Annotated in this window: 53 protein-coding genes (2 of these 53 running past the window's edge); 36 read left to right on the top strand and 17 right to left on the bottom strand. The window is 51.9% G+C overall.

Annotated elements, in window-relative coordinates; all coding sequences use genetic code 11:
* Nucleotides 1–1,922, top strand: the 3' portion of a protein-coding gene (gene fadJ, locus A6301_RS14975; protein WP_234258136.1) for a fatty acid oxidation complex subunit alpha FadJ. The gene continues 265 nt to the left of window position 1, outside the view; 1,922 of the gene's 2,187 nt are visible here — the last part of the coding sequence; its start codon lies beyond the left edge, outside the window; the stop codon is at nucleotides 1,920–1,922.
* Here the strand turns inward: fadJ and A6301_RS14970 are convergent.
* The 5 genes from A6301_RS14970 to A6301_RS14950 all read right to left on the bottom strand — a co-directional run bounded on the left by A6301_RS14970 (nucleotide 1,909) and on the right by A6301_RS14950 (nucleotide 7,435).
* Nucleotides 1,909–2,931: a spore coat U domain-containing protein gene (locus tag A6301_RS14970; protein WP_205543034.1), complete on the bottom strand. Its 1,023-nt coding sequence runs from the start codon at nucleotides 2,929–2,931 to the stop codon at nucleotides 1,909–1,911. The two genes, fadJ and A6301_RS14970, sit on opposite strands and share 14 nt — an antisense overlap.
* Before the next feature lie 4 nt (nucleotides 2,932–2,935).
* Nucleotides 2,936–5,302, bottom strand: a complete 2,367-nt coding sequence (locus A6301_RS14965) for a fimbria/pilus outer membrane usher protein (RefSeq protein WP_234258135.1) — start codon at nucleotides 5,300–5,302, stop codon at nucleotides 2,936–2,938.
* A gap of 58 nt (nucleotides 5,303–5,360) precedes the next feature.
* The gene (locus tag A6301_RS14960) at nucleotides 5,361–6,134 is read right to left on the bottom strand and encodes a molecular chaperone (RefSeq protein ID WP_107169704.1); all 774 of its coding nucleotides are present in this window, start codon (nucleotides 6,132–6,134) and stop codon (nucleotides 5,361–5,363) included.
* A gap of 35 nt (nucleotides 6,135–6,169) precedes the next feature.
* Nucleotides 6,170–6,706: a spore coat U domain-containing protein gene (locus A6301_RS14955; RefSeq protein WP_234258134.1), complete on the bottom strand. Its 537-nt coding sequence runs from the start codon at nucleotides 6,704–6,706 to the stop codon at nucleotides 6,170–6,172.
* Between the two features lie 177 nt (nucleotides 6,707–6,883).
* On the bottom strand, nucleotides 6,884–7,435 hold the full coding sequence (locus tag A6301_RS14950) for a spore coat U domain-containing protein (RefSeq protein WP_107169706.1): 552 nt from the start codon (nucleotides 7,433–7,435) through the stop codon (nucleotides 6,884–6,886).
* 941 nt (nucleotides 7,436–8,376) lie between these two features.
* On the opposite strand from A6301_RS14950, the gene sixA reads away from it, so the two are divergent.
* Nucleotides 8,377–8,859, top strand: coding sequence for a phosphohistidine phosphatase SixA (gene sixA, locus A6301_RS14945; protein ID WP_234258133.1), 483 nt, complete (start codon nucleotides 8,377–8,379; stop codon nucleotides 8,857–8,859).
* An 84-nt stretch (nucleotides 8,860–8,943) separates the two neighbouring features.
* Here the strand turns inward: sixA and smrB are convergent, their stop codons facing one another.
* The gene (gene smrB, locus A6301_RS14940; RefSeq protein WP_107169708.1) at nucleotides 8,944–9,486 is read right to left on the bottom strand and encodes an endonuclease SmrB; all 543 of its coding nucleotides are present in this window, start codon (nucleotides 9,484–9,486) and stop codon (nucleotides 8,944–8,946) included.
* Nucleotides 9,487–9,657: 171 nt separating this feature from the next.
* On the opposite strand from smrB, the gene prmB reads away from it, so the two are divergent.
* From prmB to A6301_RS14910, 6 genes are all read left to right on the top strand, one after another.
* On the top strand, nucleotides 9,658–10,590 hold the full coding sequence (gene prmB, locus A6301_RS14935) for a 50S ribosomal protein L3 N(5)-glutamine methyltransferase (RefSeq protein WP_107169709.1): 933 nt from the start codon (nucleotides 9,658–9,660) through the stop codon (nucleotides 10,588–10,590).
* Nucleotides 10,591–10,670: 80 nt separating this feature from the next.
* Nucleotides 10,671–11,756, top strand: coding sequence for a chorismate synthase (aroC, locus tag A6301_RS14930; protein ID WP_107169710.1), 1,086 nt, complete (start codon nucleotides 10,671–10,673; stop codon nucleotides 11,754–11,756).
* Nucleotides 11,757–11,761: 5 nt separating this feature from the next.
* Complete coding sequence (mepA, locus tag A6301_RS14925) at nucleotides 11,762–12,607, top strand: penicillin-insensitive murein endopeptidase (RefSeq protein ID WP_107169711.1); 846 nt, start codon at nucleotides 11,762–11,764, stop codon at nucleotides 12,605–12,607.
* Between the two features lie 9 nt (nucleotides 12,608–12,616).
* On the top strand, nucleotides 12,617–13,417 hold the full coding sequence (locus tag A6301_RS14920) for a sulfite exporter TauE/SafE family protein (protein ID WP_107169712.1): 801 nt from the start codon (nucleotides 12,617–12,619) through the stop codon (nucleotides 13,415–13,417).
* Between the two features lie 28 nt (nucleotides 13,418–13,445).
* Nucleotides 13,446–13,991 (top strand): elongation factor P hydroxylase, encoded by a 546-nt coding sequence (locus A6301_RS14915; protein ID WP_107169727.1) that lies wholly within the window; start codon nucleotides 13,446–13,448, stop codon nucleotides 13,989–13,991.
* Between the two features lie 34 nt (nucleotides 13,992–14,025).
* Nucleotides 14,026–14,310, top strand: coding sequence for a YfcL family protein (locus A6301_RS14910; protein ID WP_010298554.1), 285 nt, complete (start codon nucleotides 14,026–14,028; stop codon nucleotides 14,308–14,310).
* 67 nt (nucleotides 14,311–14,377) lie between these two features.
* Here A6301_RS14910 and mnmC read toward each other — a convergent pair whose 3' ends face one another.
* Complete coding sequence (gene mnmC / locus A6301_RS14905) at nucleotides 14,378–16,405, bottom strand: bifunctional tRNA (5-methylaminomethyl-2-thiouridine)(34)-methyltransferase MnmD/FAD-dependent 5-carboxymethylaminomethyl-2-thiouridine(34) oxidoreductase MnmC (protein ID WP_234258132.1); 2,028 nt, start codon at nucleotides 16,403–16,405, stop codon at nucleotides 14,378–14,380.
* A gap of 172 nt (nucleotides 16,406–16,577) precedes the next feature.
* Here mnmC and fabB point away from each other — a divergent pair, with 172 nt between their 5' ends.
* Nucleotides 16,578–17,795, top strand: coding sequence for a beta-ketoacyl-ACP synthase I (gene fabB / locus A6301_RS14900; RefSeq protein ID WP_234258131.1), 1,218 nt, complete (start codon nucleotides 16,578–16,580; stop codon nucleotides 17,793–17,795).
* A gap of 105 nt (nucleotides 17,796–17,900) precedes the next feature.
* Here fabB and A6301_RS14895 read toward each other — a convergent pair whose 3' ends face one another.
* From A6301_RS14895 to A6301_RS14885, 3 genes are all read right to left on the bottom strand, one after another.
* A complete protein-coding gene (locus A6301_RS14895; protein WP_205543028.1) occupies nucleotides 17,901–18,827 on the bottom strand; it encodes an alpha/beta hydrolase in 927 nt (308 codons plus the stop codon).
* 98 nt (nucleotides 18,828–18,925) lie between these two features.
* On the bottom strand, nucleotides 18,926–20,185 hold the full coding sequence (flk, locus tag A6301_RS14890) for a flagella biosynthesis regulator Flk (protein ID WP_234258130.1): 1,260 nt from the start codon (nucleotides 20,183–20,185) through the stop codon (nucleotides 18,926–18,928).
* An 86-nt stretch (nucleotides 20,186–20,271) separates the two neighbouring features.
* Entirely contained in the window at nucleotides 20,272–21,156 is an 885-nt protein-coding gene (locus A6301_RS14885) for a DMT family transporter (RefSeq protein WP_205942481.1), read from the bottom strand.
* Between the two features lie 311 nt (nucleotides 21,157–21,467).
* Here A6301_RS14885 and pdxB point away from each other — a divergent pair, with 311 nt between their 5' ends.
* The 14 genes from pdxB (at nucleotide 21,468) to hisP (ending at nucleotide 35,227) form a co-directional block, all read left to right on the top strand.
* Complete coding sequence (gene pdxB, locus A6301_RS14880) at nucleotides 21,468–22,604, top strand: 4-phosphoerythronate dehydrogenase PdxB (protein ID WP_107169716.1); 1,137 nt, start codon at nucleotides 21,468–21,470, stop codon at nucleotides 22,602–22,604.
* Between the two features lie 131 nt (nucleotides 22,605–22,735).
* A complete protein-coding gene (locus A6301_RS14875) occupies nucleotides 22,736–23,746 on the top strand; it encodes an aspartate-semialdehyde dehydrogenase (RefSeq protein WP_107169717.1) in 1,011 nt (336 codons plus the stop codon).
* Entirely contained in the window at nucleotides 23,746–24,597 is an 852-nt protein-coding gene (gene truA, locus A6301_RS14870; protein ID WP_233671857.1) for a tRNA pseudouridine(38-40) synthase TruA, read from the top strand. Before A6301_RS14875 ends, truA begins: the two co-directional genes overlap by 1 nt.
* A gap of 194 nt (nucleotides 24,598–24,791) precedes the next feature.
* A complete protein-coding gene (locus A6301_RS14865) occupies nucleotides 24,792–25,454 on the top strand; it encodes a DedA family protein (protein ID WP_234258247.1) in 663 nt (220 codons plus the stop codon).
* A 224-nt stretch (nucleotides 25,455–25,678) separates the two neighbouring features.
* Nucleotides 25,679–26,596, top strand: coding sequence for an acetyl-CoA carboxylase, carboxyltransferase subunit beta (gene accD / locus A6301_RS14860; protein WP_107169719.1), 918 nt, complete (start codon nucleotides 25,679–25,681; stop codon nucleotides 26,594–26,596).
* Between the two features lie 105 nt (nucleotides 26,597–26,701).
* The gene (folC, locus tag A6301_RS14855; RefSeq protein WP_234258129.1) at nucleotides 26,702–27,970 is read left to right on the top strand and encodes a bifunctional tetrahydrofolate synthase/dihydrofolate synthase; all 1,269 of its coding nucleotides are present in this window, start codon (nucleotides 26,702–26,704) and stop codon (nucleotides 27,968–27,970) included.
* Nucleotides 27,960–28,712 carry a cell division protein DedD gene (gene dedD, locus A6301_RS14850; RefSeq protein ID WP_234258128.1) on the top strand — a complete coding sequence of 251 codons (753 nt, stop codon included), beginning with the start codon at nucleotides 27,960–27,962 and terminating at the stop codon, nucleotides 28,710–28,712. The genes folC and dedD overlap by 11 nt, the downstream gene beginning before the upstream one ends.
* A 175-nt stretch (nucleotides 28,713–28,887) precedes the next feature.
* On the top strand, nucleotides 28,888–29,388 hold the full coding sequence (gene cvpA, locus A6301_RS14845; RefSeq protein WP_005969889.1) for a colicin V production protein: 501 nt from the start codon (nucleotides 28,888–28,890) through the stop codon (nucleotides 29,386–29,388).
* 20 nt (nucleotides 29,389–29,408) lie between these two features.
* Nucleotides 29,409–30,926 (top strand): amidophosphoribosyltransferase, encoded by a 1,518-nt coding sequence (gene purF, locus A6301_RS14840; protein ID WP_039298357.1) that lies wholly within the window; start codon nucleotides 29,409–29,411, stop codon nucleotides 30,924–30,926.
* Nucleotides 30,927–31,147: 221 nt separating this feature from the next.
* Nucleotides 31,148–31,720, top strand: a complete 573-nt coding sequence (locus A6301_RS14835; RefSeq protein ID WP_010285043.1) for a UbiX family flavin prenyltransferase — start codon at nucleotides 31,148–31,150, stop codon at nucleotides 31,718–31,720.
* Between the two features lie 413 nt (nucleotides 31,721–32,133).
* Nucleotides 32,134–32,913, top strand: coding sequence for a lysine/arginine/ornithine ABC transporter substrate-binding protein (locus A6301_RS14830; protein WP_005969885.1), 780 nt, complete (start codon nucleotides 32,134–32,136; stop codon nucleotides 32,911–32,913).
* 127 nt (nucleotides 32,914–33,040) lie between these two features.
* The gene (locus tag A6301_RS14825) at nucleotides 33,041–33,730 is read left to right on the top strand and encodes a histidine ABC transporter permease HisQ (RefSeq protein ID WP_107169723.1); all 690 of its coding nucleotides are present in this window, start codon (nucleotides 33,041–33,043) and stop codon (nucleotides 33,728–33,730) included.
* The gene (locus tag A6301_RS14820; RefSeq protein WP_107169724.1) at nucleotides 33,723–34,439 is read left to right on the top strand and encodes an ABC transporter permease; all 717 of its coding nucleotides are present in this window, start codon (nucleotides 33,723–33,725) and stop codon (nucleotides 34,437–34,439) included. The genes A6301_RS14825 and A6301_RS14820 overlap by 8 nt, the downstream gene beginning before the upstream one ends.
* A 14-nt stretch (nucleotides 34,440–34,453) precedes the next feature.
* Nucleotides 34,454–35,227, top strand: coding sequence for a histidine ABC transporter ATP-binding protein HisP (gene hisP / locus A6301_RS14815; protein WP_234258127.1), 774 nt, complete (start codon nucleotides 34,454–34,456; stop codon nucleotides 35,225–35,227).
* Nucleotides 35,228–35,276: 49 nt separating this feature from the next.
* Here hisP and A6301_RS14810 read toward each other — a convergent pair whose 3' ends face one another.
* The 3 genes from A6301_RS14810 to yfcG form a co-directional block, all read right to left on the bottom strand.
* Nucleotides 35,277–36,182 (bottom strand): TIGR01777 family oxidoreductase, encoded by a 906-nt coding sequence (locus tag A6301_RS14810; RefSeq protein WP_234258126.1) that lies wholly within the window; start codon nucleotides 36,180–36,182, stop codon nucleotides 35,277–35,279.
* Nucleotides 36,183–36,474: 292 nt separating this feature from the next.
* A complete protein-coding gene (gene folX, locus A6301_RS14805; RefSeq protein ID WP_107170548.1) occupies nucleotides 36,475–36,846 on the bottom strand; it encodes a dihydroneopterin triphosphate 2'-epimerase in 372 nt (123 codons plus the stop codon).
* Nucleotides 36,847–36,968: 122 nt separating this feature from the next.
* Nucleotides 36,969–37,595: a GSH-dependent disulfide bond oxidoreductase gene (yfcG, locus tag A6301_RS14800; RefSeq protein WP_234258125.1), complete on the bottom strand. Its 627-nt coding sequence runs from the start codon at nucleotides 37,593–37,595 to the stop codon at nucleotides 36,969–36,971.
* Nucleotides 37,596–37,858: 263 nt separating this feature from the next.
* Here yfcG and yfcE point away from each other — a divergent pair, with 263 nt between their 5' ends.
* The gene (yfcE, locus tag A6301_RS14795; protein WP_107170546.1) at nucleotides 37,859–38,410 is read left to right on the top strand and encodes a phosphodiesterase; all 552 of its coding nucleotides are present in this window, start codon (nucleotides 37,859–37,861) and stop codon (nucleotides 38,408–38,410) included.
* A 123-nt stretch (nucleotides 38,411–38,533) separates the two neighbouring features.
* Complete coding sequence (gene yfcD / locus A6301_RS14790; RefSeq protein WP_234258124.1) at nucleotides 38,534–39,199, top strand: NUDIX hydrolase YfcD; 666 nt, start codon at nucleotides 38,534–38,536, stop codon at nucleotides 39,197–39,199.
* A gap of 105 nt (nucleotides 39,200–39,304) precedes the next feature.
* On the opposite strand, the gene pta is transcribed toward yfcD, so the two are convergent.
* Both pta and ackA read right to left on the bottom strand, forming a co-directional pair.
* Nucleotides 39,305–41,443: a phosphate acetyltransferase gene (gene pta / locus A6301_RS14785; RefSeq protein ID WP_107170544.1), complete on the bottom strand. Its 2,139-nt coding sequence runs from the start codon at nucleotides 41,441–41,443 to the stop codon at nucleotides 39,305–39,307.
* 79 nt (nucleotides 41,444–41,522) lie between these two features.
* Nucleotides 41,523–42,725 (bottom strand): acetate kinase, encoded by a 1,203-nt coding sequence (ackA, locus tag A6301_RS14780; protein ID WP_107170543.1) that lies wholly within the window; start codon nucleotides 42,723–42,725, stop codon nucleotides 41,523–41,525.
* A gap of 463 nt (nucleotides 42,726–43,188) precedes the next feature.
* On the opposite strand from ackA, the gene yfbV reads away from it, so the two are divergent.
* From yfbV to A6301_RS14760, 4 genes are all read left to right on the top strand, one after another.
* The gene (yfbV, locus tag A6301_RS14775) at nucleotides 43,189–43,647 is read left to right on the top strand and encodes a terminus macrodomain insulation protein YfbV (RefSeq protein ID WP_107170542.1); all 459 of its coding nucleotides are present in this window, start codon (nucleotides 43,189–43,191) and stop codon (nucleotides 43,645–43,647) included.
* A gap of 165 nt (nucleotides 43,648–43,812) precedes the next feature.
* On the top strand, nucleotides 43,813–44,307 hold the full coding sequence (locus tag A6301_RS14770) for a YfbU family protein (RefSeq protein ID WP_005969861.1): 495 nt from the start codon (nucleotides 43,813–43,815) through the stop codon (nucleotides 44,305–44,307).
* A 21-nt stretch (nucleotides 44,308–44,328) separates the two neighbouring features.
* Nucleotides 44,329–44,985, top strand: a complete 657-nt coding sequence (locus A6301_RS14765; RefSeq protein ID WP_234258123.1) for a sugar phosphatase — start codon at nucleotides 44,329–44,331, stop codon at nucleotides 44,983–44,985.
* 178 nt (nucleotides 44,986–45,163) lie between these two features.
* Entirely contained in the window at nucleotides 45,164–46,996 is a 1,833-nt protein-coding gene (locus tag A6301_RS14760) for an SLC13 family permease (RefSeq protein WP_205543012.1), read from the top strand.
* A 28-nt stretch (nucleotides 46,997–47,024) separates the two neighbouring features.
* Here A6301_RS14760 and yfbR read toward each other — a convergent pair whose 3' ends face one another.
* Nucleotides 47,025–47,624: a 5'-deoxynucleotidase gene (gene yfbR / locus A6301_RS14755; protein WP_107170539.1), complete on the bottom strand. Its 600-nt coding sequence runs from the start codon at nucleotides 47,622–47,624 to the stop codon at nucleotides 47,025–47,027.
* Nucleotides 47,625–47,766: 142 nt separating this feature from the next.
* The gene (locus A6301_RS14750) at nucleotides 47,767–48,981 is read right to left on the bottom strand and encodes a pyridoxal phosphate-dependent aminotransferase (RefSeq protein ID WP_014916029.1); all 1,215 of its coding nucleotides are present in this window, start codon (nucleotides 48,979–48,981) and stop codon (nucleotides 47,767–47,769) included.
* A 500-nt stretch (nucleotides 48,982–49,481) separates the two neighbouring features.
* Here A6301_RS14750 and lrhA point away from each other — a divergent pair, with 500 nt between their 5' ends.
* The 7 genes from lrhA to nuoG form a co-directional block, all read left to right on the top strand.
* A complete protein-coding gene (lrhA, locus tag A6301_RS14745; protein WP_107170551.1) occupies nucleotides 49,482–50,432 on the top strand; it encodes a transcriptional regulator LrhA in 951 nt (316 codons plus the stop codon).
* 675 nt (nucleotides 50,433–51,107) lie between these two features.
* On the top strand, nucleotides 51,108–51,548 hold the full coding sequence (locus tag A6301_RS14740; RefSeq protein ID WP_107170538.1) for an NADH-quinone oxidoreductase subunit A: 441 nt from the start codon (nucleotides 51,108–51,110) through the stop codon (nucleotides 51,546–51,548).
* Nucleotides 51,549–51,565: 17 nt separating this feature from the next.
* On the top strand, nucleotides 51,566–52,240 hold the full coding sequence (locus tag A6301_RS14735; protein ID WP_005969846.1) for an NADH-quinone oxidoreductase subunit B family protein: 675 nt from the start codon (nucleotides 51,566–51,568) through the stop codon (nucleotides 52,238–52,240).
* Between the two features lie 97 nt (nucleotides 52,241–52,337).
* Entirely contained in the window at nucleotides 52,338–54,137 is a 1,800-nt protein-coding gene (nuoC, locus tag A6301_RS14730) for an NADH-quinone oxidoreductase subunit C/D (protein WP_107170537.1), read from the top strand.
* A gap of 2 nt (nucleotides 54,138–54,139) precedes the next feature.
* A complete protein-coding gene (gene nuoE / locus A6301_RS14725) occupies nucleotides 54,140–54,685 on the top strand; it encodes an NADH-quinone oxidoreductase subunit NuoE (protein WP_137740216.1) in 546 nt (181 codons plus the stop codon).
* Nucleotides 54,682–56,031 carry an NADH-quinone oxidoreductase subunit NuoF gene (gene nuoF / locus A6301_RS14720; RefSeq protein ID WP_039298412.1) on the top strand — a complete coding sequence of 450 codons (1,350 nt, stop codon included), beginning with the start codon at nucleotides 54,682–54,684 and terminating at the stop codon, nucleotides 56,029–56,031. The genes nuoE and nuoF overlap by 4 nt, the downstream gene beginning before the upstream one ends.
* A gap of 187 nt (nucleotides 56,032–56,218) precedes the next feature.
* A protein-coding gene (nuoG, locus tag A6301_RS14715) for an NADH-quinone oxidoreductase subunit NuoG (RefSeq protein WP_107170536.1) crosses the window boundary here: on the top strand, nucleotides 56,219–57,671 show its 5' portion. It continues 1,274 nt past the right edge of the window; 1,453 of the gene's 2,727 nt are visible here — the first part of the coding sequence; it begins with the start codon at nucleotides 56,219–56,221; the stop codon falls past the right edge of the window.

Raw genomic sequence — 57,671 nt, 5'->3', positions numbered from 1 at the left:
GCGCCGAACAGGCAGAAACCCTGGCGAAACAAGGGCAGGAAACATTTGACCTCGTTGCTGCACTACCTTTCCCCGTTGTGGCCGCGATTCACGGTGCCTGCTTGGGCGGTGGGTTAGAGCTGGCATTAGCCTGCGACTATCGCGTTTGCTCGCTAGATGAAAAGACGGTACTAGGGCTACCTGAAGTCCAACTTGGCCTCCTTCCCGGCTCGGGGGGAACGCAGCGTTTGCCACGTTTGATTGGTCTGGATAGCGCATTGGATCTCATTCTTACCGGTCGCCATCTCCGGGCGAGTCAGGCGCTGCGGCAAGGGCTGGTTGATGAGGCTGTCCCGCACGATATTCTACTGGAGACGGCTGTCGAGATTCTCAAAAAAGGTAAAAGGAAGGTGGTGCCGTTGGGCTGGCGTTCGCGTTTGCTAAGCAGCCCGGGTATTCGCCATCTGCTTTTCAAAATAGTGAAACGCAAGACCCGCGCGAAAACACATGGCAACTATCCGGCCACTGAAAAGATCATTCAGGTGGTGCGCCGGGGAATAGAAAAAGGTCGTGAGGAAGGATATCGGCAGGAGGCGCGAGCGTTTGGCAAGCTGGTGATGACGCCGGAATCTGCCGCACTACGCCATTTGTTCTTTGCCTCGAATGCGTTAAAGAAAACCTCCGGCTCAGCCTCTGAGGCGAAGCCGATCCATCGTGTTGGCATTCTCGGTGGCGGGTTGATGGGCGGAGGGATCGCCAGCGTTACGGCAACGCGCGGACAATTGCCGGTGCGCATTAAAGATATCAATGAGCAGGGTATTAACCATGCGCTGAAGTACAACTGGCAATTGTTGACCAAGCGTGTTCAGAGTAAACGGATGAAGCCAACGGAGCGTCAGCGCTTGATGACGTTGATTTCCGGTAGTACGGATTATCGTGGTTTTGAACATGCGGATATCGTCATTGAAGCGGTCTTTGAAGATCTGGCGCTGAAGCGGCAAATGGTGGTGGAGATTGAAGATCATGCTGCGCCCCATACTATTTTTGCATCAAATACCTCATCGTTGCCGATCCATCAGATTGCGGAGGGCGCGCGTCGCCCGCAGCAGGTCGTTGGCCTGCACTATTTTAGCCCGGTGGACAAAATGCCATTGGTTGAGGTTATCCCGCATGCCCACACCAGCGCAGAGACGGTTGCGACGACGGTTGCTCTGGCGAGAAAACAGGGGAAAATTGCAATCGTCGTGAACGATAGCGCGGGATTTTATGTGAATCGCATATTGGCGCCTTACATCAATGAGGCGGCTTATTGCCTGCTGGAAGGAGAACCTGTTGAATCGATTGACTACGCGCTGGTGCGTTTTGGTTTCCCCGTTGGTCCGCTTGCGCTGCTTGATGAGGTCGGTATTGATGTCGCAACCAAAATCGTACCGGTGCTGAGTGAAGAACTCGGCGATCGCTTTACCTCTCCGCCCGCGTTTGATGCGATCCTGAAAGATGGGCGCAAAGGGCGTAAGAATGGCAAAGGGTTCTATCGGTACAGTAAAACGCGCCGTTTCTGGCACACGAAAGAGGTCGATAGTTCGGTTTATCCACTGCTGGATGTGACACCAAAGGCGCATATCGATCCTGCGTTGATCAGCCAGCGTGCCGTGATGATGATGTTGAATGAGGCGGCGCGTTGTCTGGATGAAGGCGTGATTCAATGCGCCCGTGACGGCGATATCGGTGCGGTATTTGGCATTGGTTTCCCCCCTTTCCTTGGCGGCCCATTCCACTATATGGATCGTCTGGGGATGGAAACGGTCGTGAAAACGCTGCTGGTACTGCAACAACAGTATGGCGATCGGTTCGCACCCTGTGAACGTTTACTCACGATGCGGGAAGGCCAGCGGACGTTCTATCCGCCAGCCGATGAGGAGCATAACGTTAGTTTATCGTGACGTTAATCGTGACGGTGTCTTTATACGTCCCCTCCGGTTTATTTGCCTGACTGGCATTAATGCGGGCGGTGTACGGGATATTCTGCGTAATTCCCGTTCCCGCCCCGCTATAATCGTTAGTTTCTGTCCACGCGACGTTCCCAGTACGGTAGAGCTGGTATTGCAAGTAGTAGGGCGTACCACCGACGGTTGCGGTCATTCTGCGCCAGTTGGCATCATCAGGATGGGTACTTACGAGCTTAACGGTATACGCGCCCAGCAGCGTACAGCGAACGCCGAGGTTATTGTTGACCGCTGCAAAGTTAGCGGGAAAGGCCGCCGTACCAAAGCTGATATTTGGCGCACTGGTGATCTGGCAATCATTGGTGATGTTCATGGTGATATTGAGCGTTGAGGTCGTTGATCCTTCCTCGTACAGGCAGGCTGTCACACCTAATACCGTCACGCCTAGTGAGCAAAGCCTGTAATCCCATTTGATCGTTACCGTATCGGTATAAGTGCCGGCGGATACGTTGTTGCCGATACTGGTACGGACATAGATCGGTATGGAGCCATCTGATGAGTTGAACAGGCCTAATATTCCCAGAAAGGTGGTTTGGCTCCAGGTGTAGGTCGAATTGATGTTATAGGGCGTACCGCAGCCAGAATCCATACACAGGTTGTAAGGAACATAGTCTGTGCTTGTCCCTCTGCGCATCCGCATAGTGGTGCCGCTGGGGTTACTGTCGCTCTGTATTGTGGCGGTGATGGTATTGGTGCTGTTTAGGCTCAACAAACTCCCCGTGCAGCGAAACCCACTTCCCGATGCCACGATTTGTGGCGCACCGTTAACGCCGACAACGGAAGAACCATAAGGCCCTAGCGTGGTGTTGCTGGGCGGCGTGGTACAGGCAGCGTAGCTAAAAGGTGCGTAATACAGTGTCATCAGCAGGAAGGCCAGATGTAACCAACGGGCGGATCGCCGATTGGTGGCGAAGAGGTGCTGGATCTGCGGTATCGGGGTCAGCATCGTTTTATCCTTTTGGATCAGTCTGGCAGGTAAGCGGGCCGATGGTTGCCATCATGGTCTGTGATTCCGGCAGTGAGAACGCCACGCGGCAAAGCCGTCCATCTTCTTGTTTAAAACGTAAGCGGTTAGAGGTTCCCAGATTGGCGAAGTAAGCTAAACCATCGTAGCCACTGATCGTGGTGTTGCCGCTGGCTTCGTCTGTTATCCAGGTGCCGATGGTGAGCGGGTTGCCATCCGTATTACGCAATCGGATATTGGCGGATCGCACGACATGAACAGGGAATTTCACGACGGTGCCGCTGCCTTCTTTTACCGACACGCGAGATTCCACCTGTGGGGTCGTGACGTTGGCTGGCAGTTGTAACGTATCGATTTCCACTTTCGCGGGGTAATTGGACACGACCCACGGTACGAGTAAATGGCCGCGCTTGTTGGTTTTCCCCACCAGTTGGTTTTCATATTTTACCGGGACATCAGGGTATCCATCGGTATCGACAACAACAAAGGCGTCGTTAATACGATTGCTAGGGAAAAGCCCTCCGTTCATGTAGATCAGCGAACCGCTCAGTTCCCCCCACTGGGTGGAGCTTCCTTCATTGCCATAGGTTCCGCCAGCCACCATGGCATAAGGGCCGCGCCAGTTAAGCGAACCTTGATGATAGGGATTTTTGCCCGCACCATACGCGGCGTCCCAACCGAATCCGCCCTCTGTCGGCGCGGTACGATTCACCCCGACACGCGGGGAATAATCACCATTGTTGTCGCGCTGAACGCCAGCATTGATGCTGCTGTTGTTGCCAAAAGGCATCACGAACTGGATCTGGGCACTGTAGCCGTTTTCTCCCAGCGCTTTGTTAAAGGCGAGATAAATAGCGCTGCCTTGCCAGACCTGTCGGCTGAAAGAGAGGTTCAGCAGGCGGGTACGGGCTGAATCGTAGGCACGTATATCGAAATAACCCACGCCGAACGAACCATTGCCCGCACCGAAGATTTGGCTGCTGATCGTTGCCTGATTACTTTCCCGGCTGAGGCGGCCTTCTGTGATCGTGGCTGTTAAATCGCGGTATTCTTCACTGCGTTTGGCATGTTGAACGCTCAGGCCAAAGGCGGAGGTGTAGTAGGAGTAGCCTGCGGTGTATTGGTGTCCGGTCGCTTCCTTTTCGCTCTGACTGTAGGAGGAACTCAGTGTTCCCCAGCGGCCTAGGGTAAAATCCGCCCCCGCGCCGATCAGATAAAGATCCTTCACGGCTTCGCCATGCGCTGACACCGTTAGCTTATTGGTCAGCCCATACCGATAGATGCCGCTGAGGGCGGGATCATCGGTATAGGCATTATTCTGTACACCATAGTTCTGGCGCAACACACCAGCGGACAGATCAAAGTCGCTTAACCCTTCTCGCAGCAATGCGTTGGAGACGTAAAAAGGGATTGTAGTGGAAATCTGCCGCCCCTGAGCGTCCGTCGTAATGACGGTCGCTTCCCCTGCGCCGTTCAGATAAGGCGTATTCGTGAGGGTGAAGGGGCCAGCATTCAGGTTGGTGCTATTCGCTTTATAGCCGTTGATAAAGAGATCCAGTGTGCTGGGTACGGCGGCCGTACCGGTATATTGCAGCATTGGATAGGTCACAATGTCCGGCCGAAGACCGAAATTGCGGGCAACACGCAGGCCGCCCATACGCACCGAGTTGCTCCACGTCAGAGAGTTGCTAATCAGATCGCCAACCTGATAGGTGATCATGTGTTCGTTATCGTTGTAGCGCCAATAGGTATCGAAACGCTGATAGCTATTTTGCTGCGTGGCATTGCCGCCTGAAGTGAAATAGTAGATCCCCGTATTGGATAAGGTTCCGTAGGGGCTGAAAAAGCGCTGCTCCATCCAACTGTTGAGCGAATCCGAATTGCCGCGGGGTGAGGTGTAATACAGGTTATAGTTGAACAACAAACCGGGGCTGCTGCGGGCTGGGAAATGCGCCATGTCTTGCCCTCCGCCGTCAACGGATTGCTCCGGCAGCCAGAATGTGGGTACGGTGAGCTTTAGCTGCTGTATGGCCTGATCGTGATCGGCGGTGACCTCTGGCAGCGTGCTGATATTGACGAGCCCCGTGCTTTGATCTGGTAGGCGGACGTGATTCGAACGTAGCGTTGTTGCATCCACATAATAATTCCCCTCACGATAGGTGACGGGCACAACCGTATTATCACTTTGTCCGTTAACGGAAAGCGTTAAATAGTAAACGGATTCGCTAAGTGATGGCATGGCGCTGGGGGGCGCAGGAAGATCGGTATAGTCTTCCGCGAGAAGGGGCTCAGAATAAAACAGTGCAAGCGGGGCATACATGAGCAGGGGCAAAACACCTGTTTTTATCGTCATGTCTGACCTCACCATGGCCGTACGGTCAATAAATACGCCTCTGTCGTTAACCGCTCCATCATTCACGTTTAATCAAGATGGGATCGGTAATATCGATCAGGTGAGTGAAGAGCTGCATCGCCGCGCCGGGTGTGGATATGCCAGCGGGGAGCGGCCAGCGCATCTCTTGCCCCGGTAACACATAGCCTAAAAAGCCGTCGGTTAACGTGGTCTTGCTTCCTTTTCCGCTTCGGTCTGCGGACCAATAGACGTTACTCAGACGGGCATGCACCACGCCGCGGTTGCGGACATAAAGATAGTTTTTTCCCCCAACGGCACTGATTCGCCAACTAAGCACGGGCAGCGTAGGTTCGGCGTTGGTTCGCCGTTTATCGGGGCGAGTATGTGTCCAGACACCTTCACCATCAAGGAACAAGGGCAACAGATAGCGCATCTGGAATTGCAGTCCCATCTGCGGGGCATCTTGTTGGTAGGGAGCGGAAATTTCATCAATGATGATACGGTAGGCCAGTTCAGTATTGGCGGGGGCCGAGTTGACGCGAATTAGGCGTATCATATTGCGTTTACCTGGTTCCAGCGTCATGAACGGTGGTGTAGCAATCACGTTACTTTGTTCGGCATAACGATCCTGAAAGTCTATTTGCTTCCAGGACATGATGCGGATTTGTAAACCGACGGGGGCAGTGCCTTTATTTTCCAGCCACAGCGCCGAACTGTTCTCATCTGATTCAATGACCTGATAAATTGGCCAAACGAGAATAGAGCTGGCAGCAAAACAAGATAAGCTGATACCGCTTAACAAAAAGATCATTGCCCGAATAAAAAACGTCATTTTCCTTTTCATCCTGTATTTACCCTGTTTTATTTTTAATAAGTCAGGCTGACGGTCACATTATCGGTATAAACCCCTGCGGGAGGCAGAGGTGTGCCGCCAAAATAGCGGGCATAAACGGTGTAAGTCTGGGCTGTAACCGGAAAAGAGACGATACTGAGCGCCAGACTTCCCGTTCCCCATACCTGCGTGCGTGCGGCATCACGATAAAGTTGGTAGGCCAATAGCCGCGTCCCTGCTGCATTTTTCAGATAACGCTGTGTACTGCTGCCACCATTGATGCCGTAGTCCAGTTCAATGATGGCGTTAATGCCAGGCGTACAGGTGGCGATAATCGAACCGCCTGCACTTGTGCTGGCAACATCCACGTTGGTGGCCGTGGCACTGCGCGTCCCGAAATTAAGTGTGCCCATATTGGGTTGACTGCTTGCCGTATTGGTACCAAACACACAGCCTTTTTGTATGACTGCTTCGACGTCAAAAGTGCTGCTGACCGTGAGCGCCATCGTCACCGTAGGAACTAGGGAGCCAAACAGCAGAAGTGACGACATCAATGCCGATGGAAAACGCATCGCTATACCGGTGGCTACTCAGCCTGAATGACGATACGGGAAATGCCAAGAGCCGGCTGTGGGGCGTAGGCAGTAAACACGATATCGCTTATAAGACGTGGTGGCATAACGGCTCCTTTTCTTGCGGATCAATGACCCTAAAAAGGCCGACATGTAAATATGTCAGCCTGTAAACCTTCACCATACGAGAGTGGCAGCAACGGTATCGGTATAAGAACCCGCAGAGGGTGACAAAACCGTTTGGTCTGATGGTTGAATTCGCGCATAGACCGGAACTAATTGTGGGTTGCCTGTTGCAGCAATCGCAATACCCGTTGTCCCTGTGGCTGTAAGCTCGGTGCTACGGGTGCTGTCGCTGTATAAACGATAAGGAACGTTATACGCTCCTGTCCCTGGTGCGAGCCTGCGTAGTGGCCCACTGTCGTTGAGCCCTGCGCCGATGTTCAGCGTGGCAGGGGTGCCAACAGAGCACGTGACAGTAATCCCTGTGCCCCCAGCGCTGGTCGCCTGGCTATCAATGTTGGCCGTCAAATCGGAGTGGGAACCAAAACTGATCGTACCCCATGTACCGGTTTGGCCTGCAGCGCCGTTGTTGATAGTGCAGGCCGCAGTAATCGTGAGTGATACGGGGATCTGACCATTAATCGTCACGCTGCTGGCGGTGGGAGAAAGGCCGAATGTGGTGAATAATGTAGCCAGAATAGGTAATGTTATACGCTTAGAATTCATAACGATTCCTTTATATGCATCTCACATATTTTCATCGAAAGTGTCTTCACGAAAAGGTATTGGTTTTCGTGAGTACTGCTCGTTACGAGTGACTATTACAAAAGAAATCATAACGAGTCGTTTTAATCAGTACGGCTATTTATATGGCATGGATTAACCGTACGGGAAAATACAGAGGGTTTATTCTCTTTCCTGATTACCGGAACCGCTGACACAAAAATATCGTACTACTGAAATATATCCTGCTAAAATTCCAGTGTTTTTCTCATGGTGAAAATAAATCTATAAAGGAAACGTATTGCTAATTTTCTCTTCCATGGTGATGAATGATTTCTAACATATAAAATAACAGAAAGACTCTCCGACCTTTATCCTGAATTGCACGAGCGTCCGTAAAATAGAAGGGCAATCTGTTTTTATTATATGGCGTTATATTCCGTATTTTTTCTTTATTCATATAAAGTGAATATCAAAAAACGCTATTTAAGATAAAGATAGAAGCAGAGTGGTTGTTTAACAATATTGCAAAATTGATATGTGTTAAAAAAGTGAAAATCATCGTTTTTTGTTTATTTAATGGTGTTTTGTGCTGATTTTTTGTTTTTAATCTGTTTTTTGATTAAATAAGTTGATTTGTTCGTAATTGATTATAATGTCCATCTTGATTTCATGGGTATATATTCCTAAGACGATGTACTTGGTCAGAAACCTTTAAAACTATTATTTATCAGTAGATTACTTCCGTAAAATGACAAAGGAACGTGCTTCATACGGAAACCCGATGTCAGGCGAGTTTATCAGGGCACTAAACTCAGGTAACCTACAGGGATAAAACAGGTTAGACCCTACATAATTCGAGTTGCAGGTGCAGGATAATGCGTGCATATGCAGCCTGAGTTATAGAAGATACATCATATATTTCATTAACATAGCGGTGTGATATGCAAGTGTTGATAATGCGTCATGGCGATGCGGTACTTGATGCAGCGAGTGATGCTGTTCGGCCATTAAGCGACGGTGGTCGTGATGAATCTCGCCAGATGGCGTGTTGGTTGAACGAGCAAAATATCGATATTGAGCGCGTTCTGGTGAGCCCTTATTTACGCGCTCAGCAAACGCTCGATGTGGTGAAAAAAGCGCTGCCTTTGCCGGAAGAAGCGGATTGCCTCAATGAACTGACACCCGGCGGTGATGCCCAGCTTGTCAGTTATTACCTGCAAACGCTGGCGAGAGAAGGTGTTGGTGCGGTTCTGGTTGTTTCGCATCTGCCGTTGGTGGGCTATCTGGTTGCTGAGTTATGTCAGAATGAAACGGCTCCAATGTTCGCCACCTCCGCTATCGCCTGCGTCAAGGTGGACACCGAATCCGGCAATGGGGTGCTGAACTGGCAAGTCAGCCCGGCACAGCTGACCGCAAAACCCTGATTTCTCAGCGAGAAACTCGAAGTTCGTGCAGTATGAGGCGTGTAGCGTGCTGCACGCCTTGTAAGGTTTGAAGCATGGCGAGGATTACTCAAGCGAAGGCGCTTCCAGCGCAACCAGTACCAGCAACGCTGCATTCCCTCCGAATTCTTTCGGTGCCTGATGAAAAGCCAGTACGTCAGGGTGCTGTGCCAGCCAGAGCGGTGTTTGTTGCTTAAGGATATGTTTGCCGTGTCCGTGCATTACGCAGGCGCAGTAAACGTGCTCCCGGCGACAGGCTGCCAGCAGTGCGCCCAATTCCTGCTTTGCCTGAAGCTGTGTCAGACCGTGTAAATCGAGAAACAGCTCCGGCGAATAATCCCCCCGCCGCAGTTTCTTCAATTCGTAATGGCTAGCGCCTGGGCGGATATAGCGCGTCGGGCCTTCTGCGTCCAACTGTGGCTGAAATTCATCCGAAAAATAAAAACTGGCATCAACCTGTTCCTGCAATGCTCGTTTTGCCGGTAATTCGCCTATTTTCCTGCGCAGCGGTTTATGGGTATAGGTATCCTGACGCAACTTTTTTGTGCCAGTGATTGACGTACGAAAAAGCTGCAATTCGTCGTCATTCAGCGAATATTTATTACTCATTTTTCATTCATCTTGCGTCAACATTCGATCAGTTTACCTTGTCTCCCCGCTGTCGCTAAATAAAAGTCTGTATCAGTGCGCGTTCAGTCGGTTATATCTGCTGATTTGTCGCGGGCTTCATGGCAAACTAAGCGCCAATTTCTTATTCAGAACTGTCTGCGGAGGACACCCTTGGACAAAATTTTCGTTGATGAGGCCGTCAGTGAACTTCATACCATCCAGGATATGTTGCGCTGGGCTGTCAGCCGGTTTAACGCAGCCAACGTCTATTACGGTCACGGGACGGATAATCCCTGGGATGAAGCCATACAGCTGGTACTGCCTAGTCTGTATCTGCCGCTCGATATTCCTGAAGATATGTACACGTCCCGTTTGATCACCAGCGAACGGCAGCGCATTGTTGAACGCGTGATCCGCCGCGTTAATGAGCGTATCCCGGTCGCCTATTTGACCAACAAAGCCTGGTTCTGCGGCCTGGAATTCTACGTTGACGAACGTGTGCTCGTGCCGCGATCTCCTATCGGTGAGCTGATCAATAACTATTTTGACGAGCAACTGCCGAAGACACCAAACCTTATTCTGGATCTGTGCACTGGCAGCGGCTGTATTGCTATTGCCTGTGCTCAGGCGTTCCCAGAAGCGGAGGTCGATGCGGTTGATATCTCCAGCGATGCGCTGGCGGTGACCGAGCAAAATATTCAGCAGCATGGTCTGGAATACCGTGTAACGCCGATTCGCTCTGACCTGTTCCGCGATTTACCGGCAATTCGCTATGATCTGATTGTGACCAATCCGCCGTATGTGGATGAAGAAGATATGTCCGATCTGCCGCAGGAATTCCGTTTCGAACCGGAACTGGGGCTAGCGGCGGGCAACGACGGCTTGGATCTGGTTCGTCGTATTCTGGCCTGTGCGCCAGACTATCTTAGTGACGACGGCGTGCTGATTTGCGAAGTGGGTAACAGCATGGTGCACCTGATCGATCAATATCCAGAGATTCCGTTCACCTGGCTGGAGTTTGATAACGGCGGTGACGGCGTGTTTATGCTAACCCAGTCACAGCTGGTTGATTGCAAAGATCATTTTAGCGCTTACCGTGATTAAACGGTCATAACGATATTCATCAGCCTTACCCATCTGGTCAGACGGTAAGGCAGAAACAGAACACATGTGAAGGAGTTGTGATGGCAGGCAACAGTATTGGGCAATTTTTCCGCGTCACTACATTTGGTGAATCCCACGGTATTGCTCTGGGATGTATTGTTGATGGCGTACCGCCGGGTATTCCGCTGACGGAAGCGGATTTACAACACGATTTGGATCGCCGCCGTCCGGGGACATCTCGCTATACGACACAGCGTCGCGAGCCCGATCAGGTCAAGATTTTGTCCGGCGTGTTTGAGGGGGTGACAACAGGGACCAGCATTGGCCTGCTGATTGAAAACACCGATCAGCGCTCTCAGGATTACAGCGCGATTAAAGATGTTTTCCGCCCTGGTCACGCCGATTATACCTATGAGCAAAAGTACGGTCTGCGTGATTACCGCGGTGGCGGTCGCTCTTCTGCGCGTGAAACCGCGATGCGCGTTGCCGCAGGGGCGATTGCGAAGAAATACTTGCAACAACAATATGGTGTGAAGGTTCGTGGCTACCTGTCACAGATTGGCGATGTCACCTGCGAGCTGAAAGATTGGGAACAGGTGGAGCAAAACCCGTTCTTTTGCCCGGATATCGACAAGTTGGACGCATTGGATGAACTGATGCGCGCGCTGAAAAAAGAGGGTGATTCCATCGGCGCGAAGGTGAGCGTTGTAGCGGAGTCGGTGCCCGCCGGATTAGGTGAACCGGTCTTTGACCGGCTGGATGCCGATCTGGCTCATGCATTGATGAGCATCAATGCTGTGAAGGGCGTCGAAATTGGCGATGGGTTTGCCGTTGTCACCAAACGTGGCAGCGAAAACCGCGACGAAATCACACCGGAAGGCTTTCAGAGCAATCATGCTGGCGGCATTTTGGGCGGGATCAGCAGCGGTCAGAACATCGTTGCGCATCTGGCGTTGAAACCGACCTCCAGCATTATGGTGCCGGGAAAAACGATCAACCGTCAGGGTGAAGCGACTGAAATGGTAACGCGTGGACGTCACGATCCGTGTGTCGGGATTCGCGCAGTGCCGATTGCCGAAGCGATGATGGCGATCGTGTTAATGGATCACCTGTTGCGCCAACGCGCACAGTGTGGGGATGTGAACAGTCAGGTTCCTCGCTGGTAAAAATAATGAAACAAGGGTTAATCGGGGTTCTCGCGCTGGCGCTGAGTGCATCGTTGTTGTCGAATGCCGCGTGGGCAAAAACACCGTGGCAGGAGATAACGCATCCGGTCGCGGGTGCGGCACAGGCAATTGGTAGCTTTTCCAATGGCTGCATCATCGGTGCCCAGCCGTTGCCGTTGCAGTCTCTGGATTATCAGGTGATGCGCGTCGATCAGCGCCGCTATTTTGGTCACCCCGATCTTCTCGCGTTCATTCAGCGCCTGAGTACCGAGGTTAAGCGCACGACATCGGGTAATGTGCTGGTGGGGGATATGGGAATGCCTGTCGGTGGACGTTTCAGCAGCGGCCACGCCAGTCACCAATCCGGGTTGGATGTGGACATCTGGCTACAGTTGCCCAGACAGCGCTGGAGTGAACAACAGTTGCTGAAACCACAGCCTATCGATTTGGTTAATGCCAGCGGGCTTAACGTCAACCCGCGCGTTTGGCGGCCGGAAGTCACTACGCTGATCAAGACTGCGGCACTCGATAGCGACGTGACGCGTATTTTCGTTAATCCGGCGATTAAAAAACAGCTGTGTGCCGAAGCGGGTCACGATCGTGACTGGTTACGTAAAGTCCGCCCTTGGTTTGCGCATCGTGCGCATATGCATGTTCGTTTGCGCTGCCCGGCAGATAGCCTGGAGTGTCAGGAACAGAGCGATCCTCCTATCGGAGACGGATGCGGTGCTGAGTTAACCAGTTGGTTCCAGCCGAAGCAGCCGAGTAGCGAAGCCCCAGAGAAAACGACGCCGCCACCGTTGCCGCCTTCTTGTCAGGCATTGCTCGACAGACATTTTGCCGCGAGATAACGAATAACGATGGATTGGTTAGTTCTTGGGCCAGACATGCTGGCCGTGTTGTTTTTTGTCGGGGCGCTGGCAGGGTTTATTGATTCGATTGCTGGTGGCGGTGGGTTATTGACGATCCCGGCCTTGCTGGCGGCGGGTTTATCCCCGGCGCAGGCGCTGGCAACGAATAAACTTCAGGCTGTCGGCGGCTCCTTTTCTGCCAGCCTGTATTTTATTCGTCGGCGTGCGGTGAATCTGGGCGAGCAGAAACTGGCTATTGCGCTGACGTTTGTCGGCTCGACCTTTGGTGCCTGGTTGATTCAGCAAATCCATGCCGATTTTCTACGCCAACTATTGCCGTTCCTCATCATTGGTATTGGCCTCTACTTCTTATTAACGCCCAAAATCGGCGATGAAGATCGGCAGCGCCGCCTGTCGCCGCTGCCGTTTGCGATTGTGGCAGGTGGTTGCGTCGGTTTTTATGATGGTTTTTTCGGTCCCGGTGCCGGGTCGTTTTACGCGCTGGCCTTTGTCACCTTGTATGGTTTCAATCTGGCAAAAGCGACGGCGAATGCCAAAATCCTGAACTTTACCTCCAATTTCGGCGGTCTGCTGTTTTTCATTCTGGGCGGTCAGGTGGTCTGGGTCGTCGGGGGCGTGATGCTGATCGGGCAGATCCTCGGTGCGCGGCTTGGCGCCAAAATGGTCATGACAAAAGGGCAAAAGCTGATCCGCCCTATGCTGGTGCTGGTTTCCGCCATCATGAGCAGCAAGCTGATTTATGACAGCCATGGGCATGCGATTGCTGCCTGGCTGGGACAGCTTTTATGATAAAAATTTTATAATGACAACAAATAACATGACAACGACGCACCATTATCAACAACTGATTGATATTTTTAATGATTGCTTTGGCGACGAATACAATACCCGTCTGGTAAAAGGCGACGATGAGCCTATTTATCTGCCAGCGGATGATGAGATTCCGTATCATCGGATTGTGTTTGCTCACGGTTTTTATGCCAGCGCGCTGCACGAGATTTCTCACTGGTGCATTGCCGGTGCACAGCGGCGTTTGCAGGTCGACTTTGGCTACTGGTACTGCCCGGATGGTCGCGATGCGGCGACGCAAAGCCAATTTGAAGTGGTGGAGATCAAACCCCAGGCTTTCGACTGGCTATTCTGCGTTGCAGCAGGCTTTCCGTTTAACGTCAGCTGCGACAACCTGAACGGCGATTGTGAGCCGGATCGTATTGATTTCCAACGACGTGTGCATGCACAAGTGATGCAGTATCTGGAAGAAGGGATTCCTGCGCGCCCGGCAAGCTTTATTCACGCGTTACAATCGTTTTACAATACGCCACCGCTGACGGCGGCGAGCTTCCCGTATCCAGCCGATCTGTGATGAACGGGAACTGCAAAAAATTTGAGGATAAGAAATGATCGCAGAATTTGAAACGCGCATTTTGGCGCTGATTGATGACATGGTAGAACATGCCAGCGACGACGAACTTTTTGCTGGTGGCTATTTGCGTGGTCATCTGACAGTGTCAGTCGCAGAAGCGGAAGAGAACGGGGAACAGACGCTTGAAGCACTGCATGTGCGCGTTAGCGACAGTATTAACAACGCGATCAAAAATGGTGAACTGTCACCACCGGATCAGGTGCTGGTTAACGGAATGTGGGAACGCTTGTTCCAGCAGGCACAAAACAGCACGCACTGATTTTTATGTGTGCTCATCGTCAGTCTGTCAGTGCTGGCTTAGCCAAGCCAGCACATCCTCTTCCCCATTAATCCTGAGCCACGGGTTTACCTTTTAGCAGTTTCCTTATCCAGAAGCGATTCGGGTTTAGCGCAGCTAGCGCGTCACGATCCAGTGGTAGGGGTTCGCCATACATCTGCGACGCTAAAATTTCCGCCGCAAGTGGGGCAGAGCAGAGCCCGCGCGATCCTAACGCACCGATAATAAACAGATCCTGCCAATAAGGTGCGCTTGGCACAGCGTCAGTACGATGCTGTGGATGCAGTCGATCTTCATAGTCTGTCAGCGTTTTTTCATAGTCCGGCACCGCGCCTAAGAGCGGCAGATGATCGCGCAGCGCGCAGCGGACGCCTTGGCGAGCCTGTCCATCGCTGACATCGACTGCTTTGGTCCAATCGGCGTTGGGCAAGCAATTCAGCAACCGTTGACGGTTCTCCTGCTGCTCTTCTTCCCGATAATCACAATGCGCTTCGCCGCGTAGATAGCTCGCCCCGATGCAGTGTGTTTGATGTTGCGGGCTCACTGGTGTCAGGTAGCCGTCGTAGCACAACACCTGCTTTAACTGGCCCAGCACAGGGTTAGTCGGAATGTGGCTGACCTGCCCACGTACGGCGTAGCCGGGTAAATGGTGGGTTTGTGCCCAGTCGGTAATCTGGTGACCGTTCGCCAGCACCACGACCGCATGGCTGACTTGTTGGCCAGTGCGTAGAGTGAGCGCCCAGCCGTTATCTGTTTTCTCCAGATCGGAAATGGTGGTACTCATCTGTACTGACAGGCCGTGTTGCTGTGCCAGCTTCAGCGCAGCGGCTGTCAGTTCTGCTGGACACAGCCAGCCACCGTCGGGGTAGGTGATGCCATTTACGCCGGGATTCAGGCCGCTCTGCTTTTCCAGTTGCTGCTCATCAACGCTAACGACCAGTTCTTCCGGCCATTCCCCTTGCAGAATCTGCTCGATCTTACGCGCGCTCTTTTCATCCCAGGCAAGCTGGCTGACGCCACACCACTGGTGTTCAAATTCCAGCCCCTGCTGCGCCAGCGCCGTGTAGCTGCGGTGGGCAAAGTCAAAGGCGAGCGAGAAAAAACGGGATACCGCATCGTGTCGGTTATTCAGCAGAGGATACAACGCGCCCTGACGATTGCCAGATGCGCCAGTGGCAGGCTGTGACTCCGCGCAGTAGAGCGTGACGTTTGCACCACGCCGTTGCAGTGCCAGCGCGGTGAGCACGCTGGCGATACCGCCGCCGATAATCGCAATATCGTCAGTCGTGCTGGCCGCTGGGCGTGCATACCACGGTGTCGGCGAACTGATGGGAAGTACATCGGGAAGGATGCCGCTCAGCATTTCGCGCTTCTGCCCGAATCCTTTGATTTTGCTGACCTGAAATCCCGCCTGTTGTAGCCCACGTCGCACAAAACCTGCGGCGGTAAAGGTGGCGAATGTTCCTTCTTTACGACACAGGCGTGCCATTGCCTGAAACAGATTATCGGTCCACATGTCAGGGTTTTTGGCGGGTGCGAAGCCATCCAAAAACCAGGCATCAACCTGATGGTTTTGGGTGTCGTCCAGCTCAGGTAATAAGACATTGACGTCGCCAAACCATAAATCGAGCGTGATGCTGCCTTGCGCCAGAATCAGACGGTGACACCCCGGCAGCGCTAACGGCCACTGCTGGCGCAGTTCATCTGCGAATTCGGCTAACTCTGGCCACTGTGCGTGTGCGGCAGCCAGATCGTGCTGGCGCAGGGGGAATTTCTCGAAGCTGATGAAATGTAAGTGTCGTAATGTCGCCTGCGGCTGCTGTTGACGAAAATGGGAAAAGGCTTGCCACAGCGTGAGAAAATTCAGTCCGGTGCCAAAGCCGGTTTCCGCTATCACGCACGCTGTGCGCGGGTGAGTGGTGAAGCGCTCAGGAAACTGATTGCCCTGTAAAAACACATAACGGGTTTCGGCTAACCCATCCTGATTCGAAAAATAGACGTCATCAAACTGTTGCGATACAGGTGTACCCTGAGCGTTCCAACTTAACGACGCATGTTGGATGGGAAGGTTAGCCACGGTAAAAGCTCATTATTCAAGTGATGGCGAGATTTTAACGAGCTGAAGATCGTGGTGCAAATTTAGCAATAATTTCTCGCTAGTTCGGCTGATCGGACTTGTTCAGCTTACAACTGTACGCTAAAGTGCGAAGCGAAATCCCAAACTCTATAAGTGGAAGAAGAGGTATTAAATGAAACGTGCAGTGATTACTGGCCTGGGGATCGTATCAAGCATTGGTAATAACCAGCAGGAAGTTCTGGCATCATTGCGGGAAGGCCGCTCGGGTATTACTTTCTCTCAAGAGCTGAAAGATTCCGGCATGCGTAGTCACGTCTGGGGGAATGTCAAACTGGACACCACTGGCCTCATTGACCGCAAAGTTGTGCGTTTTATGAGTGATGCGTCGATTTATGCCTACTTATCTATGGAGCAGGCGATTCAAGATTCTGGGCTGTCTGATGAAGTTTATCAGAATAACCCGCGCGTTGGTTTGATTGCCGGTTCTGGCGGTTCTGCGCGTTATCAGGTATTTGGTGCTGATGCGATGCGTAGCCCACGTGGTCTGAAAGCGGTTGGCCCTTACGTGGTGACCAAATCAATGGGTTCTGCGGTGTCTGCCTGTCTGGCAACGCCGTTCAAAATTCACGGTGTGAACTACTCCATCAGCTCTGCCTGTGCCACTTCTGCACACTGTATCGGTAACGCCGTTGAGCAAATCCAGATGGGCAAACAGGATATCGTGTTCGCCGGTGGTGCTGAAGAACTGTGCTGGGAATTGGCCTGTGAGTTTGACGCCATGGGCGCGCTGTCCACCAAATACAATGAGACGCCAGAAAAAGCCTCTCGCACCTACGATGCCGGTCGCGATGGTTTTGTGATCGCAGGCGGTGGCGGTATGGTCGTGGTAGAAGAATTGGAACACGCACTGGCACGTGGCGCGCATATTTACGCAGAAGTTGTCGGCTACGGTGCAACGTCTGACGGTGCGGATATGGTTGCCCCATCGGGTGAAGGTGCGGTTCGCTGCATGAAGATGGCGATGAATGGTGTTGATACGCCAATTGATTACCTGAACTCTCACGGCACGTCTACGCCGGTTGGCGATGTGAAGGAACTGGGCGCAATTCGTGAAGTGTTTGGTGATACCTCGCCAGCTATCTCTGCGACGAAGGCGATGACGGGTCACTCTCTGGGGGCTGCTGGCGTTCAGGAAGCCATTTACTCCCTGCTGATGTTGGAACATAGCTTCGTTGCACCGAGCATCAACGTGGAAAATCTGGACGAACAGGCTGCTGGCCTGAACATCGTGACTGAACCGACGGAACGTAAACTGACCACGGTGATGTCTAACAGCTTCGGGTTCGGTGGTACGAACGCGACACTGGTGATGAGAAAACTCGATAAATAATCGGTTTTTCACCCGCGTATTATTATGAAAAGTAATAAAAACCCCGCAGGCGTAAGCCGCGGGGTTTTTGTTTTTGGGATGGTGTTCAACTGGCGTGAGGTTCTGTTATGGAAGCGGTACTGTCCACTTTTTGATTGCAGTAGTCACATCCTGCATGGCGTCTTTTGCCGCCTGACTGATGCCCCCAAGCTGGAAAAAACCGTGAATAACCCCCAAATAGCGCCGGCATTGTGCATTGACACCCTGCTCGGTTAGCGTGCGGAACAGTGCTTCTCCTTCGTCTCGTAGCGGATCATATTCTGCTGTAATGATCAGCGTTGACGGCAAACCCGATAATGGGCTGTGCATAGCCGGGCTGGCTTCGCAATGATTGGGAGTCAAGGAATCAAAATAGGCTTCATATCCACTCACCAACGTTTCTCGTGTAATGACATAATCTTTGCCATTTGTACGGTAACTATCGCTGCTGGCTGTGGCATCCAGCATGGGGTAGATCAGGATTTGTCCGCAGGGTTTGAATGTACCGCGATCGCGTAACCGTATGGCAGTCACTAACGCCAGGTGGCCTCCAGCACTGTCACCCATCAAGATGATATTGTCGGGATCGATATCCAACATGTTGGCGCGTTCATGGATCATTTTAGCAGCATGGTAGGCATCATCATGTGCAGCCGGGTAGCGATGTTCTGGGGCTAAACGGTACTGTACAGCAATGACTTTACAGCCGCTGTGAAAGGCGATATGTCGTAATTGGCAATCGTGTGTGGCGAACCCACCGCTGACGAAACATCCACCATGATAGTAAATTACAGCAGAAGCGCGTGGCTGTGCGGTCGGTGGCGTGTAAAGCCGCAGTGTGAGTGATTGCCAATTTATCTCTTCACAATTGACGCCAGGAGGCGCCTCTCCTGCCAGCACGGTACTGGCGATATATCCTTCACGGCGTTCCGCCAACGTTTGATTTTTTACTGAAGGGCGACCATTACGGATAAACGTATTGACGAGTTCAGCAATGTTTGGCTCAAGAGTCATCCTGTCTCCTTTGATGGAAAGAAAGCTGAGTGGCGTGATTAAGGTGTACTATCGTAGTGCGGTTAGGTTTAACACGTATTGCGCAGACTAATTTTGCGCTACAGCAGCACCCAGAGCAGAAATGCAGCCACGCAGGTGCTGACAATCACCAGAAACATCGGCTTGTGGAACAGGGATTGCCAACTGAGCGGTAGCGATGCAATCAATGGGTTAAACAGCGGATGTAGCAACTGTGAGGTCGTCGTCCAGTCAGTTTCCTGTGAGCGCTGAATTCGTTGCGTAAACAGGAGCGTCAGCAGATCGCTGACCTGCATCGGCGTCAGCGGGGTTTGCAAGCCGATATTGAAACGATTCTGTGTGTAATCTATCAGTAATTGTTGTTCCTGCGCGGTCATAGGCTGTTGTAACAGAGCCTGCAACGGAGCGAGGTTCGGGGCAAGCAGGGTGCTCTGTATTGGCTGTGGTGATGAGAGCGTAGTTGTTGATGCCGAATTTGCATTTGTCGCGTTAGCCGTATTGGTTGTGTTGGCTGCCAGCGATTCCTGAGGTGTGCCAGCCGTTCCCGTATTGGTCGGCGTTCCCTGTGGCGTCAACGTGGTGCGAAGCAGCGTCTGCGTCTGTTGCAGTTCAACTTGCGCTTGCAGGAACTGCGTGAGTAGCGGCAGATGCTTGAACGGGATGGCGTCGCCAGGGGTAAGATTCTGCATCGTCATCAGGTTACTCAGCACTCTCGCGGGTTGTTCCCCTGTCATGGTCGCTAGCCGAGTGACTAACTGATTCAAGCTGCGCTGTTCAACTGGTGAGAGCGGACGCTCAGGCGAATTAGGTGCCTGAGCCGCTTGCGGTGCTGAGGTCGGTGCTGTTGACTGCGGAATCTGCCCATTTTGTAGCAGTGTCACAACCTGCTGTAGCTGCGTTTTACTTAGCGCACTTAGCGTGGTACTACCGAACTGTTGACGGATGAAATCACTGACTGCCTGACGATTATTGCCCTGAGACAGCATATCTGTCAGGCGCTGAAGCAACGGCTGGCGGCCGCTGTTATCTTGCGCCTGCGTTAGGCGCGTCTGGAGTATTTGCTCGGCTGGTTGGTAGTGGCGGGACTGTAGTTCATTATTTTCTGCTAGCCCTAACCCCTGTTTTACCGTCGTCCAGACTTCCGCCGCCTTTGACGTTGTCAGCGCAGCAACTTTAAGCACCAGATTCTCCAGCGTGGTTCGCTGTGCCAGCGTCAGCGGCCGATCGTCACTGGTGGAACCTGCGGCGTTAGAGGATGTAGATGAGGTTGACGATGTCGTTGTCGGCGTAACCGCACGTTCGCCGGGCAGCGGGGCACCTGGGCCACTTACAGGTTGCATATTGGTTATCCTCACTGCCGTCATGATTGAGATGAATCATAGCAATCTCCCGTGGCGGCCGATAGTCATGCGTCGCCTAAAACGCACTAATCACTCGAAGTACGCCCTAACGGGACGCGCAAACGCTGGGCGAGGATAACACCGAGTAGCGTAATGCCTCCGCCAACCAGATGATAATGGTGCAACGGTTCATGTAAAAAACCAATCGCAATCACTGCCGCAAAGATTGGCGTCAGGTTCATAAAGATGGCGGCTTTGCTGGCTCCCAGACGCATCACCCCTTGAATCCACAGAAAAGGTGCAATAATTGAGGCCATGATGCCCGCGAAAATCACCAGCGGCAGATTTTGGGCATTGAGCTCAACATTCTCTGTCAGCAAGAAGTTGGGAATCAGTACCACCACGCCAAAGGCAATTTGCACGTAGAGCGATACCCAGTTGGGCAGCGGAATGCTCCAGCGTTTGGTTAACACGCCATAGAGTGCGTAGGACAGCGCGGCACAAAACATCATGAATTCACCGGGGCCGATGCCTTGCGCCAGAATCTGTTCGGGATGCCCCTCGCCAATCAGCCAGACGATTCCTGCCAGTGACAGCAGGCTCCCGAGCAGCACGCCCAGCGTGGGTGCCACGCGTAGCAGAGGAATGCTGAGCAAGACGGTGAGTAGCGGCACGAGCGACCCCATGATCCCCATCATCACGGCGCTGATTGTGTGTGCGGCGTAGTAGGCCAGACTTTGGTACAACACCATGCCGAGCAAACCCAACGCCAGTAGTTTCCACGCGTGCTGGCGAATGGCTGCGGCATGGTGGCGCAGGGCTGGCAGCATGAACGGTGTCATGACAAGAAATGCCAGTAGCCAGCGGTAAAATGAAATAGCTGCGGGATCGATGACGGTAGCGGAGAGTTTGTTGACAATGACGTTAACTGACCAGATCAGGACGGCGATGGTGGGAAATAGGGCGTTCAACGTTGGGTTTCTCACAGCAGACCAAACGGCAAATACATCGGTTGCCCGTCTGGTTGATAAAAATGGGCAAGTGCCACAATGGCAAACAACATAACAGAGCCACGTGACGGCGATCAACCCAGTCTGGCTTTCAAGAAGCACGGGCTTGCTACGATAAATTACCGTCTATCGCAGGAATGATGGCGCTACAATATCGACGTGAACCGATGGCGGAAAGGGATCGCATCGTAATTGCCTTGGGTTTCTGCACCATTCGGTGGCAAAATATCTCCCCGCTTTTTTTGGCTGGCTACAGGTTACCGGAGAAGAGAATGAAGATTCTGGTTGATGAGAATATGCCGTATGCCCGCGAGCTTTTCAGCCGTTTGGGTGACGTTCAAGCCGTACCGGGACGCCCTTTACCGCGCGATTTGCTGGCAGGCGCTGATGCGCTGATGGTGCGATCGGTCACGAAAGTGAACGCGGATCTGCTGTCTGGCGCAGCGGTAAAATTTGTCGGCAGCGCGACGGCAGGCACCGACCATGTTGATGAGCCCTGGCTTAATGCTAACGGCATCGCGTTTTCCGCTGCCCCCGGCTGTAATGCCATTGCGGTAGTAGAATACGTGTTTTCTTCTTTGCTGATGCTGGCTGAACGTGATGGTTTTCAACTGCGCGATAAAACTGTCGGTATTGTTGGCGTGGGGAATGTTGGGAGACGTCTGGATACACGCCTGAAAGCCTGGGGGGTGAAAACGCTGTTGTGCGATCCGCCGCGAGCCGATCGCGGTGAGGCGGGCGATTTCCTGCCGCTGGAAACGCTGGTGCGTGATGCTGATATTTTGACGCTGCATACGCCACTGTATCTTGACGGGCAGTACCGGACACATCATTTGGTCGATGCCAACGTGCTGAATGCATTTGCGGACGGACGTATTCTGATTAACGCCTGCCGTGGTCCAGTGGTGGATAATGTTGCATTGCTTGAGGCGCTGCAACAGGGCAAAAAACTTAGTGTGATTCTTGATGTGTGGGAACCCGAACCCGCGTTATCGACCGATTTGCTGGCGCGAGTGGACATCGGTACGGCGCATATCGCGGGTTATACGCTGGAAGGAAAAGCACGTGGCACCACACAGGTTTTTGAAGCCTGGAGCGAGTTTATTGGAACACCGCAGCAGGTTGCACTGTCATCGCTTTTACCTGATCCGGACTATGCCGAAGTGACATTAACCGCACCGTTGGATGAGTCGTTGCTAAAACGTCTGGTGCATCTGGTGTATGATGTGCGCCGAGACGATGCGCTATTGCGTCACGTTGCGCATCAGGAAGGCGAATTCGATCGCCTGCGTAAACATTATCAGGAACGACGCGAATGGTCGTCACTCCATGTCATCTGTGCCGATGCTGAAAGTGCAGATTGTCTGAACTCGCTGGGATTCACCGCGTCGGTGCGGGGCGCACGCTAGCGGCGTTCCTCTCGCGACGGTGTTGCGCGAGTATGATTCTTTTTTTATTCAGGAACTGACAGACGGTGTCGCTATCGTCTGTCGGTTTCCTTCATGATTTGTGTTTCATTCAAAATTTGGGAGAGAACCAAATGTCTGACGGCTGGAATATCGCTCTGCTGGGCGCAACGGGTGCAGTAGGCACGGCGTTACTGGAATTATTGCAGGAACGCGAATTCCCAGTGGGTGAGCTGTATCCGCTGGCCAGCGAACGTAGTGCGGGTGAAACCATACGTTTTAACGGTCAGTCTTGTCTGGTCACCGATGTGGCCGATTTTGACTGGTCGCAGGTGCAGTTGGCGTTTTTTGTCGCCGGCCAAGATGCCAGCGCCCGCTATGCGGAAGAGGCCGGGGATGCTGGCTGTCTGGTCATCGACAGTAGCGGCCTGTTTGCGCTGGAGCCGGATGTGCCGCTGGTCGTACCGGGTGTGAATACGCATACGCTAGCGGATTATCGTAACCGCAATATCGTTGCGGTGGCGGATAGCCTGACCAGCCAACTGCTGACGGCGATTAAACCACTGACTGATGCAGCAGGGCTGTCGCGCCTGCATGTCGTCAATATGCTGTCAGTTTCTGCACACGGTAAAGCGGCGGTAGACGATCTGGCTGGGCAAAGTGCCCGTTTGCTGAATGGTATTCCGCCTGAAGAAGGACTATTTCCGAAACAGCTGGCGTTCAATCTGTTGCCTTTACTACCGGACGACGCGGGCAGCGTACGCGAAGAACGGCGTTTGGTGGATCAGGTGCGTAAGGTTTTGCAGGACGAAGGGCTGCCGATTTCCGTGACCTGCATTCAGTCTCCGGTGTTCTATGGCCACGCACAGGTTGTTCATCTTGAGTCGCTGCGTCCGCTGTCTGCGGAAGAAGCGCGTGACGAACTGCTTAATGCCGGAAATATTGAAGTCAGCGACGAGCAGGATTACCCGACGCAGGTGGGGGATGCTTCCGGCAATGGGCAACTGAGCGTCGGTTGTTTGCGTAATGATTACGGTATTCCTGAACTGCTGCAATTCTGGTCCGTCGCCGATAACGCGCGCTTTGGCGGTGCGCTGATGGCGGTGGCAACGGCAGAATGCCTGGTGCAGGAGTATCTTGGGTAATGTCGGAAACCACTCAGGCAGCGGCTATTCAAGCCACCGCCGTTGCGGAAAACGAACGCGCTACGCTAAAAATTGCGCTAGGCATTGAGTATGACGGTAGCCAGTATTATGGCTGGCAGCGTCAGAGTGATGTCGCTAGCGTACAGGCCTGTCTTGAAAAGGCGCTGAGCAAAGTCGCGGATGAACCGATAGAAGTGTTTTGTGCCGGACGAACCGATGCCGGAGTTCACGGCACTGGGCAGGTTGTGCATTTCACCACGCAGGCGATCAGAAAAGATGCTGCCTGGACGATGGGCGTCAATGCGAATTTACCGCCAGACATCGCCGTGCGTTGGGTGAAAACGGTAGATGAAGATTTCCATGCGCGCTTCAGCGCAACGGCTCGCCGCTACCGCTATGTTATCTACAATCACCGCTATCGTCCTGCCGTGCTATCGCATGGCATGACGCACTTTTATCACCCGTTGGATGTGGAGCGGATGGAACGCGCAGGGCAGTGCCTGTTGGGGGAAAATGATTTCACCTCTTTTCGCGCAGTACAGTGTCAGTCGCGTACGCCATGGCGCAATGTAAATCATTTAAAGGTTACACGTCACGGTGACTATATCGTGGTAGATATTAAGGCCAATGCGTTTGTTCATCACATGGTGCGCAACATCGTTGGTAGTCTGATGGAGGTCGGGTGTGGCAATCGTCCCGAGCCGTGGATTGCGGAACTGTTGGCTGCCAAAGATCGTACGCTGGCAGGCGCAACGGCCAGAGCCGAAGGGCTGTATTTGGTGGCGGTAGATTACCCCGCGCGTTTTGCTTTGCCACAGCCGACGATGGGGCCGCTTTTTTTAGCGGATTGATGTTTTTTGCTGTAACAAGTGCGCCTTTTGCGTGTTGCATGCTGCCGGATGGCTGTAAATCAAAAGCCGTATGCAATGCGTGATAAGGTCGATTTGAATTAGCGTGCTATACGCAAGGCAACACGGATTGTACGGCTGCCTTGCGTATATCGACCGCGTGCGTTCGATAGACATTCTTGGGAGAAGATGTTGTGGTGGAGTTCATACAGTTTATTATTGATTTTATTCTGCACATTGACGTTCATTTGGCGGAACTGGTGGCGCAATATGGTGTCTGGGTTTATGCCATTTTGTTCCTGATTTTATTCTGTGAAACTGGGCTGGTGGTGACACCATTCTTACCGGGAGATTCGCTGCTGTTTGTTGCTGGGGCGCTGGCGGCGCTGCCGTCGAACGATCTGAATGTGCATACGATGGTCTTTTTGATGATTGTTGCTGCGATTACGGGCGATGCAGTGAACTACACGATAGGACGACTGTTCGGTGAGAAGCTATTTAGCAACCCGAATTCAAAGATTTTTCGCCGTAGCTACCTGGATAAAACGCATGCGTTTTACGCGCGTCACGGCGGCAAGACGATAATTCTGGCACGCTTTGTTCCGATTGTGAGAACATTTGCGCCGTTTGTTGCCGGGATGGGGCACATGAGCTATCGGCATTTTGCCGCCTATAATGTGGTAGGTGCATTACTGTGGGTGCTGTCGTTCACCTATGCGGGCTACCTGTTTGGCGATTTACCGGTGGTGCAGGAAAATTTGAAATTACTGATTGTCGCGATTATTTTTCTCTCTATCCTGCCGGGTATTATTGAAATTGCCCGTCACCGTAGAGCAGCTTTGCGTGGCAATGTAAAATAAGTGACGTATTTTAACATCCGGTTTGACCAGTTTTTTATCCACAGTCCCGGAACGTTATGGTTTAATGGGCAGCATTTATGGTCTGTTCTTGGGAACACCCTTGGTGCCGATGCCTTTGTACCGCGATTGTCGTGCGTCTCAGGCATTTTTTCATTGGCAATGTTGTCAGGGAATAACATGAACAGCGGACTGGCATTTGCCAGGTTCAAGCAGAAAGGTTATCAATGAGCTGGATTGAACGAATTCTTAACAAAAGCAATATCACACCGACCCGTAAAGCGAACATCCCTGAAGGGGTCTGGACAAAATGTGATAGCTGCGGTCAGGTTCTTTATCGTGCTGAGTTGGAACGCAATCTGGGGGTCTGCCCGAAGTGCGATCACCATATGCGTCTTTCCGCGCGTGCCCGTCTACAGGCTTTTCTGGATAAAGAAAACACTGTCGAGCTGGGAAGCGAACTGGAACCGAAGGATGTCCTGAAATTCCGGGATTCCAAAAAATATAAAGATCGTCTGGTTTCTGCGCAGAAACAGTCCGATGAGAAAGATGCGCTGGTCGTCATGAAAGGTACACTTTACGGCATGCCGGTTGTAGGCGCGTCGTTTGAGTTTGCCTTCATGGGCGGTTCAATGGCGTCCGTCGTCGGGGCGCGGTTTGTGCGTGCCGTTGAGCAGTCACTGGAAGACGGCTGCCCGCTGGTGTGTTTCTCTGCCAGTGGCGGTGCACGTATGCAGGAAGCGCTGATGTCGCTGATGCAAATGGCGAAAACCAGTGCCGCATTGGCGAAGATGCGCGAGCGCGGCTTGCCTTATATCTCCGTGCTGACCGATCCAACCATGGGTGGCGTTTCTGCGAGTCTGGCGATGCTGGGTGACCTGAATATTGCGGAACCGAAAGCGTTGATCGGTTTTGCAGGCCCACGCGTTATCGAACAAACCGTGCGTGAAAAACTGCCGCCGGGCTTCCAGCGTAGTGAATTTCTGATTGAGAAAGGGGCGATTGATATGATCGTTCGTCGCCCTGAAATGCGCTACAAGCTGGCCACCATCCTTGCCAAACTGACGAATCATCCAGAACCGGGCAATGATGATGGGGAAACCCGTAGCGATGCACCATCTGAATCATCACGGGATGACGCATAATTGACATGATGGGCTGGGCGTGTGGCATTCGATTTCGCCGTTCTCGACGGTATTGTAATGTGCACGCTCTGCCCGCAATGAACCGTAAGCCAGTGAACGGGACTCATGGATACACTTCAAATACCTCAAGCCACGTCACCTTTGGTCACGTGGCTTCATTATCTTGAGCATCTGCACGCTCAGGCCATTGATTTAGGTCTGGAACGCGTTAAGCAGGTTGCTGAACATCTCCAACTGCTACAGCCTGCCGCAACGATTTTCACCGTCGCGGGGACAAACGGCAAGGGAACCACCTGCTGTACGCTGGAATCTATTCTGTTGGCCGCAGGCCTACGGGTTGGCGTGTACAGTTCACCTCATCTTGTGCGCTATACCGAACGGGTGCGTATTCAAGGCAAAGAATTGTCGCAAGCACAGCATACCCAAGCGTTTGCAGATATCGAAGCAGGAAGAGGGGCAGTATCGCTCACCTATTTTGAATTCGGTACGCTGTCTGCACTGCAACTCTTCAAGCAAGCGAATCTGGATGTCGTCATTCTGGAAGTGGGGTTGGGCGGGCGTCTGGATGCGACCAATATTGTGGATGCGGATGTCTCGGTGGTAACCAGTATTGCGATCGACCATACCGATTGGCTAGGTAATGATCGGGAGAGCATCGGCCGTGAGAAAGCGGGGATATTCCGACACAATAGACCTGCCGTTGTCGGTGAGCCGGAAATGCCGGAAACGATCGCCGATGTTGCCGCTGAGAAAGGTGCACAGCTGCGTCGGCGCGGTCGCGATTGGGAGTTTTCAGTTCAGCGCGAGACGTGGAGCTGGCAGGATAAACAGCGTGAATTGTCGCGTTTGCCATTACCCAATGTTCCACTGCCCAACGCCGCTACGGCATTGGCTGCATTGCACTATTCTTCATTGAATGTGAGCGAAGAGGCGATTCGTCAAGGCTTACAGCGCGCGGCATTACCGGGTCGTTTTCAGATAGTACAGGAATCACCTCGGTTGATTCTTGATGTTGCACACAACCCTCATGCGGCGGCCTATCTGGCAAATCGTTTGGCCGGGTTACCGAAAACCGGAAAAGTGCGTGCTGTTGTTGGTATGCTGGCGGATAAAGATATCGCGGGTACGCTGGCTCATTTAACGCCGTTGATTGATGAGTGGTATTGCGCACCGCTGGAAGGGCCGCGTGGCGCAACGGCGCAGCAGCTTGCCGAACACCTGACGCGCAGCCAGTCGTTCCCCAATGTCGTTACCGCCTGGCAGCAGGCGATGTCCGACGCGACGGAGCAAGATATCGTCATTGTGTGTGGGTCTTTTCATACGGTAGCGCATGTGATGGAAGCGCTGGATGAGGAGAAGGCGAATGGCGAGTAAATTTCAGAATCGATTAGTTGGCACGGTCATTCTGGTCGCGCTGGGCGTGATCGTCTTACCAGGCCTGTTGGATGGAAAGAAAAAGCACTACGAAGATGAGTTTGCATCGATTCCTCTGATCCCCAAGCCGGGCGATAGCAATGAGATGGAATCCCTACCCGCGCTGAACCCGTCGTTGCCGAACCTGCCACCGGAAGGGGCGGAAGCGGCGATTCAGAACAGCCCGGAAGCCGAAACGCCAGAAGCTAAATTACCTGAAACCAAGGCACCTGAAACTTCCACACCGCCATCATCATCTCGCTCAGGTACCAATACACCAGCCATGACGGCACCGCCGGTGGTGGTTGAGCGTCCGCCAATTCAGACGCCAACGCCTGTGACGCCGAAGCCTCAGCCAAAACTTGAGCCTAAGCCAGAAGTGAAACCGAAGCCTGAACCTAAACCGGAGCCGAAACAGGAAGTGAAGCCTGAAACGCAGCCGACGCAGCAAGCGCCGGTCGGACAGGCCTATATTGTGCAGCTCGGTGCGTTGAAAAATGCGGATAAGGTGAACGAGATTGTCGCTAAACTTCGTCTCTCTGGCTATCGCGCGTATACCGTACCGTCAACGCCAGTTTCAGGACAAATCACTCGTATTTACGTGGGGCCGGATGCCTCGAAGCAGAAACTAGAGTCTTCTCTGGGCGAACTGCAACAGTTAAGCGGGTTAAGCGGGCAGGTGCGAGCACATTCCGTTCGCTGAGAGACCGATAGAAATAGAATCAGGCGTGACGGATTGTGGGTTTTTTCGCCTGATTATCTATCGGTGAAATCGGCGGAAATACGCTACGCAAACGTTTTCTTTTTCTGTTAGAATGCGCCGCGAACAGGATGACGTAGCGGCTTATCGGTAGCATCGTTCATTATTAGGATAGTTCATGGTTTGGGTTGATTACGTCATTATTGGCATCATCGGATTTTCGGCTTTGGTTAGCCTGATCCGGGGGTTTGTTCGTGAAGCGCTGTCGTTAGTAACCTGGGGATGTGCTTTTTTTGTTGCCAGTCATTACTACGCCTACCTCGCGGTCTACTTCACCCGTTTTGATGATGAACTGGTGCGTAACGGCATTGCGATTGCCATTCTGTTTATTGCAACGTTGATTGTGGGAGCTATCGTCAACTATGTGATTAGTTCACTGGTTGAACGTACCGGATTATCCGGCACCGATCGCGTTCTGGGCATCTGTTTTGGTGCGCTGCGCGGGGTGCTGATCGTTTCCGCACTGCTATTCTTTCTGGATACGTTTACCGGTTTTTCACAAAGTGATGACTGGAAGCAGTCCCAGTTAATCCCGCAGTTCAGTTATATTATCAGGTGGTTTTTTGACTACCTGCAAAGCACGTCAAGTTTCTTGCCGCAGCATTTATCGCTGCGGTAGCGCTGAGAGGAAAAGACACCATGTGCGGTATTGTCGGTATCGCCGGTTTTACACCGGTCAACCAGTCGATTTATGACGCGTTAACGGTGTTGCAACACCGTGGGCAGGACGCTGCGGGTATTGTAACCATCGATGCCTTTAATTGTTTTCGCCTGCGTAAGGCCAATGGCCTGGTGAAAGATGTGTTTGAAGCGCGGCACATGCAACGCTTACAGGGCAACATGGGGCTTGGCCATGTGCGTTATCCGACGGCGGGTAGTTCCAGCGCTTCGGAAGCACAGCCTTTCTATGTTAACTCTCCGTTCGGCATCACGCTGGCTCACAACGGTAACCTGACGAACGCCCACGAACTGCGTAAAAAGCTGTTCGAGCAGGAGCGCCGTCACGTTAACACCACGTCTGACTCTGAAATTCTGCTGAATATTTTTGCCAGAGAGCTGGATCGTTTCCAACATTATCCGCTGGAAGCCGATAATATTTTTGCGGCTGTTGCCGCAACGCACCAGCAAATTCGCGGTGCCTATGCCTGTGTTGGCATGATTATCGGTCATGGCATGGTGGCGTTCCGCGATCCTAATGGTATTCGTCCGCTGGTCATCGGTAAACGCGATCTGGAAGATGGCCGCAGTGAATACATGGTAGCGTCAGAAAGTGTTGCGCTGGATACGCTGGGCTTTGAGTTTTTACGCGATGTTGCGCCGGGAGAAGCGATCTACATTACGGAAAAAGGGCAGCTGTTTACCCGCCAGTGCGCAGAGAATCCAAAGAGTAACCCGTGCCTGTTCGAGTATGTCTACTTCGCTCGCCCGGACTCTTTCATCGATAAAATTTCGGTCTACAGTGCACGCGTTCGCATGGGTCAGAAGCTCGGTGAAAAGATTGCACGCCAGTGGGAAGATCTCGATATCGATGTTGTAATCCCGATTCCTGAGACCTCTTGTGATATCGCGCTGGAAATTGCGCGTATTATCAACAAACCGTATCGTCAGGGATTTGTGAAGAACCGCTATGTTGGCCGTACCTTTATCATGCCGGGACAACAGGCGCGTAAGAAATCGGTGCGTCGTAAGCTGAACGCCAACCGTGCCGAGTTTCGTGACAAAAATGTGCTGTTGGTCGATGACTCCATCGTGCGCGGTACAACGTCGGAGCAGATTGTAGAGATGGCGCGTGAAGCGGGAGCTAAGCGTGTTTATCTGGCCTCCGCGGCACCGGAGATTCGCTTTCCTAACGTGTACGGCATCGACATGCCAAGCGTTAATGAACTGATTGCTCACGGTCGCGAAGTGGATGAGATCTGTAAGATTATTGGCGCAGATGAGTTGATATTCCAGGATCTTGACGATCTGATCGATGCGGCGCGTGAAGACAATCCGGATATTGCTCAGTTCGAATGTTCGGTGTTCAACGGGATTTACGTGACGAAGGATGTCGATCAAGGCTATCTGGATTATCTGGAAATGCTGCGTAACGACGATGCTAAAGCGCTGCGTAGCCAGAATGAAGTCGAAGATCTGGAATTGCACAACGAAGGTTAACGGCTAGTCGTACATTCAGGCTGGTTTTATTGAAGGGGGAAGACGCGAAAGTGTCTTCCCCCTTGTCGTATGTAGAAAACAGGTTGTGTATAGAAAATTTTGGTTGTTTATAAAAGCATCGTTTCGGTGCTTGCCCTTGCTTATCGCCAATCAATGCGGCAAAGTTTGCGCAGATGATTTTTCCGCGTTTCTGCTGACGCGGCTAGCTAGAGGCAGTAAGAATGAAGCGACTCATTGTAGGGATTTCCGGTGCCAGCGGTGTCATTTACGGCATCCGACTGTTGCAAGTGTTACAGACGCTGGAAGGCATTGAAACCCATCTGATCATGAGTCAGGCGGCTCGCCAGACGCTGGCGCTAGAAACCGATTTTAGCCTGCGTGACGTACAGGCGTTAGCCGATGTGGTGCATGACACGCGTGATATCGCTGCCAGTGTTTCTTCGGGGTCGTTTAAAACGGCGGGAATGGTGATTTTACCCTGTTCGATAAAAACCCTTTCCGGGATTGTGCATAGTTACAGCGATAACTTATTGACCCGCGCAGCTGACGTGGTGCTGAAGGAGCGCCGTCCTTTAGTGTTGGGCGTGCGTGAAACGCCGTTACATTTAGGGCATTTACGGCTGATGACCACCGCCGTTGAGCTGGGGGCGATAATCATGCCGCCAGTTCCCGCATTTTATCATCGCCCAGAAAGTGTGCAGGATATTGTCGATCAGACGGTGAATCGTATTCTGGACCAGTTTGACATCGACCTGCCAAAAGATCTTTTTATCCGCTGGCAAGGTGCGTCGTAGCAGGATAGAGACCCAGACACGCTATTTTCTCTCTCGGGGCGGTAAACTTTCACTGCCCTTTTTTTGTGCCTTTTTATCACATTGCACTAATTTTGTGCGCAAAGGCACCGAAATGGTGCGCTTGAGTTTTTGTATTCATGCCAATGTTATCTATCCTTATTGTTACGCGCCAAAAAATTCCCTTTAAAAATATTGCAGAATCAAATGGTTAACCCTTATTTTCTGCACGTTTCGGTCATGGAGTTTTTACGACATCCCTACGTTCATTGTGGCATGAAAACTGCTACAAAAACGGTAATAGTCGGCGCAGAAAACAAATAGCACTCACATCGTTCATTTTTAAAGCGATTTACTCTAAATAATTCCGACATTGACGACACATGACATCAATCACTCATGATAAGGGTAGCAATATGAAGAAACTGATCAAAGTCTTGCCGTTGGCACTCATTCTGGCTGCGGGTAGCGCGATGGCGGAGATTCCCAAGAATATTAAAATTGGTACCGATCCTACCTATGCTCCCTTTGAATCCAAAAATGCCAGCGGTGAACTGGTTGGGTTTGATATCGATCTGGCGAAAGAGTTGTGTAAGCGTATTGAAGCTAACTGTACGTTTGTGGAAAGTGACTTTGATGCGTTAATTCCCTCTCTGAAAGCTAAAAAAATTGATGCCATCATCTCTTCTCTGTCCATTACCGAAAAACGTCAGCAGGAAATTGCCTTCACCGAGAAGCTATACGCGGCTAACTCTCGTCTGATTGCGAAGAAAGGGGCGAATATTGAGCCAACGCTGGCTTCGCTGGGCGGCAAGCGTGTCGGCGTATTGCAGGCGTCAACGCAAGAGGCTTTTGCCAATGCGAACTGGCAGCCAAAAGGCGTTGAGGTTGTTGCTTATCAAAATCAGGATCTGATTTACGCGGATTTGGCCGCAGGTCGCGTCGATGCTGCTTTCCAGGATGAAGTTGCGGCAAGCGAAGGTTTTCTGAAGCTCGATATGGGCAAAGACTATGCGTTTGCTGGCCCAGCAGTAAAAGATGACAAGTTCTTCGGTGTGGGTACCGGTATGGGGCTGCGTAAAGCGGATACTGAGCTGAAAGCCGCGCTGGATAAAGCCTTTGAAGCGATGCGTAAAGATGGCACTTACGATACGTTCGCGAAAAAATACTTCGATTTTGACGTCTACGGCGGCTAACTTCTCCTAACGAGTCACACTCTGTGGCGGAATCATAGGGTAATACGACATGGGATCGTTCCTCCCATGTCGTCTTCCTGACGATGACGCGCTGTGCCATTAACCGCTATTTCAACGGATATCATTGATGCTCTATGGCTATGCCCCGCTAATTCTGGATGGTGCCATCATGACGCTGGAGTTGGCAGTGAGTTCGCTACTGCTGGCACTGGCTATCGGCCTGATGGGCGCGTCGGCGAAGCTGTCCTCCAACCGCCTGCTGGCTGGGGGATTTTCCTGTTATACCACGTTGATTCGCGGTATCCCCGATTTGGTGCTGATGCTGCTAATTTTCTATGGGCTGCAAATAGCCTTAAACGGCGTGACGGAATCGATCGGTCTGGAGCAGATTGACATCGATCCGTTGACTGCCGGGGTTATTACGCTGGGCTTTATTTATGGTGCATATTTCACGGAAACCTTTCGTGGTGCCTATCTTGCCGTGCCGCGTGGACAGATCGAAGCTGCGGTGGCTTTCGGTTTCTCTCCTCTTAAAGTGTTCCGTCGCATTCTGTTCCCTTCCATGATGCGCTTTGCGCTACCGGGGATCGGTAATAACTGGCAGGTGATCCTGAAAGCAACGGCGCTCGTCTCATTACTTGGCCTGAATGATGTGATTAAGGCGACACAATTGGCCGGCAAGGGCGCGCACGAACCGTTTTATTTCGCACTGGTTGCTGGGGCGCTGTACCTGATTTTTACCACCGTTTCTAACGGTGTGTTGTGGTGGCTGGAGCGGCACTATTCGCAGGGAGTCAAGAAAGTAAATTATGAGTGAGATCCTGCAACAATATTGGCAACCGCTGCTGTGGAGCGATGGTTATCGCCTGACTGGGCTGGCGATGACGCTCTGGCTACTGATTTCTTCCGTGGCGATCGGCGGATTGATGGCGCTGCCGCTGGCGATTGCCCGCGTGTCACCGCGACGCCGATTCAGCTTCCCGGTTTGGCTATTCACCTATGTGTTCCGCGGCACTCCGCTTTACGTGCAGCTCTTGGTGTTCTATTCCGGCGTGTATAGTCTGGAAATCGTGCGCGGCACCGATCTGCTGAACGCCTTTTTTCGCAGCGGACTGAACTGCGCCATTTTAGCGCTGGCGCTTAATACCTGTGCGTATACCACGGAGATTTTCGCGGGGGCAATTCGCTCCGTACCGCATGGGGAAATTGAAGCCGCCAGAGCATACGGTTTTTCCCGTTTTAAGCAGTACCGCTGTATTATTTTGCCAGGTGCGCTGCGTATTGCATTGCCAGCCTACAGCAACGAAGTGATTCTGATGCTGCATTCGACGGCGCTGGCTTTTACCGTGACGGTGCCGGACATTCTGAAGATCGCACGCGATATTAATGCGGCCACCTACCAGCCGTTTTATGCGTTTGGCATTGCTGCGGTGATCTATCTGGCGATCTCATTTGTATTAATCGGGCTGTTCAGAAGGGCAGAGCGGCGCTGGTTACGTCATCTTTATACCCGTTCATCTCATTAAGCGCAGGAAAAAGCATGTCGAATAAAAAATTGATGGTGACGGAACTGCGTAAACGTTATGGCCAGCATGAGGTGCTCAAAGGGATCTCATTGCAGGCGAAAGCGGGTGACGTTATTTCGATTATCGGGTCGTCTGGTTCGGGAAAAAGTACCTTACTGCGCTGCATTAATTTTCTGGAAAAGCCCTGTGAAGGGGCGATTTACGTCAGCGATCAGGAAATCCGCATGGTGCGTGACACTGACGGACAGTTGAAAGTTTTTGATAAAAAGCAGCTTCAGATGCTGCGGACGCGTCTGACGATGGTGTTTCAGCACTTCAACCTGTGGAGCTTCATGACTGCGTTGGAGAACGTGATGGAAGCGCCGATCCAGGTATTAGGGCTCAGTAAAACGGAAGCACGTGAGCGTGCGGTGTTCTACCTGAATAAAGTTGGGATTACGGATTCTGCCCAACAGAAATACCCGTCGGATCTTTCCGGTGGTCAGCAGCAGCGTGTATCTATTGCGCGGGCGCTGGCGATGGAGCCTGAAGTGTTGCTATTTGATGAACCGACGTCGGCGCTCGACCCCGAACTAGTCGGTGAGGTCTTGCGCATCATGCAGCAGTTGGCTGAGGAAGGGAAAACGATGGTGGTGGTGACGCATGAGATGGAGTTTGCCCGCCATGTTTCCAGCCACGTTATCTTTCTGCATCAGGGTGTGATCGAAGAAGAAGGGCCACCGGAGCAGCTTTTCGGTAGCCCGAAAAGTGCGCGGTTGCAGCAGTTTCTCTCCGGCGCGTTGAAGTAAATTTCGGGGCTGATGATTATCAGCCCTATACGTTTCTCTCAGCACCGAATCAGCTTGGTTTTTTGATCACGTCTTGTAGGGCTTCTTCCAGCTCAAAGAAACGGAAACCAAATCCCGCAGCTTCTAATCTCTGTGGGATGGCACGCTGCCCGCCCAGAACCAGCGTTGAAGCTTCGCCCATCAACAGTTTGATCGCAAAAGCGGGGGCTCGCAGAAAACCGGGGCGATCCAATACGTGTGCCAGCATGGCGGAAAATTGTTCATTATGAACTGGATAGGGCGCAACCATATTGAAGGGGCCGCGCAATATCGGCTGGTCCAGCAGGTAGATAATGCCGTTAACCATGTCATCAATATGAATCCACGGCATGTATTGTCTGCCGGAGCCCATCGGTCCGCCGAGCCCAAAACGGAAAATCGGCAGCATTTTTGCTAGCGCGCCACCCTGTGGCGAAAGAACAATACCAGTACGCAGCAGGCAGACGCGCGTGTTATCGCTTTCCGCAGACTGCGCCAGCGCTTCCCAGCGGGCGCATAGGTGATGTGTGAATTCATCAACCGGGGATTCCTCTTCCGTGACCAGCGCTTCGCCCTGATCGCCATAGTATCCGACGGCAGATCCTGAGATAAAAACAGCGGGGGGTTCACTGCTGGCCTTAATCAGTGTGGCAAGCTGTTCGGTGATACTCCAGCGACTCTGTGCCAGACGCTGCTTTTGTTGCGGCGTCCATCGTTTATCGGCAATCGGTTCGCCCGCCAGATTGATAACGCCATCAAAGTCGTTCAGTGAGGTGATATGGCTCAATGTTGACAAGTATTCGACCTGGTTGCCGAGAACACCTCGGGCGCGCTCAGGATCGCGTGTCAGTACCGTGATATGGTGGGAAAGCAGCTGTAATCGTTGGATAAGATGGCGACCAATAAGGCCGGTTCCGCCTGTAATGAGTAGTTGCATCGCTCCCCCTTTATACTCGTCATACTTCAAGTTGCATGTGCGTTGGCTTCATTACTCGGCACACTGGCGTGTACCTCGCCCCGTTGGGGCCGCTGCAAGCAGCGTTCAAACCTGCCTCTGGCAGGTTTGTCAGTCACCCGAATCACTTACTTGAGTAAGCTCATCGGGATGAAATGAGAGACATCCTGTCTCTCACCGAAGGCCAGCCGTTGGCTGGTCAAATTCGTTCCCGACGAATTTGTCCTTCCCTTGCCGCCTGCCTGAAACTCGAATTATTTAGAGTATATGAACTTCATGCCTTGTGATAACGCAGGGTCATGGAAACCGAGTCGGCGTATCGCAGGGCAAACGGTTTATCTATTTCTACTTCAGCATAGGTTATCCAGTCGTGATCGCTGGCGATGTTGAGCACATCCTGCGTTAATTTTTCCAGCAAAGCGAAGCGGTTATCTTCTACGTGGCGAATAATATTTTTGGTGATGGTACGGTAGTTCAATGCATCGACGATATTCTCGCTGTTACGTGCCTGCTCTGCTGGGTAGTGAATCACAACGTTGATGATCACATCCTGCTTATTCGTGATTTCCTCATCTTTAATACCAATGAAGGTGCGTAGTCGCAGATTTTTTATACGAATAATAGCGTCAGAATGGTGATATGGCATTGCTCGGCCCTCGGTTGCTTCTGTTACCGCGAATAAATCACAGCGTCAGGGTATCGTTAACAATAATATGTTGATTACCATAGCAGAAGATATCCAAAGGCCGAATGAGATGTTCCAGAATTTTATTGCTCTGCTCGCTGATACGCTCGTTGCGTTGCCGGGCGTTCGTTGATGCGCGTATACCACGCCTTCACCGCTGGATAATCATCAAGGTCGACGCGCTGGCGGGTGTAAGAAACTACCCACGGATAGGTCGCAATATCGGCAATACTGTAATGTTCTCCTGCTAGCCACGGGCTGTCCTGTAGGTGCTTATCCAGCACGCGATACAGGCGCTGTGTCTCTTGCTGATAGCGCTCAATGGCGTAAGGCACTGGCTGAGGCGCGTAGTGGTTAAAATGATGATTCTGCCCCAGCATAGGGCCGAAACCCGCGACTTGCCAGAACAGCCACTGTAGCGTGGCTGTGCGTTCACGTAATGATGAATTCAGCAACACGCCGTATTTTTCTGCCAGATAGAGTAGGATCGCCCCTGATTCAAACAGGCTGATTGGCGTATCGCCCTCCGCAGGTTGCGTGTCGACAATCGCGGGAATTTTGTTATTAGGCGAGATGGCCAAAAACTCTGGCTTGAACTGTTCACCTTTGCTGATATTCACGCGGTGGAGTTGGTAAGGGAGATTAGCTTCTTCCAGAAACAGGGTGATCTTATGCCCATTGGGGGTTGGTGCGTAATACAGGTCAATCATGAATCATGTCTCCGTTTTAATTCAGAAAAACATCATGGAACTGTACGGCAGTTGATCGCTTCAGAGAGCGATGCGCTGTCAGAATAGCGTATTGGGAACGGGTTCTTACCCTACCACTTCTACGAGCGAAAAATAAGCGATGGTGCACGCTGTTGCACGATCTTTACCGGAAGCGCACTGCCAACTTTGGTAAACTACGTCCTATCGTTGGGTGAGCGTATTGTGGATATAACATTGTGGTATAAACGCGGTGGAGATAAGCGATGAAGTTGATGTTTGCGTCCGACATACACGGTTCTCTTAGTGCAGTAGAGCGTGTGCTGGCGATCTTTGAGCAAAGTCATGCCGACTGGCTTATTTTACTGGGCGATTTTCTTAATCATGGCCCACGCAACCCGCTGCCAGAAAAGTATCAGCCCGCGGATGTGGCTGCCCGGTTGAACGCTTATGCATCACGCATTATTGCCGTACGCGGGAATTGCGACAGCGAAGTTGACCAGATGCTGTTGACCTTTCCGATAACGGCACCGTGGCAACATGTGCTATTGCAACAGAATCGCCTTTTCCTGACGCACGGTCATCTTTATCATCCCGAGAATCTACCGCCGCTGCACACGGGAGATGTGCTGGTATATGGTCATACCCATATTCCGGTTGCTGAGCAACGTGGGGAGTACTATTTTTTTAACCCCGGCTCAGTAAGCTTGCCGAAAGGGGGATTCCCTGCGAGCTATGGTTTACTTGAGCAAGGCGAGCTGCGGGTTCTGCCGTTACACGGTGGCGAGCCTATTGCGCAGGTTGCGATTAGGCACTAATTTATCGTATACCCTGTTTTTGGCCTTGAACAATGGCAAGGTAGCAGGGAATATTCATTGTAAAGATCGATCATTTAAAACAGACGCGCGTAGCAACGTGCCAATACTAAAGGGTTTCAGAGGATGGCGGAACAAAGTCAGGCTGCAGGCACAGAGTGGGTTGATATCGTCAATGAAAACAACGAGGTAATTGCTCAGTCAAGTCGTCAGCAGATGCGTGCACAGAGTCTTCGCCATCGCGCCACTTACATTGTTGTGCATGATGGCATGGGTAAAATTCTGGTGCAGCGCCGGACGAAAATCAAAGATTTCTATCCCGGCTGGCTGGACGCGACAGCAGGCGGTGTGGTCCAAAGCGGCGAACAGATGTTGGAATCCGCACGTCGTGAAGCTGAAGAGGAGCTGGGCATCGCTGGCGTACCATTCGCAGAACACGGTTTGTTCTATTACGAAGGTGAAAATTGCCGAGTGTGGGGGGCGTTGTTTAGCTGCGTTACCCATGGGCCGTTTGCGTTACAGGAAGAAGAAGTTGATGAAGTCAGTTGGCTGACGCCGCAAGAGATCACCGCACGCTGCGATGAATTTACGCCGGATTCACTGAAAGCGCTGTCGCTGTGGTTGACGCGCTATAGCGATCGAGAATATGGCAAGCCGATTTCACGTAAGCTGAACGACGTGGTAGAAGCGGCTACTGCACCTGTTATTAATGATGAAATTATTAATGACGAAAATCTTCATGATGAAAACGGCAGCAACGCTGAACCATCGGAAACTGATTCGCAGAAATAATCTGCGCCAGCCTCGCCGCGATCTTCTCTCTGCGGCGTCTTATTCCTGCTCTTCCAAATAAAAATGCCAGCCCGAAGGCTGGCATTTACGTCATCATGAAGATGATTAGAGCTGTGTAGCCTGAATGGCGGTCAGAGCGACGGTGTAAACGATGTCGTCTACCAGTGCGCCACGAGACAGGTCGTTAACCGGTTTGCGCATGCCTTGCAGCATTGGCCCGATGGAGATCAGGTCGGCAGAACGCTGTACCGCTTTGTACGTAGTGTTACCGGTGTTCAGGTCAGGGAAGATGAACACGGTAGCTTTACCCGCAACAGGTGAGTTTGGTGCTTTAGACTGTGCAACGTCTGCCATGATAGCGGCGTCATATTGCAACGGACCATCGATGACCAGGTCAGGACGTTTTTCTTGCGCCAGACGGGTCGCTTCACGCACTTTCTCAACATCGCTACCCGCGCCGGAGTTACCGGTAGAGTAGGAGATCATTGCAACACGTGGATCGATACCGAATGCCGTTGCAGAGTCAGCTGATTGGATAGCGATTTCAGCCAATTGCTCTGCGGTCGGATCTGGGTTGATGGCGCAGTCGCCGTAAACCAGAACCTGCTCAGGCAGCAGCATGAAGAACACGGACGATACCAGCGAGCTGCCCGGTGCAGTTTTGATCAACTGTAATGGCGGACGGATGGTGTTAGCGGTGGTATGAACGGCACCGGAAACCAGACCATCAACTTCGCCTTGTTCCAGCATCAACGTACCTAGAACGACGTTATCTTCGAGCTGTTCGCGTGCAACCACTTCGGTCATGCCCTTGCTCTTACGCAGCTCAACCAGGCGCGCAACATAGCGCTCACGCACGACAATCGGATCAACAATTTCGATGCCTTTGCCCAGTTCTACGCCCTGAGCGGCGGCAACGCGTTGAATCTCTTCCGGGTTACCGATCAGCACACAGTGTGCAATGCCACGCTCGGCACAAATTGCAGCGGCTTTAACGGTACGTGGCTCATCGCCTTCTGGCAGAACGATACGTTTGCCAGCTTTGCGCGCCAGTTCAGTAAGCTGATAGCGGAACGCCGGTGGAGACAGACGGCGTGAACGCTCAGATTCAGCGCTCAGAGAATCGATCCACTGAGTGTCGATGTGGCGTGCGACATATTCCTGCACTTTCTCGACGCGCTGGCGGTCATCAGCCGGTACTTCAAGGTTGAAGCTTTGCAGGCTGAGTGAGGTTTGCCAGGTGTTGGTATCGACCATGAATACCGGCAGGCCAGTTTGGAAGGCGCGCTCGCACAGCTTGGCAATGCTTGGGTCCATTTCGTAGCCGCCAGTTAGCAGCAGGGCACCGATTTCTACGCCATTCATAGCAGCCAGACAGGCGGCAACCAGAACATCAGGGCGGTCAGCGGAGGTCACCAGCAGTGAACCCGGACGGAAATGCTCCAGCATGTGAGGAATGCTGCGTGCGCAGAAAGTCACAGATTTAACGCGACGCGTCTGAATGTCACCTTCATTGATGATACGGGCATTCAGGTGCTTCGCCATATCAATGGCACGCGTGGCAATCAGGTCAAAACTCCACGGGATGCAGCCCAGAACCGGCAGCGGGCTGTTAGCGAACAGCTGCTTAGGGTCGATGTTGGCAACGCTGGCTTTCGTGGAGTCATCAAAGATTTCAGACAGGTCAGGACGTGTACGGCCTTGGTCATCTACCGGTGCATTCAGTTTGTTGATGATCACGCCAGTGATATTTTTGTTTTTGCTGCCGCCGAAGCTAGAACGTGCCAGTTCGATGCGGTCTTTCAACTGGGCCGGAGAATCATTGCCCAGTGCCAGTACAAAGACGATCTCTGCGTTCAGCGTTTTGGCGATTTCATAGTTCAACGCGTTAGCAAACTGGTGCTTACGGGTAGGAACCAGACCTTCAACCAGAACGACTTCAGCATCTTTGGTCGTTTCGTGGTAGCGCGCGATGATTTCTTCCATCAGCACGTCTTGCTGGTTGGAGCTCAGCAGGGCTTCAACACGGCTCATCGCCAGTGGTTCTGCGGCATTGATAGCAGAATTAGCACGGATAATAGTGGTCGTCTGATCTGGCGTATTGTCGCCACTGCGCGGCTGAGCGATAGGTTTGAACACGCTCAGGCGGACGCCTTTCTGTTCCATGGAGCGAATGACACCCAGGCTGACGCTTGTCAGACCGACGCTGGTGCCAGTTGGGATCAACATGATTATACGGGACACGGCCGAACCTCTTTACGGTTGCTCGTTAGTCAAAAACAACACCGTCAGCCTTGGCTGACGGTGTTGGGAGTTACGTGTTTTACGCGGTCAGACGGTAAGCGTCTTCGGCGATGACCAATTCTTCATTGGTCGGGATAACCAGCGCCGGACGGGTGCCATCTTTAGCGATGTTGCCACCTTTACCAAAGCGTGCCGCCAGGTTGCGTTCGTGATCGACGTCAAAGCCCAGCAGACCCAGTTTTTTCAGCGACAGTTCGCGAACCATTGCTGCGTTTTCACCGATACCACCTGTGAAGATGACGGCATCCAGACGACCTTCCATCAGTGCAGCGTAAGAACCGATGTATTTAGCCAAGCGGTGGCAGTAAACGTCCATTGCACGTTTTGCGTCTGCTTTCGTCTCGTAGTTATCTTCAACGTAGCGGCAGTCGCTGGTCACTTCAGTCAGACCCAACAGACCAGATTCTTTGGTCATCAGCGTGTTGATGCGCTCGATGTCCATGCCCAGTGCGTCGTGCAGGTGGAAAATGACAGCTGGGTCGATATCGCCACAGCGTGTACCCATCACCAGACCTTCCAGCGGAGTCAGACCCATAGAGGTGTCGACGCATTCGCCGTTACGGATTGCAGTAACGGAACCACCGTTGCCCAGATGGCAAGTGATGACGTTCAGCTCTTCTACTGGTTTGTTCAGCACTTTAGCGGCTTCACGAGAAACAAAGTAGTGGCTGGTTCCGTGGAAGCCGTAGCGACGGATGTGGTTTTCTTTATACAATTTGTACGGCAGTGCATAAAGGTAGGATTCTTCCGGCATGGTCTGGTGGAACGCGGTGTCGAAAACAGCAACGTTTTTATCAGCCAGGTGTGGGAAAGATTTCAGTGCTTCATCGATACCGATCAGATGCGCTGGGTTGTGCAGAGGTGCAAAAGGTACGGAATCTTTGATACCCTGAAGAACATCATCAGTAATGATCGCGGATTGGGTGAACTTCTCACCGCCGTGAACGATACGGTGACCGATAGCAACCAACTGAGCAGACAGCTCTGGCTTCTGAGACAGAATGGTATTGACGATGAAGTTCAGCGCTTCGCTGTGAGCTGCACCGGCACCCAGTTCGGCGTCGTGTTTACCGCCGTCCATTTTCCATTTGATGCGGGCTTCAGGCAGGTTGAAACATTCGGCTAAACCAGACAGGTACTCTTCTCCGTTAATCGCATCGATGATGGCGAATTTCAGGGATGAACTACCGCAGTTAAGAACCAGTACTAACTTACTCGACATGGAAGTACCTACTTGTTATACATGGTTAAAAAAATGTCATACAGGGCATAGCGTATCGCATGCCGCCGCTGGCATTTATGATTAACATCATGCCTTGGTGTGATACACCAGACACGATGATGAATAAGGGTCGATACTATGATGTATACCGGATAATCGGTACACCATAATCGCTACAACTAATCTCTATAACTAATCTTTATAACAACGTGGCATCGACCTGATGTAAACCGCAGCTTTTAAAGCGATGATAACCGCGTTATGGCCGTTGGCTGCGCTTATGTCGCAAAGGGAATTATACTCCCTGCGTGTAGTCATACTACTTTAGGTATACAGCGGCCAAAAGGCCGATCTAGGATACCGATAGCGTAGGGTAAACACAAAATATATTTTAACCTTATCAACTTGAGTTGTTGATTTGTGCAAAAGTTTTATTTTTTATCTGTAAAGTTGAGGTGTGGCTATGGCGACGAAACCAGACAGTAGAATTAGTTGGCTACAGTTACTCCAACGTGGGCAGCATTACATGAAGACATGGCCAGCAGAAAAGCAGTTGGCACCCCTATTCCCCGAAAACCGCGTGGCGCGAGCGACGCGGTTCGGCATTCGCATCATGCCGCCACTGGCGGTGTTTACCTTAACGTGGCAGATTGCGCTTGGTGGCCAGCTCGGCCCGGCCATCGCCACCGCGCTTTTTGCCTGTAGCCTGCCGTTACAGGGCCTGTGGTGGCTTGGCCGCCGTTCTGTTACGCCTTTACCACCAACGCTGGCACAGTGGTTCCATGAGATTCGCCATAAACTTGCGGAATCAGGACAGGCACTCGCTCCGCTGGAGGAGGAAGCGCCAACTTACCAAGCGTTGGCGGATGTGCTGAAGCGTGCATTTAAGCAGCTTGATAAAACCTTCCTTGATGATTTGTGATCGGCGTCAGGCTGTGTGCGGGTTGATGGCTATTTTGTTCTTTCCCCTGTTTCAAATCAAAGAAGCGGTGGCTACCGCTATCGTGACACGATTCAGTATGCGATTCTGCGGGTAATACCTATTTAGCGACATTGGCTTACACCAAAGAGGGTTCAGGAGAGCAACATGGAAATGACGAATGCCCAGAGATTGATCCTTTCAAACCAATACAAAATGATGACGATGCTCGATCCAGATAACGCTGAGCGCTATCGTCGGCTACAAACGATCATCGAGCGTGGTTACGGTTTGCAGATGCGGGAATTAGACCGTGAGTTTGGTGAGCTGACGGAAGAAGTTTGCCGTACCATTATTAACGTCATGGAAATGCATCATGCTTTGCAGGTGTCATGGACCAATCTGAAAGATAAGCAGGATTTGGATGAGCGACGTCTGACCTTCCTGGGTTTTGATGCGGCAACGGAAGCGCGTTATCTGGGCTTTGTACGCTTTATGGTACATGTTGAAGGTCGTTACCCTCACTTTGATGCGGGTACGCATGGTTTTAACGCGCAGACAAAAATGTGGGAAAAATACAACAGAATGCTGGCTGTTTGGCAATCCTGCCCGCGTCAGTATCACTTGAGTGCGGTTGAGATCGCACAGATCATCAACGCCTGATTAATGAAAAAGGGGCTTTCTGTGGAGTGTAAAGGTTTTCTGTTCGACCTCGATGGTACGCTGGTTGATTCACTGCCTGCTGTAGAACGTGCATGGGTTAACTGGGCAAAAGATCACGATATTGAACCACAGGAAGTGCTGGATTTTATTCACGGCAAGCAGGCAATCACGTCCTTGCGCCACTTTCTTCAGGGGCAGAGCGAAGAAACGATTCAACAGGAGTTCGATGCGCTGGAGAAAACGGAAGCTTCTGACACACAAGGTATTGTTGCAATGCCAGGGGCGAAGGCGCTGTTGGAACGGTTGGATGCTTTGGATATTCCTTGGGCAATTGTGACATCCGGCACCGTACCGATTGCCAGCGCGCGTCATCATCGTGGAGAACTCCCTGCTCCTCGCGCTTTTATTACGGCGGAGCAGGTTGCTAAAGGTAAACCTAATCCTGATGCTTATTTACTTGGTGCACAGCAGTTAGGGTTGAAACCGGAAGAATGTGTCGTTGTTGAAGATGCGCCCGCAGGGGTGTTATCGGGTCTGGCGGCGGGCTGTAAGGTTATTGCAGTGAAAGCACCAGCGGATACGCCGAAGCTGGATCAGGTCGATCTGGTGCTTGATTCGTTGGAGCAGATAGAGATAGAGAAATCACAAAGTGGCGTTAAGGTACTTCTGCGCCAATAGCTCGTCTGTAATATAATGACAAAACTGTGACTAAATATGATCAAACCTCGCATCCGCGAGGTTTTTTTTATGGCAGACTATATCCGTCATACTTCAAGCTGCATGGGTGCTAGCTTCCTTATCTATGGCATGCTGAATCTACACCTTTCACTCTGTATTTTCCGTCAGGGGAACCGTTTTGAATAGCGAACTTCTCTGGGTTTTATCCCTGTTGCTGATCGCCATTGTGTTGTTTACCACCAATAAATTACGCATGGACGTCGTAGCGCTGTTGGTCATTATCGCGTTTGTACTGAGCGGTACGCTGACGCTATCTGAAGCGCTGGTGGGGTTCAGCGATCCTAATGTGATCCTGATTGCTGCCCTGTTTGTGATTGGTGAAGGGTTAGTTCGTACTGGTGTCGCTTATCAGGTCGGGGACTGGCTGGTTCGCGTTGCGGGTAGCAGCGAAATGAAGATGCTGATCTTACTGATGGTCACCGTTGCGCTGCTAGGGGCTTTCATGAGTTCCACCGGCGTTGTCGCAATTTTTATTCCCGTGGTACTGAGTGTTTCTGCGCGGATGAAAATTTCCCCTGGAAGGCTGATGATGCCGCTGAGTTTCGCTGGGTTGATTAGCGGCATGATGACGCTGGTGGCGACGCCGCCGAATATGGTAGTGAGCAGCGAGCTGATGCGCGACGGTGTCGCGGGCTTTGGGTTCTTCAGCGTGACACCGATAGGGATGGTTGTCCTGTTGCTAGGCGTGGCCTATATGATGGTGGCACGTTACTGGCTTGGTGACGCTGAGACAGCAACAGCAAAAGAGATGTGGAAGAGAAGAACGTTTCGCGATCTGATTCGTGATTACCGATTGACGGGCAGGGCACGCCGATTGGCAATTCGCCCAGGATCGCCTTTTATCGGCCATCGTCTGGACGATTTACGTCTGCGCCAACGCTTTGGGGCGAATGTGGTCGGGATTGAGCGCTGGCGTAAATTCCGCCGCGTGATGATCAGCGTAGCTGGCAATACCGAACTTCGCCTGAATGATGTGCTGCTGATCGATATGTCGGCGTCTGAGGTGGATTTGCGCGAATTTTGCACCTCGCAGCGGCTTGAACCGATGGTACTACGCGGTGAGTATTTCTCTGAGCAGGCGCGTGATGTGGGGATGGCGGAAGTGTCTTTGATACCCGATTCCGAGCTGCTGGGAAAAACGCTCTACGACGTTGGATTCCGTAGCCGCTATGGCCTGAGCGTCGTAGGGATTCGCCGGGCGGGCGAAGCAATGGAGGGTATCCTCGCTGATGAGCCGCTCCAGCTCGGTGATATTCTGCTGGTGATGGGGGACTGGCGTATGATCCGGCAGTTGCACACGCAGAAAAATGACTTTCTTTTGCTCAATCTTCCTGCCGAAGTGGATGATGTCGCCCCTGCGGTGAGTCAGGCTCCGCACGCGTTGTTTTGTCTGGCGCTGATGGTAGCGATGATGCTGACGGATGAAATACCGAATGCGGTTGCTGCGCTGATCGCCTGTTTACTGATGGGCAAATTCCGCTGCATCGACATGGAAGGTGCCTATCGAGCTATCCACTGGCCGAGTATTATTCTCATCGTCGGGATGATGCCGTTTGCATTGGCGTTGCAGCAAACTGGCGGTGTTGCGCTGATTGTTAAGGGGCTGATGGATGTTGCCGGGAATGCCGGGCCACATGTGATGCTGGTGTGTTTATTCGTGCTATGTGCCGTGATTGGCCTGTTTATTTCCAACACGGCGACGGCGGTGTTGATGGCACCCATTGCGATCGCCGCAGCGAAGCAAATGGGCGTGTCACCTTATCCCTTTGCGATGATCATCGCCGTTGCGGCATCTGCCGCATTTATGACGCCCGTATCATCACCGGTTAATACATTGGTACTGGGGCCGGGCGGTTATAAATTTGGGGACTTTGTACGTATTGGCGTCCCCTTTACCGTACTGGTGATGCTTGTCAGCGTGGTGATGGTGCCGTGGCTGTATCCGTTCTAAGTGTTCCAGCCGCTATAGCAGACGCGTGTTATAACGGAGAGTCTTGACTGATTTCGTCGAGCGACAGGCTGAAGCTGGGAACGAACACCGTCATGAAATAGTCCATTTCCGGGCTGTGGCGCAGTTGCAATGTTTTTTCCAGCCGTGCCTTAGCAAGCGTGAATTCCGCGTTACCCGCGGATAATTCTTCCAGGCATTTCAGGTAGGCGCAGAGCGCGTCTGCCTGTTTAACGATGGCGCGCTCTTCCTCACTGGTATAGTTGTCATCCAGCAGCATCCGATAATCCTGCTGTAACTCTTCTGGCAGCATTTCGATCAGCTTCTGCTGGGCAATTTTCTCTATCTTCTTATACTCATGCGCGATCTGCGCATTGTAGTACTTGATCGGCGTCGGCATGTCGCCTGTCAGCACCTCGCTGGCATCATGATACATCGCCAGTAGCGCAATGCGCTCTACGTTCAGGTTGCCCCCGAATTTGCGGTTTTTGATAACCGCCAGCGCGTGAGCGACAAAGGCGACTTGAAGGCTGTGTTCGGAGACGTTTTCCGTACGCACGTTGCGCATTAGTGGCCAACGGCTGATGAGTTTTAGACGGGATAAGTGGGCGAAAAAGTGGCTCTGATTCATTGAGATCTCTCAGACAACAGCACGGTGGAATAGCAATATCGTGGGTATCTATTGTGAGCACTTGCCGAAGATTATGCAAACGAAGGTCTGGTTTTCGCCGGGCGACGATCGCCCGGCGATGGTAGGATCGTTTAGTGCTGGGCTATTGGTGATAGTGTCCCAGAAAACGCCCTAATTTGTGAATTGCCATGTCCAGTTCATCAATACGCGGTAGCGTGACGATGCGTACGTGATCTGGGTAAGGCCAGTTAAAAGCGGTTCCCTGAACCAGCAACACTTTTTCCTGTAACAGAAGATCCAACACCAGTTTTTGGTCGTCATGGATATTAAAGCGCTTGGCGTCAATACGCGGGAACATATAGAGCGCGCCGCGTGGTTTTACGCACGACACGCCGGGGATCTGGTTGATCAATTCCCAGGAGCGGTTGCGCTGTTCGTACAGGCGTCCGCCGGGTTGAATAAATTCACTGATGCTTTGATATCCCCCCAAGGCGGTCTGAATCGCATGCTGCATGGGGACGTTGGCACACAACCGCATTGAGGCCAGCATTTCCAGCCCTTCAATATAGCCTTTGGCGTGTTTTTTCGGGCCGTTTAATACCATCCAGCCTTGGCGGAAACCTGCCACACGATATGTCTTGGACAGTCCGTTGAACGTGACTGTCAACAAGTCTGGTGCCAGAGCGGCAATCGAGTGATGCTGCGCATCGTCATACAGAATTTTGTCGTAAATTTCGTCGGCGAAAATGATCAGGTTGTGCTCGCGCGCGATAGCCACGATATCCAGCAGTAGCTCTTTGCTGTAGACCGCACCCGTCGGGTTGTTCGGGTTGATGATGACAATACCGCGAGTATTCGAGGTGATCTTTTTGCGGATATCATCCAGATCGGGGAACCAATCAGAAGACTCATCACAAAGGTAGTGGACGGCATTGCCGTTAGATAGAGAAACTGCCGCAGTCCAGAGTGGATAATCTGGCGCGGGAACCAGCATTTCATCACCTGGGTTGAGTAGCGCCTGCATAGATTGCACGATGAGTTCGGAAACACCGTTGCCGATATAGACGTCTTCAACCGTAATATCGCGCATATCCCGCGCCTGATAGTGCTGAACGATGGCCTTACGGGCGGAATAGAGCCCCTTGGAATCACAGTAGCCCTGTGCGGTTGGCAGGTTACGGATGACATCGACCAGAATTTCGTCCGGTGCCTCAAAGCCGAAGGGCGCAGGGTTGCCAATATTCAGTTTAAGGACCTTATTGCCTTCTTCTTCAAGCCGCTTGGCTTCCTTTAGAACTGGGCCACGGATGTCATAGCATACGTTCTCCAGTTTTTTGGATTTTTCAATCGGAGACATAAATAGTACGAACCTTTTGCAGAGAGCGCATATTCCCATGCGGAATAGCATAACCCGCTTAATGTACTCCTCCTAAAGTGCCTTTTGAAGAATGATTATCGCTTTTGCTGCAAATGATTGCGCATCTGCACTATATGGTTGTGTACTCGTTGGATGGTGCGATATGGTAGGGGGCAGACAGCAGTTCAGGACGCACTTTTTAGTGCAAGAATAGGGTGACAAGGATTGCTCGTTTATTTACGTGTAGAACGTCTTTATTTCGCAGAATGAAATAAAGAGAAAGTGCCGTTGTTATTGAATAAAGGATTAAGGCTGGTGAGCCATTTAATTATGTGATGTCTTACCAATCGAAAGGCGATAGGGGTAACGAAATATAAGTATTTTTTTGCCCTTATCGTGCGTCTGCGATAGTGTCTTTAAATGTATCGGCCATTACCCGTACATGTAATAAAACACCAGGAATATTTTGTTAAAATTAAAATAGATAAGTGAAAAATCGTATGACCAGTGCAAATCGACCAGTACTTAATCTCGATCTTGATTTACTGAGGACGTTTGTTGCCGTTGCAGATTTAAATACATTTGCAGCGGCGGCGGCCGCCGTCAATCGGACCCAATCGGCAGTCAGCCAGCAGATGCAGCGGCTGGAGCAACTCATCGGAAAGGAGCTTTTTGCCCGACACGGGCGTAATAAATTGCTGACCGAACACGGTATACAGTTTCTAGGTTATGCCAGAAAAATATTACAATTCAATGATGAAGCCTGTATTTCATTAATGTACAGTGATATTCAAGGCACGCTAACTATCGGGGCGTCTGATGATACGGCAGACACTATCCTGCCTTATATTTTACATCGGGTGACCTCTGTATTTCCTAAACTCTCCGTCAATGTCAGCGTAAAACGTAGTGCTGAAATGATGGACATGTTGAATCAGGGGAAAATAGATCTGGTTATTACCACAATGAACGGTGTGGTGTTTCCGCATGTGTTATTGCGTAGTTCCCCGACGTTATGGTATTGCGCGGCAGATTACCAGTTCAGAGCGAATGAACCTATTCCTCTGGTTGTGCTGGATGAACCAAGCCCTTTCCGCTCGTTGGCCACGCAGCAACTGACAGCCGCAGGGATTCCCTGGAGAATCGCCTATGTGGCTTCAACGCTCTCTGCTGTGCGCGCCGCAGTGAAGGCCGGCATGGGGATCACCGTACGCTCGGTGGAAATGATGAGTCCGGAACTGCGGGTGCTGGGTGAAGAGGAAGGGTTGCCGAGATTGCCTGAAACCCGTTATTTTCTCTGTCAGAATCCTAACCAGGAGAATGAACTGGCGACGGCAATTTTCAATGTGATTGAATCAGGGAAGCCTTCTCACATTACGCCTGTTAGCATGTTGGCAAACAGTGCGGATGGAATGCTGTCTTCCGATTCGTCGCTGAAGGATGTGATCTAATCGTAATGGGTAGTTAATTATCATTCGGGGAGGGTAGGGATGCACCCCGAATGATGATGATTTATGACTAATGTGTTAAACCCGCGTAGACAGGGTCTGATTGACCTCATTTCCCCAGTTTTCTCCCACTTTGCGTTTTCCATTTGGCATCAATAGGCTAGGCGTGGCGATATAGGGCATATTTTGTTTTTATAAAACAACGGTTCTATTTTTTTAAAATTATGTTATGGAAAATGATGTCCAACCTTGCCTTGAATCAGTGTGGTTTTTTTACTAACTAAATTGGTAAAAATGTGTGCTGGATCAAAAAATACCCCTAATAACCACATGGGGGAACAGGCATTTTCTGTGAAAATGGTATAGTGACGCTGCAAACTTGCTTTCTGTGTCGCTGCGCTCTGGTTAACTGACGAAGGCACTGACTCGATTTAGCTACGAGTGAGAACACAAAATGTTAACAAAACAGCGTGCATGTAAAGTAATGTACTGTTATTTTTAGTAAGGTTGAAAAAAAGGTTACAAATTTGGGGCTCAACCATACCAAGCAAGGCTTACCTGATACGTTTCCGTGCTTTTTTGTGGTTATTAATCCTTCCTTTTAATCGATGTGGCGCATTAACTGCCGATAACAGAGCAGAGATATTACCCGCCACTTTTGATGAGTAAGCAAAGAGAATGTCAACAACTACTGAAATCCTCGCCCATCATTGGGCTTTTGCGCTATTCCTTATCATTGCCGTAGGCCTGTGCGTTTTCATGCTGACCGGTGGGTTCTTGCTGGGTGGGAGAGCCAGAGCCAGGGCCAAAAACGTACCTTATGAATCCGGGATTGACTCCGTGGGTTCAGCGCGGCTACGTCTGTCTGCTAAATTTTATCTTGTCGCTATGTTCTTCGTTATCTTCGACGTTGAGGCCCTCTATCTTTACGCTTGGGCGGTGTCTATCAAAGAAAGCGGCTGGATAGGCTTCATTGAAGCAACCATTTTCATTTTGGTGCTGTTGGCTGGTTTGGTTTATCTGGTTCGTGTTGGGGCACTTGACTGGACCCCGGTTCGATCCAAGAGACAAGTTGTTAAATCAGACATCATCAACACTACCAACACTCATCCGCAGTAACAGCGAGGCATTTTAAGATGGACTATACGCTCACCCGCATAGAGCCGGACGGTGAGAATGACCGTTATCCCCTGCAACGTCAGGAGATCGTTTCCGACCCTCTGGAGCAACATGTTCACCGCAGTGTCTACATGGGCAAACTGGAACATGCATTACACGATACGGTGAACTGGGGTCGTCAGAATTCCCTGTGGCCGTATAACTTTGGTCTTTCCTGTTGCTATGTAGAGATGGTGACGTCATTTACCGCCGTTCATGACGTTGCACGTTTTGGTGCTGAGGTTCTGCGTGCGTCGCCACGTCAGGCTGACTTCATGGTAGTAGCGGGGACTTGCTTTACCAAAATGGCCCCTGTTATTCAGCGTCTGTACGAGCAAATGCTTGAGCCTAAATGGGTTATCTCCATGGGCGCGTGTGCTAACTCCGGCGGTATGTACGATATCTATTCCGTTGTTCAGGGCGTAGATAAATTCCTGCCCGTTGATGTGTACATTCCGGGCTGCCCTCCGCGCCCAGAAGCTTACATGCAAGCGCTGTTGTTGCTGAAAGAATCCATCGGTAAAGAACGCCGTCCTCTGTCATGGGTGGTAGGTGAACAGGGCGTTTACCGCGCCAATATGCAATCTGAGCGTGAGCGCAAACGCGGCGAACGAATCGCAGTGACCAACCTGCGCTCGCCTGATGAGATTTGACCTGTAGATGATAAACCCGGTGACCGTGTAATACCCGATAATAGTGTGCGGTCATTATCAGATGCAGAAATAGCACATTTAATGTGGTGACATATTTATGACAGATTTAACGACACACGATCTCGCTCAGCCAGGCTGGCAAACCCGCGATCACCTTAGCGATCCGGTCGTTGGCGAACTGTGTAACCGTTTTGGACCAGATGCATTTACTGTACAGGCAACCCGCACAGGTATCCCGGTGGTGTGGGTCAAGCGTGAGCAATTACTCGATGTTGTCGCATTCCTGAAAAAACAGCCGAAGCCTTATGTCATGCTGTTTGACCTGCACGGTATGGATGAACGTTTGCGCACCCATCGTGAAGGTTTACCTGCCGCCGACTACTCCGTCTTTTACCACTTAATTTCCATTGAGCGTAATCGCGACATTATGCTCAAAGTCGCGCTGGCCGAGAATGACCTGCATTTACCGACCGTAACCAAACTTTTCCCGAATGCCAACTGGTATGAGCGGGAAACGTGGGAGATGTTCGGCATGACTTTCGATGGTCACCCAAACCTGACGCGCATCATGATGCCGCAGACGTGGGAAGGGCATCCACTGCGTAAAGATTATCCAGCGCGCGCGACCGAGTTCGATCCTTTCGAGCTGACTAAGCAGAAAGAAGATCTGGAAATGGAAGCGCTGACGTTCAAACCCGAAGAATGGGGTATGAAGCGCGGCACTGAGAATGAGGACTTCATGTTCCTCAACCTTGGTCCGAACCACCCGTCTTCACACGGTGCTTTCCGTATTATCCTGCAATTGGATGGTGAAGAAATTGTCGACTGCGTGCCTGATGTGGGTTACCACCATCGTGGCGCAGAGAAAATGGGTGAGCGTCAATCCTGGCATAGCTACATTCCTTATACTGACCGTATTGAATACCTTGGCGGCTGCGTTAACGAGATGCCGTATGTACTGGCCGTTGAGAAACTGGCGGGTATCGAGGTACCGGATCGTGTGAAAACGATTCGTGTGATGCTGTCTGAGCTGTTCCGTATTAATAGCCACCTGCTGTATATCAGTACCTATATTCAGGACGTCGGTGCGATGACACCGGTGTTCTTTGCGTTTACTGACCGCCAGAAAATTTACGATTTAGTTGAAGCGATTACCGGCTTCCGTATGCACCCAGCCTGGTTCCGTATTGGCGGTGTGGCGCACGATCTGCCACGCGGTTGGGAACGCCTGCTGCGGGAATTCCTCGACTGGATGCCGAGCCGTTTGGATACCTACGTTAAAGCCGCGTTGCAGAACACCATTCTGAAAGGCCGTACTCAGGGCGTTGCCGCTTACAATGCGAAAGAAGCATTGGAATGGGGGGTAACGGGGGCGGGTCTGCGTGCTACAGGCATCGGTTTCGACGTGCGTAAATGGCGTCCATATTCTGGCTATGAAAACTTTGACTTTGAAGTTCCAGTCGGCGACGGCATCAGCGATTGCTATAGCCGCGTTATGCTAAAAGTTGAAGAACTGCGTCAGAGCCTGCGTATTCTGGATCAATGTCTCAAGAACATGCCGGAAGGGCCGTTCAAAGCGGATCACCCACTGACGACGCCGCCACCAAAAGAGCGCACGTTGCAGCATATCGATACGCTGATTAACCACTTCCTTCAGGTTTCCTGGGGACCGGTTATGCCTGCCAATGAATCATTCCAGATGGTTGAGGCAACAAAAGGTATCAACAGCTATTACCTGACCAGTGACGGCGGCACGATGAGCTACCGTACCCGTATTCGCACGCCGAGCTATGCGCATTTGCAACAGATTCCTTCTGTAATTCGCGGATGTCTGGTATCCGATCTGATCGTTTACCTCGGCAGTATTGATTTCGTAATGTCAGATGTGGACCGCTAACTATGCATGATCACAACAATCACGATCATATTGACGCTCTGGGACAACCGGCTGTCGATTCGCTGACAAAAGAAAGTACTTTTGTATTGAGTGACGCCGAACGTGACGCCATTGAGCACGAAAAACATCACTATGAAGATGCACGCGCCGCATCAATTGAAGCACTGAAAATTGTGCAAAAAGAACGCGGTTGGGTGCCGGATGGGGCTATCCACGCGATTGCCGACTTGCTGGGTATCCCTGCCAGTGATGTGGAAGGCGTGGCTACGTTCTACAGCCAGATTTATCGCCAGCCTGTCGGACGCCACATTATTCGCTATTGCGACAGCGTTGTGTGCCACATCAATGGTTATCAGGGCGTTCAGGCTGCGCTGGAGCGTAAGCTCAGCATTAAACCGGGACAGACAACGTTCGATGGGCGTTTCACGCTGTTGCCGACCTGCTGCCTGGGGAACTGTGATAAAGGGCCGTCAATGATGATTGATGACGATACCCACAGCCATGTGACGCCGGAAGGTATTGAAACGTTATTGGAGCAGTATCAATGAGTAAAGACATTGTTCTGACGGCTGAGCAGCATCCTCTGACCTGGCGTTTACGCGCAGACAAACAGCCAGTGTGGCTGGATGAATACCGCAGCAAAAACGGCTATGTCGCCGCGCAAAAAGCGTTAACGGGCATGGCACAGGATGAAGTGGTCTCACTGGTTAAAGACGCTGGCCTAAAAGGGCGTGGCGGTGCGGGCTTCTCAACAGGCTTGAAGTGGAGCCTGATGCCGAAAGACGAAAGCATGAACATCCGCTACCTGCTGTGTAACGCGGATGAGATGGAGCCGGGTACTTATAAAGACCGCCTGCTGATGGAGCAAGAGCCTCATCTACTGGTTGAAGGCATGCTAATCAGCGCGTTTGCACTGAAAGCCTATCGTGGCTACATCTTCCTGCGTGGTGAATACATCGAAGCTGCGGTTCACCTGCGTCGCGCGATTGAAGAAGCGAAAGCCGCTGGCTTGCTGGGCAAGAATATTTTGGGCAGCGGTTTTGATTTCGAGCTGTTCGTGCATACGGGCGCGGGGCGTTACATCTGCGGTGAAGAAACGGCGCTGATTAACTCGCTGGAAGGCCGTCGTGCCAACCCGCGTTCCAAGCCGCCGTTCCCGGCGTCTGCGGGCGTTTGGGGTAAACCGACCTGCGTCAACAACGTGGAAACACTATGTAACGTGCCGGCGATTATCGAGCACGGTGCGGCGTGGTATCAGGGGCTGTCTGCCGGTAAAAGTAAAGATGCCGGCACGAAACTGATGGGTTTCTCTGGCCGCGTCAAGAATCCGGGCCTGTGGGAACTGCCTTTCGGTACTACGGCGCGTGAGATTCTGGAAGACTACGCGGGCGGCATGCGCGATGGTCTGAAGCTGAAAGCCTGGCAGCCGGGCGGTGCAGGCACGGATTTCCTGACGGAAAGTCACCTCGATCTACCCATGGATTTTGAGCACATTGCGAAAGCAGGTAGCCGTATGGGTACTGCGCTGGCGATGGCTGTCGATCATGAGATCAATATGGTTTCGTTGACGCGTAATCTCGAAGAGTTCTTCGCTCGCGAATCCTGTGGCTGGTGTACGCCATGCCGTGATGGTTTGCCGTGGAGCGTGAAGATTTTACGTGCGCTGGAGAATGGCGAAGGCCAGCCTGGCGATATCGAAACGCTAGAGCAGCTTTGCCGCTTCCTCGGACCGGGTAACACCTTCTGTGCGCATGCGCCGGGTGCAGTCGAGCCGCTGCAAAGTGCCATCAAGTATTTCCGGGAAGAATTCGAAGCGGGTATCTCTAAACAGTATTTAGGCAATCTTAAAACGATTGGCGGTATCCAGCCTAACCTGTTGAAAGAGCGCTGGTAAGCTATCGCTTAATACGTGCGAGATGCAGTGAATGTATCCGCAGGGTGGCGCAAATAAGCCACCCTCATAAACCCAATAGACTTCAAGGCGCAGGTAGCCAACGCATTTGCGATTTGAAAGATGAGGGTATACAGAATTTTTGATTAGCGCTCGTGGCAACACGGGCCATTATGGAAGCATGCTGACTATGGCTACTATTCATGTAGACGGCAAAGAGTATGAAGTAAACGGAGCAGACAACCTTCTGGAAGCTTGCCTGACTCTGGGACTTGATATTCCTTACTTTTGCTGGCACCCCGCGCTCGGGAGCGTCGGATCTTGCCGCCTCTGTGCGGTAAAACAGTATCAAAACGCGGAAGATACTCGCGGTCGTCTGGTGATGTCCTGTATGACACCAGCAACCGATGGCGCGTTCATCGCGATCGAAGATGAAGAGGCGAAGCTATTCCGTAAGACGATAGTTGAGTTTCTGATGACCAACCACCCGCACGATTGCCCGGTGTGTGAGGAAGGCGGTAACTGTCATTTGCAGGATATGACGGTGATGACGGGGCAGAACTTCCGTCGCTATCGCTTCACCAAGCGTACCCATCGTAATCAGGATCTCGGGCCGTTTATTTCTCATGAGATGAACCGCTGTATTGCTTGCTATCGCTGCGTTCGTTACTACAAGGATTATGCGGATGGTAAAGATCTCGGTGTTTATGGCGCACACGACAACGTCTATTTCGGTCGCCCGGAAGATGGCACGCTGGAAAGTGAGTTCTCCGGTAACCTGGTTGAAGTGTGCCCTACTGGCGTATTCACCGACAAAACGCATTCCGAGCGCTACAACCGTAAATGGGATATGCAGTTTGCACCGAGCGTTTGCCAACAGTGCAGCGTCGGCTGTAATACCAGCCCCGGTGAACGCTATGGCGAACTGCGTCGTATCGAAAACCGTTTCAACGGTAGCGTAAACCACTATTTCCTGTGTGATCGTGGTCGCTTTGGTTACGGTTATGTCAACCAGAAAGACCGTCCTAACCAGCCGCTGCAACGTCGTGGTAATGACTGGATCGCACTGAATGCCGATCAGGCACTGCAAGGTGCGGCGGATGTGCTGCGTCAGGCGAAGAAAACGATCGGTATCGGTTCGCCGCGTGCCAGCATTGAAAGTAACTTCGCATTACGTGAGCTGGTAGGAGCAGAGAACTTCTACACCGGTATCGCGCAGGAAGAACAAAATCGTCTGCAATTGATTCTGAAAGTGCTACGCGAAAGCGGTGTGAGAACACCGGCGCTGCGTGAGATCGAAGGCTACGATGCAGTTCTGATTCTAGGTGAAGATTTGACGCAGACGGGGGCGCGTATCGCATTGGCCGTTCGTCAAGCCGTTAAAGGCAAAGCCCGCGAAATGGCGGCAGCACAGAAAGTGGCTGACTGGCAGATTGCGGCGATCATGAACATTGGTCAGCATGCCAAGCACCCGCTGTTTGTCACCAACGTAGATAACACCCGCCTGGACGACATTGCGGCATGGAACTATCGTGCACCGGTTGCCGATCAGGCGCGCCTTGGTTTTGCCATTGCGCACGGGCTAGATAGCAGCGCGCCGGCAGTCGCCGATCTGGCTGCGGGGCTTGACCAAAAAGTCGATA

The organism is Pectobacterium sp. IFB5596, from assembly GCF_021432585.1.
Classification (GTDB): Bacteria; Pseudomonadota; Gammaproteobacteria; order Enterobacterales; family Enterobacteriaceae; genus Pectobacterium; species Pectobacterium punjabense.
The sequence above is the reverse complement of the archived record's forward strand: the minus strand, read 5'-3'. Positions and strand labels throughout refer to the sequence as shown.

Bases quoted from the DNA above. Each gene is read 5' to 3' on its own strand.
- A6301_RS14920 (WP_107169712.1), top strand. From the start codon at position 12,617: ATGGATTGGTTAGTTCTTGGGCCAGACATGCTGGCCGTGTTGTTTTTT.
- yfcE (WP_107170546.1), top strand. From the start codon at position 37,859: ATGAAGTTGATGTTTGCGTCCGACATACACGGTTCTCTTAGTGCAGTA.
- A6301_RS14895 (WP_205543028.1), bottom strand. From the start codon at position 18,827: ATGACTCTTGAGCCAAACATTGCTGAACTCGTCAATACGTTTATCCGT.
- smrB (WP_107169708.1), bottom strand. From the start codon at position 9,486: ATGAGTAATAAATATTCGCTGAATGACGACGAATTGCAGCTTTTTCGT.
- A6301_RS14750 (WP_014916029.1), bottom strand. From the start codon at position 48,981: ATGTCTCCGATTGAAAAATCCAAAAAACTGGAGAACGTATGCTATGAC.
- aroC (WP_107169710.1), top strand. From the start codon at position 10,671: ATGGCAGGCAACAGTATTGGGCAATTTTTCCGCGTCACTACATTTGGT.
- yfbV (WP_107170542.1), top strand. From the start codon at position 43,189: ATGGCGACGAAACCAGACAGTAGAATTAGTTGGCTACAGTTACTCCAA.
- sixA (WP_234258133.1), top strand. From the start codon at position 8,377: ATGCAAGTGTTGATAATGCGTCATGGCGATGCGGTACTTGATGCAGCG.
- A6301_RS14830 (WP_005969885.1), top strand. From the start codon at position 32,134: ATGAAGAAACTGATCAAAGTCTTGCCGTTGGCACTCATTCTGGCTGCG.
- A6301_RS14950 (WP_107169706.1), bottom strand. From the start codon at position 7,435: ATGAATTCTAAGCGTATAACATTACCTATTCTGGCTACATTATTCACC.
- fabB (WP_234258131.1), top strand. From the start codon at position 16,578: ATGAAACGTGCAGTGATTACTGGCCTGGGGATCGTATCAAGCATTGGT.
- A6301_RS14955 (WP_234258134.1), bottom strand. From the start codon at position 6,706: ATGCGTTTTCCATCGGCATTGATGTCGTCACTTCTGCTGTTTGGCTCC.
- mepA (WP_107169711.1), top strand. From the start codon at position 11,762: ATGAAACAAGGGTTAATCGGGGTTCTCGCGCTGGCGCTGAGTGCATCG.
- lrhA (WP_107170551.1), top strand. From the start codon at position 49,482: ATGACCAGTGCAAATCGACCAGTACTTAATCTCGATCTTGATTTACTG.
- A6301_RS14970 (WP_205543034.1), bottom strand. From the start codon at position 2,931: ATGCTGACCCCGATACCGCAGATCCAGCACCTCTTCGCCACCAATCGG.
- dedD (WP_234258128.1), top strand. From the start codon at position 27,960: ATGGCGAGTAAATTTCAGAATCGATTAGTTGGCACGGTCATTCTGGTC.
- pdxB (WP_107169716.1), top strand. From the start codon at position 21,468: ATGAAGATTCTGGTTGATGAGAATATGCCGTATGCCCGCGAGCTTTTC.
- yfcG (WP_234258125.1), bottom strand. From the start codon at position 37,595: ATGATTGACCTGTATTACGCACCAACCCCCAATGGGCATAAGATCACC.
- nuoF (WP_039298412.1), top strand. From the start codon at position 54,682: ATGAGTAAAGACATTGTTCTGACGGCTGAGCAGCATCCTCTGACCTGG.
- A6301_RS14960 (WP_107169704.1), bottom strand. From the start codon at position 6,134: ATGACGTTTTTTATTCGGGCAATGATCTTTTTGTTAAGCGGTATCAGC.
- flk (WP_234258130.1), bottom strand. From the start codon at position 20,185: ATGCAACCTGTAAGTGGCCCAGGTGCCCCGCTGCCCGGCGAACGTGCG.
- folX (WP_107170548.1), bottom strand. From the start codon at position 36,846: ATGCCATATCACCATTCTGACGCTATTATTCGTATAAAAAATCTGCGA.
- yfbR (WP_107170539.1), bottom strand. From the start codon at position 47,624: ATGAATCAGAGCCACTTTTTCGCCCACTTATCCCGTCTAAAACTCATC.
- A6301_RS14740 (WP_107170538.1), top strand. From the start codon at position 51,108: ATGTCAACAACTACTGAAATCCTCGCCCATCATTGGGCTTTTGCGCTA.
- nuoC (WP_107170537.1), top strand. From the start codon at position 52,338: ATGACAGATTTAACGACACACGATCTCGCTCAGCCAGGCTGGCAAACC.
- truA (WP_233671857.1), top strand. From the start codon at position 23,746: ATGTCGGAAACCACTCAGGCAGCGGCTATTCAAGCCACCGCCGTTGCG.
- A6301_RS14735 (WP_005969846.1), top strand. From the start codon at position 51,566: ATGGACTATACGCTCACCCGCATAGAGCCGGACGGTGAGAATGACCGT.
- A6301_RS14825 (WP_107169723.1), top strand. From the start codon at position 33,041: ATGCTCTATGGCTATGCCCCGCTAATTCTGGATGGTGCCATCATGACG.
- cvpA (WP_005969889.1), top strand. From the start codon at position 28,888: ATGGTTTGGGTTGATTACGTCATTATTGGCATCATCGGATTTTCGGCT.
- purF (WP_039298357.1), top strand. From the start codon at position 29,409: ATGTGCGGTATTGTCGGTATCGCCGGTTTTACACCGGTCAACCAGTCG.
- nuoE (WP_137740216.1), top strand. From the start codon at position 54,140: ATGCATGATCACAACAATCACGATCATATTGACGCTCTGGGACAACCG.
- folC (WP_234258129.1), top strand. From the start codon at position 26,702: ATGGATACACTTCAAATACCTCAAGCCACGTCACCTTTGGTCACGTGG.
- ackA (WP_107170543.1), bottom strand. From the start codon at position 42,725: ATGTCGAGTAAGTTAGTACTGGTTCTTAACTGCGGTAGTTCATCCCTG.
- yfcD (WP_234258124.1), top strand. From the start codon at position 38,534: ATGGCGGAACAAAGTCAGGCTGCAGGCACAGAGTGGGTTGATATCGTC.
- hisP (WP_234258127.1), top strand. From the start codon at position 34,454: ATGTCGAATAAAAAATTGATGGTGACGGAACTGCGTAAACGTTATGGC.
- A6301_RS14875 (WP_107169717.1), top strand. From the start codon at position 22,736: ATGTCTGACGGCTGGAATATCGCTCTGCTGGGCGCAACGGGTGCAGTA.
- A6301_RS14835 (WP_010285043.1), top strand. From the start codon at position 31,148: ATGAAGCGACTCATTGTAGGGATTTCCGGTGCCAGCGGTGTCATTTAC.
- A6301_RS14810 (WP_234258126.1), bottom strand. From the start codon at position 36,182: ATGCAACTACTCATTACAGGCGGAACCGGCCTTATTGGTCGCCATCTT.
- A6301_RS14915 (WP_107169727.1), top strand. From the start codon at position 13,446: ATGACAACGACGCACCATTATCAACAACTGATTGATATTTTTAATGAT.
- A6301_RS14965 (WP_234258135.1), bottom strand. From the start codon at position 5,302: ATGACGATAAAAACAGGTGTTTTGCCCCTGCTCATGTATGCCCCGCTT.
- A6301_RS14770 (WP_005969861.1), top strand. From the start codon at position 43,813: ATGGAAATGACGAATGCCCAGAGATTGATCCTTTCAAACCAATACAAA.
- A6301_RS14820 (WP_107169724.1), top strand. From the start codon at position 33,723: ATGAGTGAGATCCTGCAACAATATTGGCAACCGCTGCTGTGGAGCGAT.
- accD (WP_107169719.1), top strand. From the start codon at position 25,679: ATGAGCTGGATTGAACGAATTCTTAACAAAAGCAATATCACACCGACC.
- A6301_RS14910 (WP_010298554.1), top strand. From the start codon at position 14,026: ATGATCGCAGAATTTGAAACGCGCATTTTGGCGCTGATTGATGACATG.